Consider the following 55,089-nt stretch of genomic DNA (forward strand, 5'->3'; position numbering starts at 1 on the left):
TTTCCTGACCAACCTGTCTAACCCGAAAGCCGTGATTTACTTCGGCAGCGTGTTCTCGCTGTTTGTGGGTGATGACGTGGGAAGTGGCGAGCGCTGGGGGCTGTTTATCCTGATCATCGCCGAGACCTTTGCTTGGTTCTCGGTGGTGGCGATGGTGTTTGCCATGCCGGTGATGCGCCGTGGGTATCAGCGTTTAGCGAAATGGATTGATGGCGTGGCGGGCGTGTTGTTTACCGGTTTCGGCATCCACCTGATTATTTCTCGATAAGATTTCATCTTGCCTGCGCGCAGCCAACGGACTGCGCGCATTTTGCCTAAGACGTTGTGCTAACTAGGCTTTTCTGGCGCTCGCCAACAACACCGCGACTAAGATAAACAGCGAACCGAAGATACGGTTGAGCAATTTCATCTGTTTGGCAGACTTAATCCAGCCCGAGATATGGGTTGCGAGCATGGCGTAGCCGCTCATGACGATGATATCCACCACAATGGTTGTCACGCCCAGCACCATATACTGACCCGCCTGTGGCGCTTCTGGCAGGATGAACTGCGGGAAGAGCGCGGCAAGAAACACGATGCTTTTCGGGTTGGTGAGATTCACAAACACCGCCCGTTTGAATAGCCGATTTGGCGACAGCGTTTTCGCCATGGCATTAAGGTCTACCGCGCCCGCCGCTCGCCATTGGCCGATGCCCAGCCAGATAAGATAGGCCGCGCCGAACCACTTCAGCACTTCAAAGGCCATGACCGACTGCGAAACCAGCGTGCCCAAGCCGACGCCAACCACCACAATATGGCAGGCCAAGCCGATTTGCTGACCGGCAATCGAGAACACTGAGCCGCGATAGCCGTGACTAATGCCGGTACTCATGGTGTTTATCGCACCCGCGCCGGGGGAAAGACTGAGAATGATTGTGGTAAGAAGATAGGTTAACCACCAGTGCAACGTCATCGAGCGACTCCCTGAAAAGACCATTGTATGGCACAATACGCTATTGTCTAAAAACGGACAATTAACTTAATTCACCTTCCGGTAACGGGGTTCTGGAACCATTTCATGGCATCGAATTTTGCAAAGTGGTTAACGCGAGAGAAGGAATTTTCTGCCTTTGCTACGGGTCCGTTGCTTGATTTCTGGCGCGAGCGCCAAGAGGGTGAATTTGCGGGCGTGGACGACGTGCCTATCCACTATGTTCGCTTCAGCGCCATAGGTAATGACAACATCATTTTGGTGTCACCGGGCCGTATTGAAAGCTATGTAAAGTACCCCGAGCTGGCCTATGACCTGTTCCAATGCGGCTTCGACGTGATTATTGTCGACCACCGCGGGCAGGGGCGATCCGGGCGAATGCTGGATGACCGCCATCGCGGGCACGTGCAGCATTTCGATGATTATATTGAAGATTTGCACCAGCTTTACCAGCGTGAAATCGCGCCGCGCGACTACACCAAGAAGTACATTTTGGCCCACTCGATGGGGGGCGCGATTGCCGCGCTGTTCCTCGCCAAGTATCCGCAAACCTTTGACGCCGCCGCGCTCTGCGCGCCGATGACCGGCATTTATCTGCCGATACCGGGCTGGATATCTCGCCGCATCCTCAACTGGGCGGAGCGCCGACCGCTGCGCCGTGACGGCTATGCGATGGGCACCGGCCACTGGCGGCCGCTGCCGTTTGTGGTTAATCGCTTAACTCACAGCCGCGAACGCTATCGCCGTAATCTGCGTTTTTACGCCGACTACCCCGAGCTTCAGGTGGGCGGGCCAACTTATCACTGGGTGAAGGAAGGTATCAAGGCGGGAATGCATATTCTGCAACAAGCCGAAAATATCACCACACCCCTGCTATTATTACAGGCAAGCGAAGACCGGGTTGTGGATAACCGGTCGCATCTTGCTTTTTGTCAGGCAATGGCCGTTGCGGGGCACCCTTGTGAAGGGGATGAACCCTTGGTCATTGAAGGCGCGCGCCACGAGATCCTGTTTGAACGGGACGACCTGCGGGCAAAGGCGCTCGATGCCATTATGCGCTTTTATGCGCGGCATTAACTCGCGGCGGACTGCCGCGCCCAACTCCATCTGAGGTTAGAATTTACCGTTATGTATCATGTTGTTGCTTCCGATTTAGATGGCACACTGCTGTCACCCGACCACACACTGAGCCCGTACGCCAAAGAGACGCTGAAGATGTTAACCCAGCGCGGCGTGCATTTCGTCTTTGCCACTGGCCGTCACCATATCGACGTGGCGCAAATCCGCGACAACCTTGAGATCAGCGCCTACATGATCACCTCTAACGGTGCGCGGGTGCATAACACCGAAGGCGAGCTGATCTTCTCGCACAATCTGGACGAAGACATCGCCGGTGACCTGTTTGGCATCGTTCATGACAATCCAAATATCCTGACCAACGTGTATCGCAACGATGAGTGGTTTATGAATCACGATCGCGACGATCAGGATCAGTTCTTCCGCGAGTCGGTCTTCAAATACAAGCTGTATCAGCCGGGCCTGCTGGAGACTGACGGCATCTGCAAAGTCTATTTCACCTGCGACAGTCATGAAGAGTTACTGCCGTTGGAAGAGGCGATCAATGCTCGCTGGGGCGACCGCGTGAACGTCAGCTTCTCGCTGCCGACTTGTCTGGAAGTGATGGCGGGAGGCGTCTCTAAGGGCCACGCGCTGGAGCAGGTTTCTAAGCTGATGGGGTATTCGCTGCAAGACTGTATCGCCTTTGGCGATGGCTTGAATGACTTGGAAATGCTGACCATGTCCGGCAAAGGTTGCCTGATGAGTGGTTCGCTGCCGCGCCTGAAAGCCGCCATGCCGGATGCTGAAATCATTGGCTCCAACGCCGATGACGCCGTGCCGCACTATCTGCGCAAAATGTATCTGTCCGAACCAGCGTAAATTCGGTTCTGCGAAAGCAAAAAAAAGCGGGCAGGGTGAAAACCTTGCCCGCTTTTTAATGGCGTTTTACTGCTGTGGCTGAGTCTGCTGGTGTTCTAAATAACTCACCGCTTTGTCCGGGAAGTCAGTGAACAGGCCGTCGACGTGGGCTTGCTGATAAAGGATCTTATACAGCGAGTCGACGTTTTTGGCGTACTTTGGCAGATCATCGGCGCGAACGGTAAACGGATGCACCACCATGTTGCTGGCGTGCGCTTCCGCCGTCATTGGCGTCAGCTTCACGTTGTCCGGCGTGGAGTCGGTTTCCACCAGCATGTGGTAGTCAGGCCCGATACCGTCGGCGTACTCGGCAATCTTCTTCATCGCGCCCGGCTTGAACATCCAATCGTAATTGTAGTTCACCCACTTGCCGTCTTTCTGCTCCTGCGTCTCATCCCACTTGGTGTAGGCGATCAGCTGAACCAGCTTCAGGTCCATGCCCATTTTCGGCTCAAGCTCATTCTTAATGCGTTTCAGCTCGTTCGGGTCGAAGCATTGCAGATAGACATTGCTGCTTTTGCTGGTGTAGCCGTACTGTTTGAGCACTTCAAGCACCTTGGCGGAGATGTCCTTACCTTCCTGACGGTGGAACCACGGCGCTTTGATCTCGGTGTAAATCCCGACGTTTTTGCCGGTTGAATGGTTCAGACCCTGAACGAATTCAATCTCTTCCTGGAAGGTGTGGACGCGGAAATCAGACTTGCCCATCGGGAAACGCCCCGGATAGGTTTGCACCTGCTTGCCGTCTTTAATATCAAAGCCTTCGGTGAATTTCAGCGATTTGATTTCCGCCAGCGTGAAGTCGATGGCGTAGTAGCGGCCATCTTTACGCGCCCGGTTCGGGAAGCGCTGGGCGACATCAGTGACGCGATCCAAATAGTGGTCATGTAAGACGACCAGCTGGTCGTCTTTAGTCATTACCAAGTCCTGCTCAAGGAAGTTAGCGCCCTGTGCGTAAGCCATGGCTTTCGCTGGCAGGGTATGTTCCGGCAGATAGCCGCTGGCACCGCGATGCGCGATAACAATCGGCTCGGCCGCGCTGGCGTAACAAGACGTGGCAATCAAACTCGCCAACAGGGTGCCTTTTACTATCTTAGTTAAACGGTTCATCCGTTATGCTCCTTTTGCTAGGTTTGCTTTGTGTTTGTTCTCGCTCAACATAGTCATAATCAACAGGATAACCGCCAGCACGCAGCCGCCAATCATCACCATAAAGCCGCCATCCCAGCCGAAGTAGTCAACGGTATAGCCAACAATCGCGCTCGCCGCCACTGAACCTCCCAGATAACCGAACAGGCCGGTGAAGCCCGCCGCGGTACCCGCCGCTTTCTTCGGAGCCAGTTCCAGCGCGTGCAGACCAATCAACATCACCGGGCCGTAAATCAGGAAGCCGATGGTGATCATACAGGCCATGTCGATGCCCGGGTTGCCCACTGGGTTCAGCCAGTACACCACGGTGGCGATAGTCACCAGCACCATGAAGAACACGCCGGTCGCGCCACGGTTGCCTTTAAACACTTTGTCCGACATCCAGCCGCAAAGCAGGGTGCCCGGAATACCGGCATATTCGTAGAGGAAGTAGGCCCAAGAGGACTTATCCAGCGCGAAGTGCTTCACCTCTTTCAGATAGGTCGGTGACCAGTCGAGGATGCCGTAGCGCAGCAGGTAAACGAACACGTTGGCGAGGGCGATGTACCACAGCAGCTTGTTCGGCAAGATGTACTGCATGAAGATCTGCTTGGTGGTCAGCTCTTCCTCGGACTTCTCTTTGTCGTAGTCCGGCGGATAGTCGTTTTTGTATTCTTCAATCGGCGGCAGGCCGCAGGATTGCGGGGTGTCTCGCATAGTGATGAAAGCGAAAACCGCCAGCGCGATAGCCGCGAAAGCAGGCATATACAGCGCGGCTTTCCAGTCGTTAAACCACGCCATACCCAGCAGGAACAGCAGCGGAGGGATACCACCACCGACGTTATGCGCGCAGTTCCACACCGACACAATCTGCCCGCGCTCTTTCTGAGACCACCAGTGAACCATGGTGCGCCCGCACGGCGGCCAGCCCATACCTTGGAACCATCCACAAAGGAACAGCAGCACAAACATAATGGCGATACTGGAAGTAGCCCAAGGCACGAAGCCCATGAACAGCATCACCGCCGCCGCCAGTATCAGGCCCGCTGGCAGGAAAACGCGCGGGTTGGAACGGTCAGAAACCGAACCCATGATGAATTTCGAAATACCGTAGGCGATGGAGATACCGGACAGGGCAAAACCGAGGTCACCACGGGTGAAACCTTGATCAATCAGATAAGGCATGGCCAGCGCGAAGTTTTTGCGCACCAGATAGTACGCGGCGTAGCCGAAGAAAATCCCCATGAAGATCTGCCAACGCAGGCGGCGGTAAAGGGGATCAACATGGTCGTCTGCCACGGGAGCCTTATGGGCTGCGGGCTTAAAGATACTGAGCATAAACGCCTCCAATGGCATAGATCAGAGCCACTCTCATGAGCGACTGGCGATAAAACTGAACCTTTCATGTTCTATAACGAACGCCATGCTAGCGATATGCGCGTATGCGAACTGTGATAGATGACAGAATTGTTACAGTTTTATGAAACAGGAGGCGGATTTTGCGGGATTGATTAACAATTGGAAATACGTAATAGCCCATTTTAGCCGACGAAGATCACATTTCTGGGTTTTAAGCTGCGCAGAAATTCACCGTGGCGCGGTTTTATTCGTTTTTGCGCGAATAAGTCCATAGAGAGGGTAATGTTTTAGTGTGAGGAGGGGTGACAGGAACTCGGGAGCTGGAAAGTAAAAAGCGGGGCAATAAGCCCCGCTCTGGCAATTCTCAATCTGACTTACTGGACTTTCAGCGTATTGATAATAGCTTCAGCGTCGGTTTGCGCCTGCTGCTGGTTATCGGCTGGCAGAGAGATTTGAATGGTCAGCAGATGGTCGTCTACTTTGCCCAAAATGATGGAAGAGTAGGCTTGCTGACCTGCTGAAGAGATGATGCTGTCGTACTGCTGCAACGTCTGCCCGTTGACCTGAATCGACTTATTGGTCACCACTTGCAGGTTGGTATCACGCGCGCGCTGCTGGTCTTGCAGGCGAGTTGCCAGCACTTCCAGCGACTCAGTGGTGTTGTCGCCAAGAATAACAATCACCGCTTTCTGGCCAGTTTTGTCAGCGTAAACGTGCATATTGTTGGCCTGACTGCCGAGCTTGCCGCTCTGGTCACTCATTCCCTGTGGCAGGGAGAAGGTCACTTTGCCGTCGAGCAGGCTTACCGGCACCGCCGTGGTGCTGGCAGCCGCCGCAGGCGCGCCCTTGTCGGCAGCGGCTTTATCGCTGGTATTTCCATCGCAAGCCGCAAGACCTGCAATCAGCACCGCCATTCCTGCAAATTTCACTAAGTTACGCATAAGGCATCCTTTGATTTTAACGCGCCATAGATTCTTGATTTAACTATATGTATGGCAACCCATTCCCTTGATAAATGCAAGTCAGATTATGCCTTGATTTGTGTCGCTTGCGATTAGTGTGAACTCAGTGGAAATCGCGCGTCATGGCCGCTCTGCGACAGGCGTTTGAGCAGCATATTGAGCAGCACGCCGTACATTGGCAAGAAGAACACCAGACAGATCAGCACTTTGAAGGCGTAATCCACCATCGCGATCTCCACCCAGTGGTCGGCCATAAAAGCATTGCTGCTTTTGTAGAAGGCGATAAAGAAGAACGACAGGGTGTCGCTGATGTTGCCCAAGAACATGGCGGCGGCGGGCGCAATCCACCAGCGGCGCATCTGGCGCAGACGGTTGAAGACGTGCACGTCGAGGATCTGCCCCAGCACGTAAGCCATAAAGCTGGCGGTGGCGATACGGGCAACCATGATGTTGACGCTGCTCAAGGCTTCAAACCCTTGCCACTGTGCTTCAAAGAACAGGGCGGAAATCACGTAGGAGATCACCAGCGCGGGCATCATGACCGACAAAATAATGCGACGAGCCAGCGGCGCGCCAAAAATACGCACGGTCAGGTCGGTTGCCAGAAAGATGAACGGGAAGGTGAAAGCACCCCAAGTGGTGTGCAGGCCGAAAGCGGAAACCGGCAGCTGTACCAGATAGTTACTGGAAGTGATGATGGCGATATGGAATAAAGATAGCCATATCAACGCATTAAAGCGCTGTTGCTCTGTGAACGAATACATAGATTGTGGCCTTTTTATACCCTGCATCTGCTCGCTGACGCCTTTGGCGGCAACGCATGATGTCGAGTGTTGTTGATTGGGGTGAGGGAACCCAATGTTTTTCGGTTATAGGTGCGCGACTGTTTTGTGAATTCACTCTGTCAATGAACTCATAATAAAGCGCGCGGCGCGCATGTTAACTGTTTAGGCAGCTAATGCAATGGTTAATTTTAGCGCAATCGTTGGCGCAGGTTGCTCCTGAAAATCTGCGGCGTATACTCGTCATCCTTCAAAGCGCGGCGGCGTTGGCCGTGCCCAAGACGTGAGACAGACCATGAATGATCCCTTTTTGAATCCTGACCACCAGTTAGATGCGTTAGGTTTGCGCTGCCCCGAGCCCGTGATGATGGTGCGTAAAACGGTGCGTGGCATGAAAGACGGCGAAACCCTGCTGGTGATCGCGGATGACCCCGCGACCACCCGCGACATTCCGGGTTTCTGCCGTTTTATGGAACATACTTTGCTAGCGGCCGACACCGAACAACTGCCGTACCGCTATTTGCTGGCGAAAGGGCTTCTCCTGCCGGAGTAACTGCTTACTGTTTCTGCTTGCGCAGTAGGCGCAACGCGTTGGCGGTGACCAGCGCGGTTGCCCCAGAGTCAGCCAGCACCGCCAGCCACAGTCCGGTTAACCCCATCAGTGTCGTCACTAGGAAAATCGCCTTCAGCCCAAGTGCAATGGTGATGTTCTGGCGAATATTGGCGCGGGTGGCGCGCGACAGCTTAATCATCTCCGCCAGACCACTCAGGCGATTGTGGGTTAGCGCGGCATCTGCCGTTTCCAGCGCCACGTCGGTCCCGCTGCCCATCGCAATACCAATCCGCGCCGCCTTCATGGCCGGTGCGTCATTGATACCATCCCCCACCATTGCTGTCGGGTACTTGGCGTTCAGCGCGGTCACCGCGTCGACTTTATCGGCTGGCAGCAGCCCGGCGCGATAATCAATGCCCAGTCGAACGGCAATGGTTTTGGCGGCACGCGGGTTATCGCCGGTCAGCATGACGGCAGAGACTCCCAGCGCTTTCAGCTCGGCCAGCGCGCTCACGGCGTCGTCGCGCAGCTTGTCCTGCATGGCGATCAGGCCGATAGCCTTACCCTCTTGCAGCACGGCAACCACGGTTTTGCCCGCTGATTCCCATTCGGCGATTTGGCGCAGGCGCTCTTCGGTGACGTTTTCACTCGCCAGATGCTTCGGCGCTAAAACCTGAACCTTCTTGCCGGAAACGACCCCTTCGACACCAGATCCCGCCAAGGCGCGACGGTCTTGCGCGTTGAGCGTCAGGGAGTTCTCCTCAGCCGCGCGGTTGATAATGGCCAGTGCCAGCGGGTGATGCGAACCCGCTTCCACTGCTGCCGCCAGACTCAGCATCTCGTTATCGCTCACGCCGTCGAACGTCTGAACGTCGGTGACTTCTGGCTTACCTTCGGTCAGGGTGCCGGTTTTATCCAGCGCCACGGCTTGAATCACGGCTAACTGCTCCAGCGCCGCGCCGCCTTTAATCAGCGCGCCCTGTCGAGTGGCCGCCGCCAACCCGGAGGTAATGGCCGCCGGAGTGGAGATCACCAGCGCGCACGGGCAACCAATCAATAGCAGCGTCAGGCCGCGATAAATCCAGGTTTCCCACGGCAGACCCATCGCCAGCGGCGGGATCAAAATCACCAGCAGCGACATCAGCATGATGGCTGGCGTGTAGTAACGGCTGAAGGTGTCGAGGAAGCGTTCAATGGGCGCGCGGCGCTCGTCGGCTTCTTCAATCAGTTGCAGAATACGGTCAATGGCGCTGGCACCCGGCGCTGACGCCACGCTCAGCCTTGCTACGCGGTCGACGCACAGGCTACCGGCGGGGATTTTCTCGCCGGGCTGGCGTTCGACCGGAACGGACTCGCCGGTCAGGGCGCTTTCATCAAAGCTGGCCGCGCTGTCGAGCAGCAGGGCGTCGGTCGGCAAGCGCCCACCTGCGGCAACTTCAATCACATCGCCGGGGCGCAGTTCGCTTACCGGAACGCTGACGGGCGTGCCTGCGACCACTTTCATCGCGCTATCGGGGATCAGCGCCATCAGCGATTTCACACCGCTGCGCGCGCGATTCGCGGCAAATCCTTCCAGCCGCTCGCCAATCATAAACAGCAGCAGCACCATCGCGGCTTCGGCCGTCGCGCCGATAAACAACGCGCCGAGCGCGGCGACGCTCATCAGGGTTTCAATGGTAAAAGGCGAGCCGGAGCGCGTGGAGCGAATCGCCTGACGCAGCACTGGCCACAGTCCGACCAGCGTAGTGGCGACGAAGGCTATCTCTCCCAGACGCGGACTGGCTTTGCTCAAGGCCCAGCTCACTGCCATCAGGACGACCAGCACCAGCAGTGGCGCATACTCTTTTAAGAAAGAGGGGGTTTTCTCCGGGGCGGCTTGGGCCGACGCAGACTGTGAATTCAGGGATTGCAGGGTAAAACCGGCATCCGTCACGGCTTGTTGGACTTGCGGGGAGATGTCCGTGGTGGCGTTCACCAGCAGTTTTTCGGTAGAGAATTGAACCTTAACGCTATTCACGCCGGTTATCTTATTCACTGCGGTTTCAATGGTGCGGGCGCAGGCAGGGCAGTCCATGCCGGACACTTTCCAGCTTAATTGCTGGCCTAGCCCGCTGGGATCGCTCTCTTCGTCGGCCGTTCCGCCGCCGTCGTCTGTAGAAGTTGGTGAGTGCTCACTGGGTTGTGTTGCACAGCTTTCTGATGCGCAGCAAGCCGAGGCCGCGAGCGGCGCTTTATCGCTACAGCAGTTCGCCGGGTGCGGCTCGCTGTGGGCTTTTTCACTGATTTTATTAATGCGCAGCATGGTTGTTGGCTTGCCGCATTTGTCAGACGCGCAGCCGCAACGGCTGGTGGCGTGTTTTTGTGGTTGTAACATACTGCCTCCTGTCGAAACAGAGTGGGATTGCCGACAGTCTAATCCTTGGAGTCAACTCCAAGGTCAAGAAGAAAAAGCGTAGGAAGTTACAGGGCAGGAAGTTACAGGAGAAGTGAAAAGGCGGAGCCAAGCGGCCCCGCGCAGAGGATTAGAGGTAGAGCGAGCGAACAATCAGGAAGTGACCGCCGAAATAGCAGGCTGCGACCAGCGCGTCCGCCGCTTTGAACTTGAAGCGATAGCGGCTCACCAGCCAGAACACGTTGCCGAGTAACAGCAGCATGGTGCCGCACAGCAGTGAGAAAGCCAGATCGGTGCTGCGCGCGAAATACTGCTCGCCCGCCAGCCACACCATTAACAGCGTCATGGCGATGTAGGTCGACACCGCCCAGCGCAGCTCCGCCAGCCGCGACCAGATAACCGCCAGCAGCACCACGCCAATCACAATCAGCGCCAACGGCAGCGGCCAGAAGAAGGTCAGCGTCATCTGGCTAGCAAAGCTCAGGGTATAGAGCAGATGCGACAGGAAGAAGGCGCCGATGGCGTAGAGGAATCGCTCCTCTGGCAGCAGCAACAGGCCGTCTGCCACCAGCGTGGCCGCCAGACCCAGTAAGATCAGATAGCTATAAACATTCAGCTCCGGCGCTTGCCAGGCTAAAAGCAGCAGCAGTAATAAGGTGACGGGTTTGAACAGCCAGCGCTGCCAGCGCGGACCACGATAGCTGGCATCAACGTATAACCAGCCAGAGAAAAATACGGCAAGAAATGGCCAACTCATTGTTTATCCTTTTTTTAAATAAAACTCAGGCTAACATCTGCCTGTCAGGAAACCGTCCTGTGTTGATTTCAGTGTAGGAGACAGCGCGCCTCGCCGACAATCAGAATCCACCGCGCATTAGTGCAATTGCCCTACATTTGCCGCTAAAGTGACGGAACAAAACTGTTCCCATCATCAGAGAAGAAACCTGAACCATGAGCAAACCGCCGATGATTTTCCTGCTGGTTTTGGTGGTGATTGCCTTTTTCGCCACCCGCCAATACCTGCACCAGCGCCGTGAAAATGCGGATAACGATGCGGCTCCGCTGAAAGAAATTGCCGTGGAAGTGACGGCTAAACGGGACTATCTCTCCCCTAATCGTCGTTCGCGCCAGAGGGAGGAGATCCCGGTGGAAGACCGCAACTATGAAGCCTACTTCAAGCCTCTGGCCGGTGGCAGTGAGATAAAGTTAAAAATCGAAATGAAAGATTACGACGGCTTGGCGAAGGGCCAGAAGGGAGTCTTGCAGGTGAAAGGGACAAGGTTTATCGCTTTCGCGGCAGATGATGGCACACAAAAGCGATAACCTGTTGAAATGATTACTTCTTCGGCGGCAGCGGTGGCTGCTTTTTCTGCCATGCCAGCAGCTCGAACACGCCAAACAGGAAGATGCGCAGCTGGAGCCAGCCACCAATCTTGTTCTGATCTTTACCTTGGGTGGCTTTCAGCAGCATGATTTGCAGGCCGTGCATGAAGAACATGAACACCATGGCGACGTCGAGGAAATACTTCATCGGTTTTGGAAACGGATGAATGATATTCATCAGCAAAAATGCCCAGATGCACAGCATCAACAAGCGACCCACGTTAATTAACATATTACTGCTCCTGTTCAGAATCTTCTTCGCCAGCGTTCGGCGTAATATCTCGATGGTACAAACGGTAAGCCACTTGCCCGGCGACTTTTTCACGATGCAGACGCCAGCCCGCAGGCACTGGGATTGCACCGTGCTCGACTTCCGCTTCGACATAAATCCAGGCTTCATCAGCCAGCCAGCCCTGCTGTTCCAGCAAGGTCAACGTTTCTAGCAAAATGCCTTTGCGGAAAGGCGGGTCGATAAACACGATATCAAAGGGCGTGCCGCTCCTAGCCAGCCAATTCAACGCGTTGGTGTTCACCACCGTGGCGTCTTTGGCATTGAGCACTGCCAAGTTCTTCTCCAATTGCTGAGCAACCGGGCGTTCGAACTCCAGCAGGGTGGCGCTTCCTGCATAGCGGGAGAGGGCTTCGATACCCAGCGCGCCGCTGCCTGCGAAGCAGTCCAGACAGCGTGCTCCTTGAATCATCGGCGCCAGCCAGTTAAATAACGTTTCGCGCACGCGATCGGTAGTCGGACGCAGGCCGGGGCTGTTCGGCACCGGTAATTTGCGCCCGCGCCACTGGCCGCCAATCAGTCGAATTTGACCTGCGGCGGCGGTATTAGGTTTTTTCGCCATATTTCGCTTCAGTATTACGCCGTCAGTGCAGCGCGCTAGTAAATCAGTTGCCGCTATTCTACTGGTGTGCCGCCGTTGGGGAAACATTTAACATTCCTGATTGAATACTCTCCGTAAATCAATACGCGGGTGTGTAGGGGGCGGGTGGAAAGTGATAGACTGCAAGGTATTATCCTATTAACAATCCGTTCGCCCTGAATTAACGGCGAGGAGTGAAGTTGTAAAATGGCAAAAGATAAAAAACGCGGTTTTTTCTCCTGGTTCGGGCGTGGCCGTCAGGAAGAAGAGCAGCAAAAAACCGAAACGCAGGAACAAGAAGCTCACATTGAACAGCCGGAACCGGTTGTTGAATCCCCTTCCTCAGACAGCTTGCCGCATGAAGAACCTCTGCATGAAGACGTTCAGCAAGAAGAAGCTCAGCCAGCAGAAGCGCAATCGGTAGAAGCGCCCGGCGTTCCGGTCGAAGAGCATCCCGGCGAGTGGGACACCACCACCAGCGCCGAAGCTGCGGTGGAAATCGAACCTATCTATGAGCCAGTGCATGAACTCCCTGCCGAGCCGGTTCTTGATGAAGTGTCCGCAGAAGAAGCCGTTGCCAAAGATTTAGCCGCCGAAGAACTGGCAGAAGAGATTGTTGCCGTCACCGAGCAGGTTGCCGTCGAGCAGCATGCAGAGTTGGTGGAAGACGAATTCGTTGAATCTGCTGAAGAAATCGCCGCTGACCAGCATCAAGACGATATCGACACCATCGACGATGCCGTCGTTGCCAAAGAGCTGGCGGAAGAAGAGCCGCTGCCTGTCGCGCTGGAACCTATCATCACCCTGCCAGCCAGCGAAACCGAGCAAGATCGCCCGACCAAAGAGGGCTTCTTCGCCCGTCTTAAGCGCAGTCTGGTCAAAACTAAGCAAAATCTTGGCTCAGGCTTTATCAGCCTGTTCCGCGGCAAGAAGATCGATGACGATCTGTTCGAGGAGCTGGAAGAGCAGCTGATCGTCGCCGACGTGGGTGTCGAAACCACACGAAAAATCATCACTTCGCTGACCGAACACGCCAGCCGCAAGCAGTTGAAAGACGCGGACGCGCTGTACGGCAAGCTGAAGGAAGAAATGTCCGAAATTCTCGCCAAAGTTGATCAACCGCTGGATGTCAGTGGCAAAAGCCCGTATGTCATTCTGATGGTTGGCGTAAACGGCGTCGGCAAAACCACCACTATCGGTAAATTGGCGCGCCAGTTTGAAGCCGAAGGCAAATCGGTGATGCTGGCGGCGGGCGACACCTTCCGCGCGGCGGCAGTTGAACAGCTGCAAGTGTGGGGCCAGCGCAACAAGATCCCGGTGATTGCTCAGCACACTGGCGCAGATTCCGCCTCGGTGATTTTCGACGCCATTCAGGCCGCCAAGGCCCGTGGGATCGACGTTTTGATCGCCGACACCGCCGGGCGTTTGCAGAATAAATCGCACCTGATGGAAGAGCTGAAGAAGATTGTCCGCGTCATGAAAAAACTGGACGAAGACGCCCCTCATGAGGTTATGCTGACGCTCGATGCCAGCACCGGCCAGAATGCGGTAAGTCAGGCAAAATTATTCAATGAAGCCGTGGGTCTGACCGGTATTACTTTGACTAAACTGGACGGTACTGCCAAAGGCGGGGTTATCTTCGCTATCGCCGATCAGTTTGAAATTCCTATCCGATACATCGGGGTAGGTGAAGGCATCGAAGATTTACGGCCATTTAAGGCTGACGATTTTATTGAGGCACTTTTTGCCCGAGAGGATTAATACGGATGATTCGCTTTGAACAGGTCAGTAAAGCTTATCTAGGCGGGCGACAGGCGCTGCAAGGCGTCGATTTTCACATCCAGCAAGCTGAGATGGCTTTCCTGACAGGTCATTCCGGCGCGGGTAAAAGTACCCTGCTGAAATTGATATGTGGGATTGAACGCCCGAGCGCCGGACACATTTTGTTTGGCGGCCACGACATTAGCCGCCTTAGAGCCAGCGAAGTGCCGTTTTTGCGTCGCCAGATTGGCATGATTTTTCAGGACCACCACCTGCTGATGGACCGCACGGTGTATGACAATGTGGCGATGCCGCTGATCATCGCCGGAGCCAGCAGTGAAGATATTCGCCGTCGCGTCTCTGCCGCTTTGGACAAAGTGGGGCTGCTCGACAAAGCGAAGAACTTCCCGATCCAACTCTCCGGTGGTGAACAGCAGCGCGTCGGCATTGCCCGCGCCGTGGTAAATAAACCTGCGGTATTACTGGCCGATGAACCGACCGGTAACCTCGACGATGCGCTGTCTGAAGGCATTTTGCGTTTGTTTGAAGAATTCAACCGTGTAGGCGTGACCGTTTTAATGGCAACTCATGATATGGCACTGATTGCCCGTCGTAACTACCGTACTCTGACCCTGAGTCAGGGGCGTATGGCGGGAGGCACGCATTATGGCCAATAGCCCTAATCCGACCAAAACAGCCAAAAGCGCACGCGCCGCGAAAAGCAAAGCCCTACAGGGCGGCTGGCGCGAGCAGTGGCGCTATGCGTGGATGAACGCCTTGGCCGATATGATGCGCCAGCCGCTGGCAACACTGCTGACTATCATGGTGATCGCGATTTCCCTGACGCTGCCGAGCGTCTGCTACTTAGTATGGAAGAACGTCAGTACCGCCGCCGAGCAGTGGTACCCGACGCCGCAACTGACGGTTTACCTCGACAAAGCGCTGGATGACAACGCGGCCGAGAATGTCATTAAGGCATTGAAAGCTGAGGCGGGCGTCGACAAGGTCAACTACTTGTCACGCGATGAAGCCATGGGCGAGTTCCGCAACTGGTCTGGCTTTGGCGGCGCGATGGACATGCTGGAGCAGAATCCACTGCCTGCCGTGGCGATCATCACGCCGAAGATGAACTTCCAAGACTCCAACACGCTCAACACCTTACGCGACCGCGTGGCGGCCGTGCAGGGCGTTGATGAAGTGCGAATGGATGACAGCTGGTTTGCAAGGCTGGCAGCCCTCACCGGCCTTGTCGGGCAGGTGGCGGCGATGATTGGCGTGCTGATGATTGTTGCGGTGTTCTTGGTTATCGGCAATAGCGTGCGGTTAAGCATCTTCAGCCGCCGCGACACCATCAACGTGATGAAGCTTATCGGCGCGACCGACGGCTTTATCCTGCGGCCTTTCCTTAACGGCGGCGCGATGCTTGGCTTCTGCGGTGCCTTGCTGTCACTGATCCTTTCCGAAGCCTTGGTCTTGCGCTTAGAAAGCGTGGTGACGCAGGTGGCGAAAGTGTTCGGCACCACCTTTGACCTGCACGGCCTCGCGTGGGATGAAAGCCTGCTGTTACTGCTGATTTCCGCGATGATTGGCTGGATCGCCGCGTGGCTGGCGACCGTACAACATTTACGGCGATTTACACCACAATAGTGATTTTTTGATATACTCTTCTCCTGCTGCAAAGGATCCTGTGCAGGGGAAGAGCTGATTTAGCGTTCCAACATCTTGTCTTACATCTCTTCCTCCCCTGAAAGCACGAATTCCCTATCCGGTAGCCGGTTCGTCACATAAAGTCGCTAAGCTGCAATTGCGCAGATTAGGAACTTTACGTGCAATTCGCGGTCTTAGAGTGTGGTAAAAATTTACCCGCTGGTGGTGAATTGACGCACTGACTCTCGCCAGGCTTGCAGCAAAGATGAGTGAGAAAAGAAGTATTCAGAAAAGCAGTAAATATGAAGGGCTCTGCGTTGTTTTTGTTAGTACGCCGTTAGGGCAATGCGGTATTCACTCCGCAGCAACGCATTATAAAACCTGCATAACGTCATACATGAGAGGCTTTGAATGACAAAAGAAATGCAAACTTTAGCATTAGTTCCCCAAGGTAGTCTGGAAGCCTATATTCGGGCCGCCAACACTTATCCTATGCTCACCGCAGAGGAAGAACGGGCGCTGGCTGAACGGCTGCATTACGATGGTGATCTGGAAGCAGCGAAACATCTGATCCTGTCTCACCTGCGCTTTGTTGCTCACATCGCCCGTAACTATTCAGGCTACGGTCTGCCACAGGCTGACCTTATCCAAGAAGGTAACATCGGCCTGATGAAAGCGGTTCGCCGCTTCAACCCAGAAGTGGGCGTGCGTCTGGTCTCCTTCGCGGTGCACTGGATCAAAGCAGAGATTCACGAATACGTGCTGCGTAACTGGCGTATCGTGAAAGTCGCTACCACTAAGGCGCAGCGCAAGTTGTTCTTCAACCTGCGTAAAAACAAACAGCGTCTGGGCTGGTTCAGCCATGACGAAGTGGAGCACGTTGCTCGCGAGCTGGGTGTGACCAGCAAAGACGTTCTGGAAATGGAATCACGCATGGCCGCACAGGACATGACGTTTGACCCGACTCCTGACGATGAACCACGCGACGGTGCCGCGATGGCTCCGATGCTTTACCTGCAAGATAAGAGTTCAGACTTCGCAGAAAGCATTGAGGAAGATAACTGGGATCGCGACGCAACCGACAAACTGACCTATGCAATGGAAGGTTTGGACGAGCGCAGCCAGGACATCATCCGCGCTCGCTGGTTAGATGACGACAACAAAACCACCTTGCAGGAGCTGGCCGACAAGTACGGCGTTTCCGCAGAGCGTGTTCGTCAGCTTGAGAAGAACGCGATGAAGAAACTGCGTCTGGCAATTGAAGCCTAAGCAGCACTTCAGCAGCTGGACTCCAGCAAATAAAGAAAAAGCGACCTGCGGGTCGCTTTTTTTATGCCTAAATTTCAGCTTTCAAGCCGCTTAGCGATTGCGTTCCCAGCCATCGGCGGTTTTATGGAATTTGCAGGCCAGCATAAAGGCATCAAGCACCGGCTCGGCGGCAGCTTTCATCGTCCAGTGGCTGATTTCTGGCATCTGCGCCAGCGTATCCTCTACCAGATATAAGCCCACGCCCCGGCGACGCGTCACTTCGCGCACCAGTAAGTCCTGCATTTCGGCACTTTCACCCTCCAGACTGACTTTAACCGCCGCCAGCAGACGCTCATTAAATTTTGCAGCGAACAGGGCGCGGTTGCCGCTGAGCCAGCTCTGCCACTCGGCTGGGGATTGCTCCGGCCAGATTTTTTCCAGATCTAACACGTCTTGTGGACTAAGCGAATCGAGTTTTTGAATGGTTAATTTCATGAGGCAAACAGGCAAATAAACAGGCGCACATTATAGCGGATTGCCCGCCAGCGGGGCGCGTAACTTTTTTTGTACAGTAACAGAGCAAAAACTTTTTCGGCGATCCAACTATAAGCGATAAATGTTGGCTTTAATCAATAAAGGCAGCGTTAACCGCTGTCGCTGAGTTGCATTGCCGCATTTACACCCAAATAAAATTCTGTTTACACCTCTTGTTTCTGACTGTGACATTTGATTTGCAGCAGAATATTCCTGTTTAATGGCATGAAAAATAAAGTCTTATTTAAAAATAAGACCCTATAAGCCGCTAACATATTATAACTTATAATAAATTTCTAAAGTGACGATATTTTAAGCAGGCGAGAAGTGCCAAAACAACACAACAAACACACATCACAAATCATTAGATGGGGTAGCAGGATGAATATGAAATCAGGAAAAGTATTGCTGGCTGGCTGTATCGCACTGGCAATGAGCCAAGCCGCCGTGGCGAAAGACATCAAAGTCGCCATCGTTGGCGCCATGTCAGGCCCGGTAGCGCAATACGGCGACATGGAGTTCACCGGCGCAAAACAAGCTATCGCTGATATCAATGCTAAAGGTGGCATCAAGGGTGACAAACTGGTTGGCGTGGAATATGACGACGCCTGTGACCCGAAACAAGCCGTGGCCGTGGCCAACAAAGTGATTAACGACGGTATCCGCTACGTTATCGGTCACCTCTGCTCTTCTTCTACTCAGCCTGCTTCTGACATCTATGAAGATGAAGGCGTGCTGATGATCACCCCGGCGGCAACCAACGCTGACCTGACTACCCGTGGCTACAAGCTGATTATGCGCACCACCGGTCTGGACTCCGACCAGGGTCCAACGGCGGCGAAATACATCCTCAATACTATCAAGCCGCAGCGCATTGCCGTGGTTCATGACAAGCAGCAGTACGGCGAAGGTCTGGCGCGCTCTGTGCAAGATAGCCTGAAGAAAAATGGCGGCAACGTCGTGCTGTTCGAAGGTATCACCGCAGGCGACAAAGACTTCTCCACGCTGGTGGCGCGTCTGAAGAAAGAGAACGTCGATTTCGTTTATTTCGGCGGCTACTACCCGGAAATGGGCCAGATCCTGCGCCAGTCAAAACAAGCGGGCCTGAATGCTAAATTCATGGGCCCGGAAGGCGTGGGTAACTCCTCTCTGTCGAACATCGCCGGTGACGCTTCTGAAGGCATGCTGGTGACGCTGCCAAAACGCTATGACCAAGTTCCCGCTAACCAGCCAATCGTTGATGCGCTGAAAGCCAAGAAACTGGACCCAACTGGCCCATTCGTCTGGACTACTTACGCCGCTCTGCAAGCTCTGACTACCGGTATGGAACGCAGCGGAAGTATGGAACCAGCTGACATCGCCAAAAACCTGAAATCTCAATCTGTGGATACCGTGATGGGCCCGCTGAGCTGGGATGAGAAGGGCGACCTGAAAGGCTTCGAGTTCGGCGTATTCGAATGGCACAAAGACGGCACTTCTACCCCAATTAAATAATAACCGCAGCAAAGTGGTTCTTCGCTCCCTCCCCCTCGCCGGGGAGGGAGTTGCACCAGTCATCAAACCCTTGAAGTAAAAGGATAGGGTATGTCAGAGCAGTTCCTATATTTCATTCAGCAGATGTTCAACGGCGTGACGTTGGGCAGCACCTATGCGCTGATCGCCATTGGCTACACCATGGTTTACGGCATTATCGGCATGATCAACTTCGCCCACGGCGAGGTGTATATGATCGGCAGCTATGTCTCCTTTATTGTCATCGCCGCGTTAATGATGATGGGGATCGATGCCAGCTGGTTGCTGATCGGCGCCGGATTCATCGCTGCGATTGTGATCTCCAGTGCCTACGGCTGGAGTATTGAGCGCGTGGCCTATAAGCCAGTGCGAAATTCTAAACGCCTGATTGCGCTGATCTCCGCCATCGGGATGTCGATATTCCTGCAAAACTACGTCAGCCTGACCCAAGGTTCGCGCGACCTCGCGCTGCCAAGCTTGGTCACCGGCCAGTGGACGCTCGGCGTCGCCAACGGCTTTGCCGCGACTATCAGCACCATGCAGCTCATCATCTGGATTGTGACTTTTGTCGCCATGCTAGCCCTGACGCTGTTTATCCGCTATTCCCGCATGGGCCGCGCCTGTCGCGCCTGCGCCGAAGATTTGAAAATGGCCAGCCTGCTGGGTATTAGCACTGACCGCGTGATCTCCCTGACCTTTGTTATCGGCGCATTGATGGCGGCGGTGGCGGGGGTTCTGCTGGGGCAATTCTACGGCGTGATTAACCCGTACATTGGCTTTATGGCGGGGATGAAAGCCTTTACTGCTGCGGTCCTCGGCGGCATTGGTAGCATTCCGGGCGCGATGATTGGCGGCCTGATTTTAGGCGTGGCCGAAGCCCTGACCTCGGCCTATCTCAGCACCGAATACAAGGACGTGGTGTCGTTTGCCCTGCTGATCGTGGTGTTGCTGGTGCTGCCAACGGGCATCTTGGGTCGCCCGGAGGTTGAGAAAGTATGAAGCATCTCAACCTGTTTAACGCGCTGCTCTCCGCCTTCGTTTTACTGGTTTTAGCCTCCTTTATCATGGGGCTGCAACTGAGCCTTGATGGCACCAAGCTGGTGGTGAACGGCGCAGGAGAAGTGCGCTGGACGTGGATTGCCATCGGCTGCGCCGTGGTGTTCGTCTTCCAACTGTTCCGCCCGCTGATGAGCAGCGGCCTGAAGAAAATCTCTGGTCCAAGCTTCGTCTTGCCGAGCTTTGATGGTTCAACGCCGAAGCAGAAACTGCTGGCGCTGGTACTGATTATTGCCGCCATCGCGTGGCCTTTTATTGTCTCGCGCGGCACGGTGGACATCGCCACTCTGACCCTCATCTACATCATGCTTGGCCTCGGCCTGAACGTGGTGGTTGGGCTGTCCGGCCTGCTGGTACTGGGCTACGGCGGTTTTTACGCCATTGGTGCCTACACCTACGCGCTGCTCAACCACTATTACGGCATCGGTTTTTGGGAAGCGCTGCCGCTGGCCGGTCTGGTTTCCGCCGCCTTTGGTTTCTTGCTCGGTTTCCCGGTGCTTAGGCTGCGCGGCGACTATCTGGCGATCGTCACCCTCGGCTTTGGGGAGATTGTCCGCATCCTGCTGCTGAACAACACCTCCATTACCGGCGGGCCGAACGGCATTAGCCAAATTCCAAAACCGACGCTGTTTGGGCTGGAGTTTAGCCGCACCGCGCGCGACGGAGGCTGGGACACCTTCAGCAACTTCTTCGGCGTGGCCTATGACCCGAGCGACCGCATCATCTTCTTATATATGGTGGCGCTGCTGTTGGTGGTCCTGACTTTGTTTGTCATTAATCGCCTGCTGCGCATGCCGCTGGGCCGCGCGTGGGAAGCTCTGCGCGAAGATGAAATCGCCTGCCGCTCTCTGGGCCTTAACCCGACGCGCATCAAGCTCACCGCCTTTACTATCAGCGCCGCGTTTGCCGGTTTCGCCGGAACGCTGTTCGCCGCGCGTCAGGGCTTCGTCAGCCCGGAATCCTTCACCTTCGTCGAGTCGGCCTTCGTGCTGGCTATCGTGGTGTTGGGCGGCATGGGCTCGCAGTTTGCGGTGATTCTGGCGGCTATCCTGCTGGTGGTGTCGCGCGAACTGATGCGTGATTTGAACGAATACAGCATGTTGCTGCTCGGTGCATTGATGGTTCTGATGATGATCTGGCGTCCACAGGGCCTGTTGCCGATGAAACGCCCGCAATTGAAATTGAAGTTGTCGAAAAGACAAATCGCCGACAAAGGAGAGCAAGCATGAGTAAGCAACCTCTCTTGTCAGTTGAAGGGTTGATGATGCGTTTTGGCGGCCTGCTGGCGGTGAACAACGTGGCGTTAAACCTCAATCAGGGCGAAATCGTCTCGCTGATTGGCCCGAACGGTGCCGGTAAAACCACGGTGTTTAACTGCCTGACCGGTTTTTATAAGCCAAGCGGCGGCACCATCAAGCTGCGCGACCAGCATCTTGAAGGTTTGCCGGGCCAGAAGATTGCCCGCATGGGCGTGGTGCGGACTTTCCAGCACGTGCGCCTGTTCCGCGAAATGACCGTGATTGAAAACTTGCTGGTGGCACAGCATCAGCATCTTAAGAGCGGCATGTTGGCTGGCCTGTTTAAAACGCCGGGCTTTCGTAAAGCCGAGGCCGAAGCATTGGACCGCGCCGCCGACTGGCTGGAGCGCGTCGGTTTGCTCGAACTGGCTAACCGCCAGGCGGGGAATCTGGCCTATGGTCAGCAGCGCCGACTGGAAATCGTCCGTTGCATGGTGACGCGCCCGGAGATCCTAATGCTCGACGAACCCGCCGCTGGGCTTAACCCGCGCGAAACGGAAGAGCTAAACCAGCTGATCGCCGAGCTGCGTAACCAGCACAAGGTGTCAGTTTTGTTAATTGAACATGACATGAAGTTGGTGATGGGGATTTCAGACCGCATTTACGTGGTGAATCAGGGAACGCCGCTGGCACAGGGTACTCCGGCAGAAATTCGTAATAACCCAGACGTCATTCGTGCGTACTTGGGCGAAGGGTAAGGGGCAGAACGCGATGTTGTCATTTAATCAGGTATCCGCCCATTACGGCAAAATTCAGGCGCTGCATGAAGTCAGCCTGCACATTAATAAAGGTGAGATTGTTACCCTTATCGGTGCCAACGGCGCGGGGAAAACCACGCTGCTGGGTAGCCTGTGCGGCGAGCCGCGAGCCAGCCACGGCTCCATTGTTTTTGAAGGTCAGGACATCACCCAGTGGCCGACCGCCAAAATCATGCGTGGCGATATCGCCATCGTGCCGGAAGGGCGTCGGGTGTTTTCGCGCATGACGGTGGAAGAAAATCTGGCGATGGGCGGCTTCTTCGCTACCCGCGAGCAGTATCAGCAGCGCCTCCAGCGCGTGTTCGAGCTGTTCCCGCGTTTGAAAGAGCGTCGCGCTCAGCGTTCCGGCACCATGTCCGGCGGTGAGCAGCAGATGCTGGCGATTGGTCGTGCGCTGATGAGCCAGCCGCGCCTGCTGCTGCTCGACGAACCTTCGCTCGGTTTAGCGCCGATCATCATTCAGCAGATTTTCGACACCATCCAACAGCTGCGCGAGGAGGGAATGACTATCTTCCTGGTCGAGCAAAACGCCAATCAGGCCTTGAAGCTGGCGGACCGTGGCTATGTGCTGGAAAACGGCCACGTGGTGCTGGAGGACAGTGGCGCAGCTCTGTTAGCCAACGAAGCGGTACGCTCTGCCTATCTCGGCGCCTAGCTTACCCTGCATCCTTCACGCTGCCTCTGCGTTGGCTGCCTTCATTCACCCCAGTCACTTACCTGTGTAAGCTCCTGGGGATTCATTCAGTTGCCGCCTGGATGCAACGCAAATGATTTTGAGTAAGTAGTAGAAGGCTTAAATCTTAAGGACATCTTCGGATGTCCTTTTTACTTTTATTTTTTTCCCTTCCGTAATGCTGCTGTCACCTGCCTGTAACCAAAGCATTATTTTTCTGTCATTTATGCATGTCATGTTAGCTCCCGAATAAGAAGATCCTTACGACACCGTCACTACACAGCCCTCTTCAGGAGACAAGCATGCTTAAGCACGCTGTTACAAAAACGACACTTTGCATTGCACTGGCATTCGCGTTCAGCACCCAGGCGATGGCGGTAACGGAAATACCTTTCTGGCATTCAATGGACGGCGAGTTGGGCAAAGAGGTTAACTCTCTGGCCGACCGTTTTAACCAGGCTCATCCAGACGTCAAAATCGTGCCAGTTTACAAAGGCAAGTATGACGAAAGTCTGGCAGCAGGCATCGCGGCTTACCGTAGCGGCAAAGCCCCTGCGATTCTGCAAGTTTATGAAGTAGGTACGGCGACCATGATGGCGAGTAAAGCTATCAAGCCGGTCTACGAAGTCTTTTCCGACGCGGGCATCAAAGAAGACGTTTCCCAGTTCGTTCCGACTGTCTCGGGTTATTACTCGGATTCTAAAGGGCGCCTGCTGTCACAGCCTTTCAACAGCTCCACGCCGGTGCTGTACTACAACAAAGACGCCTTTAAGAAGGCTGGCCTGAACCCTGACCAACCGCCAAAAACGTGGCAGGACATGGCGGCTTACACCGAGAAGCTGCGTCAGTCAGGCGTGAAGTGTGGTTACGCCAGCGGCTGGCAGGGTTGGATTCAGATTGAGAACTTCAGCGCATGGCATGCTCTGCCAATCGCCACCAAAAACAACGGTTTCGATGGCACTGACGCGGTTCTGGAATTCAACAAACCGTTGCAGGTCAAGCACATCCAGATGCTGGAAGACATGAACAAGAAAGGTGATTTCACCTACTTGGGTCGTAAAGACGAGTCCACCGCCAAGTTCTACAACGGTGACTGCGCGATGACCACCGCGTCTTCAGGTTCACTGGCTGACATCCGTCAGTACGCTAAATTCAACTACGGCGTGGGCATGATGCCTTACGACGCAGACGTGAAAGAAGCGCCACAGAACGCCATCATCGGCGGTGCAAGCCTGTGGGTGATGAACGGTAAAGATAAAGAAACCTACAAAGGTGTTGCGGAGTTCCTGCAATTCCTGACGACTCCGGCTATCGCCGCTGAATGGCACCAGAAAACCGGTTACCTGCCAGTGACGACCGCGGCTTATGAGCTGACGAAGCAACAAGGCTTCTACGAGAAGAACCCAGGTTCTGACGTAGCGACTCGCCAGATGCTGAACAAGCCACCATTACCGTTCACTAAAGGTCTGCGTCTGGGCAACATGCCACAGATTCGTACCATCGTAGACGAAGAGTTGGAAAGCGTGTGGAGCGGCAAGAAGACGGCTCAGCAGGCTCTGGATTCAGCTGTAGAGCGCGGTAATCTGTTATTGCGTCGCTTTGAGGCTTCCACTAAGTAACTATCGGCTACTGCGCTTCGCCAGTCTGGGATTGGGCAGTGCTCGAAATCCTCATGGACTCAATGTCCACTGCGGTTTCTGCGCGCTGTCCGCACCCAGTCTGGCTTTGCTCGCTACGCCTCGTACCGAGTTGCCTTTCTTCGATTCTATCTCTTGTCTTTTCGCTTTAACGAGTAACCCACTATGAGTTCACATCGCCCCGGTTTTGGTTGTAGCTGGCTGCCTTACGCGCTGGTGTTGCCGCAACTGCTGATCACTGTGATTTTCTTTTTATGGCCTGCCGGTCAAGCCTTGTGGTATTCGGTGCAAACGCTGGATCCTTTCGGTTTATCGAGTGAGTTTGTCGGGCTGAGCAACTTCAAACAGTTGTTTCAGGACTCCTACTACCTCGACTCTTTCTACACCACGCTGAAATTCAGTTTCCTCGTGGCGTTTATCGGACTCGCTGTTTCGCTGTTTTTTGCCGCGCTGGTGGACCACGTGGTGCGCGCCAGCCGTATTTACCAGACGCTAATGATCCTGCCGTACGCCGTCGCGCCCGCCGTGGCAGCCGTGCTCTGGATGTTCCTGTTTAGCCCCGGCCTCGGCCTTATCACCCACTTCCTTGGGTCAATCGGCTATGACTGGAACCACGCACAGAACAGCGGACAGGCGATGTTCTTGGTGGTGTTGGCCTCGGTCTGGAAACAGGTCAGCTACAACTTCCTGTTCTTCCTCGCCGCGCTGCAATCTATTCCTAAATCTCTGGTTGAAGCCGCCGCCATTGACGGCGCGGGCCCGGTGCGCCGCTTCTTCAATCTGGTGCTGCCGCTGATTTCGCCGGTGAGCTTCTTCCTGCTGGTGGTTAACTTGGTTTACGCCTTCTTCGACACCTTCCCGGTGATTGATGCGGCGACCGCGGGTGGCCCGGTTCAGGCGACCACCACCTTGATTTATAAGGTTTACCGCGAAGGTTTCTCCGGTCTAGATCTCTCCAGTTCCGCCGCGCAGTCAGTGGTGTTGATGGTGCTGGTATGCGGCCTGACGTTTATTCAGTTCCGCTTTGTCGAGCGTAAGGTGCGTTACCAATGATTGAGAACCGTAGAGGGCTGGATATCTTCAGCCACACCATGCTTATCCTCGGCGTGCTGGTGATCCTGTTCCCGCTGTACGTGGCTTTTGTCGCGGCAACGCTGGATAACAAACAGATTTTTGAAGTGCCGATGTCGCTTATTCCGGGTTCACACCTGTGGGACAACATCCGCACTATCTGGACGCAGGGCGTGGGCGACGGCAGCCCGGCCTTTGGTCGCATGCTGGTGAACAGCTTTATCATGGCGATGGTCATCACCATCGGCAAAATTTCGGTGTCGATGCTGTCGGCTTACGCCATCGTCTACTTCCGTTTCCCGCTGCGTAACCTGTTCTTCTGGCTGATTTTCTTGACGCTAATGCTGCCAGTTGAAGTGCGTATCTTCCCAACCATTCAGGTGATTTCTAACCTGAACATGATGGACAGCTACACCGGCCTGACGCTGCCGCTGATGGCCTCGGCCACCGCCACCTTCCTGTTCCGCCAGTTCTTTATGACCTTGCCGGACGAACTGCTGGAAGCCGCGCGTATCGACGGCGCAAGCGCCATGCGCTTCTTCTGGGACATCGTCCTGCCGTTATCGAAAACCAATCTGGCGGCGCTGTTTGTTATCACCTTTATCTACGGCTGGAACCAGTATCTGTGGCCGATCCTCATCACCAGCGACGCCTCGATGGGCACGGCGGTGGCGGGGATTAAAAGCATGATCTCTTCCGGCGACGGTTCCACCCAGTGGAATCAGGTAATGGCAGCGATGATTTTGACTTTATTGCCCCCGCTTGCGGTGGTGCTCCTGATGCAGCGCTGGTTTGTGCGCGGTCTGGTAGACAGTGAGAAGTAATACGACATGGCAAATTTAAAACTACAGGCAGTCACCAAGTCCTACGACGGTAAAAATCAGATTATTAAAAGCATCGACCTGAACGTCGCCGATGGCGAATTCATCGTGATGGTCGGTCCGTCGGGCTGCGGGAAATCCACTCTGCTGCGCATGGTCGCGGGTTTAGAGCGCACCACCAGCGGCGATATTTACATTAATGATCAGCGTGTTACTGAGCTGGAGCCAAAAGATCGCGGCATCGCGATGGTGTTCCAGAACTACGCGCTCTACCCACACATGAGCGTGTACGACAACATGGCCTATGGCCTGAAAATTCGTGGCTTCGGCAAGGCGCAGATTCAAGCGCGAGTTGAAGAAGCGGCGCGTATTCTGGAACTCGGCCCGCTGCTCAAACGCAAGCCGCGCGAGCTCTCCGGCGGTCAGCGTCAGCGCGTCGCCATGGGCCGCGCCATCGTGCGTGAACCGGCGGTATTCCTGTTCGACGAACCGCTGTCGAACCTTGATGCCAAGCTGCGCGTGCAGATGCGTCTCGAGCTGCAACAGCTGCACCGCCGCCTGCGCACCACTAGCCTGTACGTGACTCACGATCAGGTTGAGGCGATGACGCTGGCCGAGCGGGTTATCGTGATGAACAAAGGCATTGCCGAGCAGATTGGCACGCCTTCAGAGGTCTATCGCCGCCCGGCGACGCTGTTTGTTGCCAGCTTCATTGGCTCTCCGGCCATGAACCTGCTGCCGGGCACGCTAGCCAGCAATGGCAGTTCTCTGGTGATGGAAGGCGGTTTCGAGCTGCCACTCAGCCAGCCGCGCCCGGAGTGGGGCGGACGAGAGTTGACGGTAGGCATTCGACCGGAGCATATTCAGCTGACTGACGACCCGCAGGCCGGTATTCCAATGAACCTCAATACCTTGGAACTGCTGGGCGCGGACAATCTGGCGCACGGCAAATGGGCCGGCGCGGGCGTGGTTGTGCGCCTGAATCACGAAGTTTGCCCCGAGCCGGGCACGCAGTTACGTTTGGTTTTGCCGACGAACGCGCTACACTTTTTCGATACCCACAGCGGTTCAAGAATGGAGTAAACATGACAGTTTGGCCTTATCCACGGATTGTGGCGCATCGGGGCGGCGGTTCTCTGGCCCCGGAAAACACCCTTGCCGCGATTGATGTCGGCGCGAAGTACGGCCACACCATGATTGAGTTCGACGCCAAGCTGGCGCAGGACGGTGAGATCTTCCTGTTGCACGACGACACTCTGAACCGCACCAGCAATGGCTGGGGCGTGGCGGGCGAGCTGAGCTGGGAAAAGCTGCACCAGTTGGATGCGGGCGGCTGGTATAGCGCGGCGTTCAAAGGCGAAAAACTGCCCTTGTTGGCAGAAGTGGCCGAGCGCTGCGCGCGCCACAACATGATGGCGAACATTGAGATTAAGCCAACCACCGGCACGGATACCGAGACGGGCAGCAAAGTGGCGCTGGCGGCCAAAGAGTTATGGCGCGACCATCCCGCGCCGCCGCTGCTCTCCTCTTTCGAGTTTGACGCCTTGCTGGCGGCCAAGCAGGCTGTTCCCGAGCTGCCGCGCGGTTTGCTGCTCGACGAATGGCGTGATGACTGGAAAACGCTGACGGACCAACTGGAGTGCGTTTCCCTGCATATCAACCATAAAGAGCTGACCGAAGCGCGTGTGAAAGCCTTGAAAGACGCCGGTTTGCACATTCTGGTCTACACCGTTAACTCGCCAGACCGCGCCCGCACCCTGCTGGCATGGGGCGTTGACTGCATCTGTACCGACAAGATTGACATTATTGGTCCAGACTTCGCGTAAGAATTAAGTCCGAAAACAGGGGGATATCTGCACTGCGGATATCCCCTTATTCATTTTATTGGCGGGCTTGAGACTGGGCTAGCGCGGCACGATAAGCGGTGATCGCATTCATGCAGGCGGGCACTCCGGCGTAGATTGCCATCTGAATCACGATCTCCAGCAGCTCCTCCTTAGTCACGCCAACATTCATCGCGCAGCGCATGTGCAGCTCCAGTTGAGGCTGGGCATGGCCGAGCGTGATAAGCGACGCCACGGTCAGCATTTCACGCGTTTTCAAATCAATGCCCGGCCGCCCGACCACCGCGCCAAAGGCGTAGTCAGTGATCAGGCGCGGCAGGTCGGCGTCCAGCTCGCCCAAACGCGCACTCACCGCGTCTGCCAAACCCGGCTCCAGTTTTTCCATAATCGTACGGCCATACTCGGTGAGCTCGTTACCTGATTTCATGCTGCTTCTCCTGATAAGTGGGAAATGTTGGATTGGTTTTCACCTCCCACCATACGCAGCATGATTTTTTAGAGAATTGTTAGTTTTGTAATATCAATTAGGTATCACCAAAGTCGAGACAAGTGCTAATTTGGGGGCATTGATTTGCAGTGAATAACAGCGGGAGCCACACGTGAATGATTTCAGCGTAAACCTGCCAACGATTAAGCAGTTACAGTGCTTTATCGCCGTGGCGCATGAATTGAATTTTCGCCGTGCCGCCGAGCAGATGAAGATGAGCCAGCCGCCGCTGACCCGGCAGATTCAGACCTTCGAAGCCCTTCTTGGTCAGCCGCTATTTATTCGCAATACCCATCAGGTGCAGCTAACCGAGGCCGGTAAGCAGCTGCAAAGACAGGCCAAGCCTTTGATTGAACAGCTTTCACGTTTGGTAAAAGAGCTTAAAGTCGAAAGTGAAAAGCTGAGAGTCGGCGTGACGCGCGCGCTGGATTTCACCCTCATCCCCTCGATTCATGCCCATCTGGCTACCCTGATGGATATCGACGAGGTGCTCTCATACCATCTCAATTCCCGCCAGCTGTTGAAAATGCTCGACAGCCAGAATCTGGACATTGTCTTTACGGGGGAAAAGTCCTCGGGGCATGACGATGAGTTCAACTTCTTCTGGCTGCACCGGGAGCCGCTGATGCTGGCTTTACCTGCTTCGCACCCTGCAGCACTTCAGGATCGCGTGTCGCTCAAAGATGTCGCCGACTTAGCCCTGTTTTGGTTTTCGCGCAGTGCAAATCCGAGTTTTTACGACAAATGCGAGCAGGTTTTTAACGCGCTGCCTTTTGCTTTGCAGTTCAAGCCGGAGTCCGAGGATTCGCTGCTCACGTTAGCCAACGTGGCGCGGGGAAATGGCATGGCGCTGATGCCGCAATCAATGTGTTTATCGACCAGAGAAGGCCTTTGTTATCGCAAGTTGGATGAGCAGACTTCAAGTCACTTGAATATTGATGTCTATTTAGCGACGCGCAAAAATGAGCGGCGGGAACATGTGCTGGAGGCGGTAAACGTATTCTTGCCAGAGAAAAAGGGATAATAAAAATAACAAAAGGCGCGGAAGCCGCGCCTTAATACTTTAGGATCAATGCTTGAGTAGGCGTGGTAACTGGTTATCCAATTCCAACAGGCAAGAGTCCATATATTTTTCGGTGGTTTTCTTCACCAGCGCATAACCATTTGCCTGCCAGTCAGCAAGGGTGGCTGTTTCTGGTTTTGGTGTACAATCGGCAATAACAAACGCGGTAAATAAACCGGCATCTTCAGGCATTTTATAGAATTTCACCGAGTAGCGTAATTCATAGTTTGAGTTATCAGCCCCTAAGTCCTGATACACCAACAGCCATTGAGAAGCACCAATTTCCAGATCCTTTTTATATTGGAAACCATTGCCATTCTTCTCCAACCAGGCTGCGATAATAGGCTTGGCTTTTGGCGTCAGATAAGCTTTGGTGGGTTCTGGCAAGGCATCAATAGTGTTGCCTTTCAGGCCCTCTTTACTGAAAGTACTGGCTGAGATCCCGCCAGACAGCACAGAGGCCAGCACGTTGATACCTACACCAACGCCGGTATGGGCTGGCGTAACTTCACGTAATTTAACATCCGCATATTGGTTATTGTTCATTTCTGCTGGGAAAAAGCCTGTATAAAGAGAAATACTGCTGCCGTTAGCGGCGGTAATTTTCTCTGATTTCGGTGCAGAAGCACAAGCTGTTAACAATAACGCACCGAAAGCAATTCCTATTCCTTTAAACTTATCCATCTCAACGTTTTTCCTATACCCAATTATATTTTTTATTTCATCCCCTCATTAATCCCCTGCAGGCCGGGAATAATGAACCGCAAGAAGTTAGTCAAGATAGACTGAGAGATCAATACATTAATTAATTAGAAAAGTATTTATATACAGGGCAAGGGAAACGCGTTCAGGATGGGGGAAATAGGGCGTCATATTAAATTGTCCCGCTGCGTTAAACAGCGGGATAAAAAACTGACTTAATTCTGCTGCAACGGCTGGCCCGGACGATTTAGCTGCTGGGTCTGCAAGCGCTGCTGGTTGCTTTGAATTTGCGAGCGCAGTCTCAGCTGTTGCTGCTGCTGGTTATTGCGCAAGTCTTGCTGCAATTTCTGCTGCTGGATTTGCGAATTGGTTTGTTGCTGCTGTTGCATCCGTTCTTGCGAAGGGTTGCTCAGCAATTGTTGGTTGCGGTCAGGCACCGTGACAGTATTTGCCGTGGCGGCCTGAACAGCGAAAAGCAGGGGAATAGCGGCTACAAGCCCATAACAACGTTTCATCAGGTGATCCTCCAGTCAGTCATAATTTAAGTCTACGCCATATCACCGGGTTGTGTGCTCCCCCATGGCACGGAACGCTCAAAGCGTGTGTTAGGTCTCGTTAGGTCGATAAATGAACAGTAGTCAACCTACTTTCAGGTTTTCTACTTTGCAACATCCGTTACAATCAGCTTATCTTTTACTTTTTCAGGCTGAACTTCGTGCCGTTACTCGTTATTACCACCATTTTGTGGGCTTTTTCATTCAGCCTGATCGGCGTTTATCTGGCAGGCCAGGTTGATAGCGTCTTCTCCGTGTTGGTCCGGCTGAGCCTCGCCGCGCTGGTCTTTTTGCCGTTTTTGCGCTGGAAAGGCTATCCAATCAAAACCTTGCTGATGTACATGGCGGTCGGCGCGATGCAGCTCGGCATCATGTATTTGATCAGCTTCGAAGCCTATTTATACCTGTCGGTGCCGGAATTCCTGCTGTTCACGGTGATGACGCCGCTGTACGTGACGCTGATTTATGACCTGATCAGCGGCCGCAAAATCCGCAAAGGCTATGCCCTGTGCGCGCTGCTGGCGGTGGTCGGCGCGGCTATCATTCGCTACGACCATATCAGCGAACATTTCATTATTGGCCTGCTGCTGGTGCAGGCGGCCAACATCTGCTTCGCCATTGGTCAAGTCGGCTATAAACGCCTGATGGAAACCCACCCGATGCCGCAGCACACGGCGTTTTCATGGTTCTACATTGGTGCGCTGATTTGCGCCGTGGTGGCGTGGTTCCTGTGGGGAAATCCGCAAAAGCTGCCAACCACCGGCCTGCAATGGGGCATTCTGATCTGGCTAGGCGTGGGGGCTTCGGCGTTAGGTTATTTCATGTGGAACTACGGGGCGACGCAGGTTGACGCGGGAACCTTGGGGATTATGAACAACTTCCACGTCCCGGCCGGGCTGCTGGTTAACCTTGCGATTTGGCAACAGCAGCCGCACTGGCCGAGCTTTATTATTGGTGCGGCAGTGATAACGGCTTCACTGTGGGTGCACCGGCGTTGGGTTTTAGGGCATCACGGACAAACGGCAGATGGTCGCACGCGTGCTGCCGGGTCGAACGAATAAAAGCTTCCACAATAGGTTGGCGCTGCTCGCCATCGCGCACGGCGGCGTACAACCTGCTCCACAAGCCATCTCCCAGCGTTTTAGTCACTACCAGTCCCTGACGTTCAAAGCTCTCCACCACCCAGTGCGGCAGCGCAGCAATACCCATGCGGGCCGACACCATCTGAATCAATAACAGCGTGTTATCGACGCTTTTCAGCGCCGGGCTAACCCCTGCCGGTTGCAGGAAGTGACGCCAGATATCCAAGCGTTGGCGCTGAACCGGGTAGATCATCAAGGTCTCGGCGCTTAAATCTTCCGGCGTGATAATCGCCTGATTGGCCAGCGGGTGATCCGGCGCCAGCACCAGACGCACTTCGAAATCAAACATTGGCGAGTAGTGCAGACCACTGCGCGGCAGGATGTCCGAGGTCAGCACCAAGTCTAGCTCGCCCTGCTGTAGCGCGGGCTGCGGGTCGAAAGTGACACCAGATTTGAAATCCATCAACACATTCGGGAAGCGCAGGCGGAAGTTATCCAACGCCGGGGTCAGCCACTGAATGCAGCTATGACACTCAATCGCGATACGCAATGACGCCTGATGCGGCTCGCTGCAAGCCTGTAGCGCCTGCTGGATTTGCGGCAGCACTTGTTCAGCCAAGTTAAGCATGATCTCACCCTGCGGCGTAAAGCGGAGCGGCTGGCTTTTACGCACGAATAGGCGGAAACCCAGACGCTGCTCCAAATCGCTGAACTGATGCGATAAGGCAGACTGTGTCTGGTGAAGCTGCGCGGCGGCAGCGGCCAGCGACCCGGTATTACGTAGAGCTTGTAGGGTCCGCAGGTGTTTCAGTTCAATCATGAGAGTCCTTCACCGTGTCATGAATTATTTGCGCTTGTGCAATATACAGTACCTGCGGATTATGGATGTGTAAACATCTGGACGGCTAAACAGGAAGATAAAGATGACCATATTGAACCATACCCTCGGTTTCCCTCGTGTCGGTCTGCGTCGTGAACTGAAAAAAGCACAAGAGAGTTACTGGGCTGGCAACAGCACTCAGCAAGAATTACTGGCCACCGGCCGCGAACTGCGCGCCCGTCACTGGAAACAACAGGCCGACGCTGGCGTGGATTTAGTCCCTGTCGGCGACTTCGCATGGTACGACCACGTTCTTACCACCAGCCTGCTGCTCGGCAACGTCCCAGCTCGCCATCAAAACGCCGATGGCTCAGTCGACCTCGATACTCTGTTCCGTCTGGGACGTGGCCGCGCACCCACGGGGAAACCCGCCGCCGCCGCTGAAATGACCAAATGGTTCAATACCAACTACCACTATATGGTTCCTGAATTCGTGAAGGGTCAGCAATTCAAACTGACCTGGACCCAACTACTGGATGAAGTGGACGAAGCGCTGGCGCTCGGCCACAAAGTGAAACCAGTGCTCCTCGGTCCCCTGACTTACCTGTGGCTGGGCAAGGTAAAAGGCGAGCACTTCGACCGTCTTTCCCTGATTAACGACATTCTGCCGGTCTATCAGCAAGTGCTGGCTGAACTGGCAAAACGCGGCATCGAGTGGGTACAAATCGACGAACCCGCGCTGGTTCTGGAACTGCCGAAAGCTTGGCTGGATGCTTACAAGCCAGCCTACGAGCAGCTTCAGGGCAAAACCAAACTGCTGCTGACCACCTATTTCGACAGCGTGGGCCACAACATTGATACCATTCGCCAACTGCCGGTGCAGGGGCTGCACATCGACGCCGTTGCCGGTCGCGATGATCTGGCTGCCGTGGCTGACCAGTTGCCAAAAGAGTGGCTGCTGTCTCTGGGGGTGATCAATGGCCGTAACGTCTGGCGCGCCGACCTCAGCGCGTGGTTCGAGCGCCTCAAACCGCTGGTTGCTGGCCGCAACGTCTGGCTAGGCAGCTCCTGTTCGCTGCTGCACAGCCCAATCGACCTGAGCGTGGAATCGCGTCTGGATGAAGAGGTGAAAAGCTGGTTCGCCTTCGGCCTGCAAAAATGTGCCGAGCTGGCGCTGCTGACTTCTGCTCTCAATGACCCGAAACCAGAGACGCTGGATAAATTGGCCCAATACAGCGCGCCAATCCGCGCCCGCCGTGACTCTAAACGGGTAAATAACGCCGCCGTTGGCAAACGCGTTGCCGCCATCACTGCCGCAGACATTGAGCGCCCAAGCGTTTACACAAAACGCGCCGAAGCCCAGCGGGCGCGCTTCAAACTGCCTTTATGGCCAACCACCACCATCGGCTCATTCCCGCAAACCACTGAAATTCGTGGCCTGCGTCTGGACTTCAAACAGGGCCGTTTGGACAATGCTAATTACCGCACCGGCATCAGCGAGCACATCAAGCAGGCGATTAAAGAACAAGAGCGTCTGGGCATCGACGTTCTGGTTCACGGTGAAGCCGAACGCAACGACATGGTGGAATACTTCGGTGAGCATCTGGACGGTTTCGTCTTCACCCAAAACGGCTGGGTGCAGAGCTACGGCTCACGCTGCGTTAAGCCGCCGGTGATTATTGGCGACGTTAGCCGCCCGGAGGCCATCACCGTCGAGTGGGCCAAGTACGCCCAGTCGCTGACCGAACGCCCAGTGAAAGGCATGCTGACCGGCCCTATCACCATTCTCTGCTGGTCCTTCCCGCGTGAAGATGTCAGCCGCGAAACCATTGCCAAGCAGATTGGTTTGGCGCTGCGCGATGAAGTGGAAGATTTGGAAAAAGCCGGTATTGGCATCATCCAGATTGACGAACCCGCGCTGCGCGAAGGACTGCCACTGCGCCAGTCAGAGTGGAATGCCTACCTGCGTTGGGCCGTCGACGCCTTCAAACTCAACGCCGCGATTGCCAAAGATGACACGCAGATCCACACCCACATGTGTTACTGCGAGTTCAACGACATCATGGATTCCATCGCCGCGCTGGATGCCGACGTTATCACCATCGAGACGTCGCGTTCAGATATGGAGCTGATCGAAACCTTCAAAGAGTTCGATTATCCCAACGAAATCGGGCCGGGAGTTTATGACATTCACTCGCCAAACGTGCCAAGCGTCGAGTGGATTGAGAACCTGCTACGCAAAGCCGCCGACAGCATTCCGGCCGACCGCCTGTGGGTTAACCCGGACTGCGGCCTAAAAACCCGCGGCTGGGACGAAACCCGCGAGTCACTGGAAAACATGGTGAAAGCCGCCAAACGCCTGCGCGCCGAGCAGATCTAATCTGCCACTCAAACTGTCCAGATGAATGTTAAGGAGCACTTCGGTGCTCCTTTTTTCCTGTGTGTTTAACCTCTCGGTTAATCGTCATATGCCGAATGACTTCTCCCTTTTCTTATTAATACAGCGATACTCTTAAAGCGAAGGTTTTTCTTTCGCCAATACACACGCAATTAATTTTTGAATTGGAGAGTTTTACAATGAATATACTTATCGTTGATCAACTATCCATTTTCATTCAAGGTATGTCAGTGGGCCTAAAAAATATAATGCCTGATTTAAATGTTAAGGGCGTAAATGATTTAGATACCATGAAGCAAGCTCTGGATGAAAATCTAATATCGATTGTATTACTCGATGGGGAAATGGCTCGAGATAGATGTGTTTCTCTATTGGATGATATTACTCTTGACCATCCTAAGGTTCGGGTTGTGGTCATGCTCAATAAAATAAAAAAGAGTACATTGCGTTTTTACCTTAGGCATCATGCCATTGGTGTTATATCCAAAAATGCGTCGCTGGAAACTATCGGACAGGTGTTAAGGACCGCATCCTGCGGAATGGTTTGTGTCCCTGATGAGAATTTTGAAGACATTGCCGAAGATCAATCTCTAACTAAACTCAGCCAGCGCCAAAGAGAAATATTACGACTGATTGCTGCTGGAGAATCCAATAAGCAAATCAGTCGTGTATTAAATATTAGCGCGGGCACAGTGAAATCTCATCTCGAATCTATATATCGGCGACTTAACGTTAAAAATAGAACTCAGGCCGCTATGATGCTTTCTCTTGATGAGTAATAAACTATGATATTTGGCAGTTGATATCTACCTTTCCACCAGGGAATGTAATTTATATATTAGTCTTTTAGGTTTTTCTCTTTGCGGAGTTTATTTCTTTCAGCTGATGGAAAGCGCAGACGCAGCTTTTGCTTATCACGAATTATTTGCCAGAAGTAGTGGCAGGCAACCATCGCTATCCCCACATCTTTTAAGATCCAGATTGGGAATGCGTGGGCATAGAGCTGAATACCGTGGATTAAGTAAGGTAGATTCAAGGCGCCTTGAGAGGCAAAACCAAAGGCGGCAGCAATTAACGAGATTTTATACCAAGCTGGTTGCTGTAACATTCGCTCGTTTAGCGAGCAGAGGAAGATAATCAGCGCGGTTGCGAAATCCATAATAGTAAGTGCAAAAAATCCCCACCATTCAATCATGTGCATTTTCGTCATCTCCATTGGTTTTATTTACAGCGCGAGTGCGTGGTGCTTTTAGCTGACCTGAAGGCGTCCGCGTTTTTATACCCCGAGCAACACGTTTAAGTTCACCGGCAACTTCGAGAATGTCGGAGTCTTCTCGGCGGTTGAAGAAATTGGCTAGCCAGGCAATAACACCTACGCTGACAGCGCCGACGACATATCCCAGCCCCATTGCTGTATCTGCTTCGTTGAAGTTCATTCCCAGCCAGCGGGAGACAATGCCACCGAGGGCTGATGTTGCGCCGACGCTAATACTGCCAATGATCAAACCCGCTGAGAATCGGCCATGACGGTGTAGCTTTTTTGGCTGCCAGAAGAATGAAATGCTCAATCCTCCAAACAAACCTGCAAATGCCGCCAGCACCTGACTAATGAAAAAGTTGCCTACGGGATCAACAATCACATTTGTCATGAGTCCCCCTTATTGGTGAGAAGTAGCGCCACGGCGACATGGCGCTGTAAAACAACTTATGGGTTTTGTTCTCACAGACAGATCAATATTCCGGCGAAAATGTAGTCTTGTGTGCGGAACGTCAGCCTGTTATCAACTAAAGCCGTTGGAACGCCATGCTCTCCAGTTGCGGGATCATAGGCATAAAATCCATGGGCATTTCTTCCCAAAGCTATCCAGTGAGTCCCACCTGCAACCAGCACAAGATAAAAGCCTGCTGCTTGCACCATGCCTTGCAGATAAGCCTCGCTGGCGATGACGGTGGCACTCTGTCCAATAAGCGCCCGCTGAGGCGCAACCAATGGATCAAGCTCAACAGGTAACGCTGGCGTGGTCATGACTTGAATGCCGTCATTGAACCCATGCTGAATAGCCAGTGTGACCAGCGTCGAAGGTAATGAAAGGGGTGTGTCATTAGTGAAGGCATCAGGATAGTCAGTTAAGTCATGCTGTAATTGAATAACTGACGCGTAAATAGTATTTCCCAAAGGGGCATTCGCAGGTGTGCCTAAATTTCGGGCGTTAATTAATGCTCCCAATGAATAAGCACCGCAGGAATTGCTATTATCAGGTTGTTGCAGGTTGTAATTTTGGAACATAATATATCCTCTCAATTGACTTATGGATTTACTAAGCATCTTTTAAGATTAATGCTTAATAGGTTGGGCTTGAAATTGTTGATGTTACTTACTGATTATTGGCATTCTTGGATCTTAACAAGTGACCGGTAGGTATTGTTGGTCAAATAGCGATAGGGATCATCAGTGCTATATATCAGCCTTTTCGAGCTTCGCAGGCCACGAACGGATTCTATATCTGCGCTATACCAGCGGACTGACTTGGGGAGTGCAGCATTTTGTATAGGATCACCACCGATGGACTTTTTGTTCAAAGTCCAAGAGGCTTCCCACAGAGAATCAGTATCTGCACCGCTCCAGCCGGCCTGTTTGGCTTTGGCACTGGTTACATAAGTATTAGGTAAGGCATCGTCACGATTGATTTTTTGCAACAGACTTACCAGCGCCTTTTCATCTTTTAAGCTTTTATTACCTCCTTTTATTAATTCCTCATTTGCCTGACTAACCGCCTCTCTACAGGAAATAATGCTCTGTGCATAAACAGAACAAATAGGCGAAATAAAAGAGACTAAAATTGTTCCAATGGATATCGGCTTAATAAAATTTGAGAATGAAATTAGAGGTTGATTTTGGTGCATTGAAATACCCTCATGGATATAAATGAGTATTTAGGCCTGTAAGAATAAATTCCTTTCGGCTATACGACGGCGAGTGAGGCCGGACACTTCTTTACCGCCTGCTTTATTCCAGCGGAGAAATTGATCCGCAGCTTCCTGCATTAATCCTTGGTTCAATAATTTAAGTAGGGTAGAGGTTTGTAGATTGCCAACACCCAAGTTGAAGGTAAATGACACCAATGCGTCAAACTGGTTTTGCGTCAGCATCACGTTGACCCATCGATTGACCCCGGCTTCGCTGGTCGCGAGATCTTTACGCAGTAACGCTTCCGCCTCTTTATCTGAAATGGCCGCGGGAAAGCTTTCCGATGGCAAAATCAAATGACCATAGCCAATTGTCCATTTCCCTACGACGTCCTGATACTTCTTCAGCTCCTTGCCTTCGAAATCTTTAATCAAGGCGATACCTTTTGCGCCGGTACTTAATATGACATTACTCATTTTCCGACTCCTCAACGTTAGGTTTAGGCACCACACGATTGGTGTATTCTTCAATCAATCGCATGACACTTTCTGGTGGTTCCAACACGGTAAATTGCATTTCGATATCTACATGGCGGCTATCTCGGCCATCATTGTCTTTGCTGGTGGGCGATAGGCTGACGTGAAAACGGCTGACGTTATCCTGAAGACTTGGCGTCCCGGCAGACAGTTGCTCTACGCCGTCGGTGCGCACGGTCAGATGCACTTTCATTTTTTCCAACATCAGGCCACGAGGCGTCGCGAGTGCTACCAGCGGCAGCTCAAAATGGTTCTTCTCATCAAGATGCATAATTAAAGTGCGTGGCGTTAGGCTGCCATCATCCATATGGTCAAAGAACGGATCTAATGCCTGCATATACTGATGAGCAATCAATTGGTTAGCCGATGATGCGGCCAGTTGCATTCCGCGAGTTATATCCTCCAGTGTGACAGGAGTGGGCGGGACCCCCGTGCCTTCTGGTATAGGCTGTGGCTCAGCAGAAGAAGGCTCTGAGGCTGCTTCATTAGGTTGCTGCGGAGGGCGTTTCCCACCGCCAAACCAATTTTTTAATGACATAACTGACTCCTGAAAAAGGCCGTCACCTTCACGGCCTTTGGTTTACAAAGCCTGGATTGAAGGAGTGAATCAGCCCACGGTTTCAGGTTCTTTCGCCGCAGATGTTGGCGTTACTGGGAAAGTATCGAGTTTTTCTTTGTTAGCTTCGGCAGGGAGCACTGCCGGCTTGGTGGCTGCATCGGTCAGGAAATCAATCACGCGCATTAATGCTTCAGGTGGCTGCTGGCGCTTGATTTGGGTGTGAATACTGTATTTTGCGCGAGTATCTGATTTACGAGTTTGCTCAGCTTTGTGTGAAACGCGGCCTGAGACTTTCACTTTTACTGGGCCCCAGCCGAGAGTGGCTTCAAATGAACCCTCTGCATCGTCGCTGCTGGAGCTGGCTTCGCTTTGAGTGACTTCCAACTCGAAATCAATCGTACCTTCTTCAATACAGATGATCGGATGGGTGATGGCCGCCAGCAGAGGAATTCGCATGGTTTTTTTAACCACGCCCTGAATCACTCCGGCCTGATCGACTACGGTTTCGTCGTAATCGAACTGCACCGATTCGGCCTTACCATCTTTAATACACACGGACAGTAAGAAGTCGGCATAGGCTTTACTGGCCTGAACCTGTGCTTTGATCATGGCTTGCAGCGGGCCGCCAATCATATTTTCTAACGGTAGAGCATTGATAACGGAACCAATAAATTGCGTATCCATAATGCGTACTCCTGTGAGATGAAAGTGATGACGAAGTGCGAGCTCGCAGGGATAACGTAAGTCGAAAGTTACCTGTGAAAAATCGGGTACGCGGCGGATGCGAAGTAGGTGATTGGCTGATGAATGAATCTGATAGATGGCAGAGGTGAGGGGTTGGAATCTTATTTCGACGGGCAAGAATGCTCCCAAAATCCGCCGATCTCCCTCGCGTTGTGTGATTCCCCACTAGGCTTAGTACAGACATTACTGAGACTAACCAAGGAGAGAACAATGAGCAGATTCACAGACAAAGTTGTCGTTGTGACCGGGGCGGGTTCAGGGATGGGGGCCGCCACGGCAAGGCGTTTTGCCAGTGAGGGCGCGATTGTGGTGCTGGTCGGGCGCACCAAAGAGAAGCTGGAAAAAGTGGCCCAGTCGCTGAGCAGCACGCAGTACTACATTCATATTGCAGACGTGTCGAAAGCGCAAGACGTCGAGCGCATGGCGGCGGTCATCACCGACAAATTTGGCCGGGTTGACGTGTTGGTCAACGGCGCGGGCGTGGTGGCGCAGGGCAAGGTCACCGAGGCGAGCCTTGAAGATTGGCATAAAGTGATTGAAATCGACCTGAGCGGCGTCTTTTATTGCACTCGATTCTTCATGCCAGCGCTGATCAAAAGCAAAGGCAACATTGTGAACATTTCGTCGGTATCCGGCATGGGCGGCGATTGGGGCATGAGCTTCTATAATGCAGCAAAGGGCGGGGTGAGCAACTTCACGCGCTCAATTGCGATGGACCACGGCAAAGACGGCGTGCGAGTCAACGCGGTTTGCCCGTCACTGACCTTTACTAAAATGGCTGAGGATATTAAAGACAACCAGCCGCTGTTGGATAAGTTTGCAGAACGCATTCCGATGGGGCGCGGTGCCGAACCTGAAGAGATTGCTGACGTGATTGCCTTTCTGGCCAGCCACGATGCGCGCTTTGTTACCGGGGTTAACCTGCCGGTCGATGGTGGCCTGATGGCCTCCAACGGCCAGCCGCAGCAGGCTTAATCGGGTTACTTAATCAGGTTAATAGGGCTGCCCGGCGGGCAGCCTTCACTCGTTTTTACTTAATTCCGTATTGCTCAAACCACTGCAACATACGCTGCCAGCCATCGGCGGCGGCTTCTGGGTTGTAGCTTGGGCGATAGTCGGCGTGGAAAGCGTGACCTGCTTCCGGGTAAACCACGATTTCAGCCGTGGCGTTTGCCGCGCGCAGTGCCTGACGCATGGTTTCTACGCTTTCGAGTGGAATACCTGCATCCGCGCCGCCGTACAAGCCCAGCACCGGCGCACTCAAATCTACTGCTTTATCAACTGGATGGCTCGGACTGGTCAGGGTTTTATCGCCCACCAGCTTGCCATACCACGCCACGCCAGCTTTTAGCTGCGGGTTGTGCGCGGCATACAGCCAAGTGATGCGGCCGCCCCAGCAGAAGCCCGTAATAGCCAGTTTTGACTTGTCGCCGCCGTGCTGAGTGGCCCAGTGCGCGGTGTGGTCGAGGTCAGCTAGCACCTGTTTGTCCGGCACTTTGCCAACCACTTTGCTGATAATATCGCTGACTTCGGTGTAGTCACGCGGGTCGCCCTGACGGAAATAGAGCTCGGGCGCGATCGCCATATAGCCCTGTTTCGCCAGTCGGCGGCAAATATCTTGAATATGCTCGTGGACGCCAAAGATCTCTTGTACCACCAACACGATAGGTAATTTTCCGGTGTAGTTTTCCGGGCGCGCCAGATAGGCAGGCATGTCCTCGCCTTGCGATGGAATAGTGGTTTGCCCGGCGTGCAGACCTTCAGTATCTGTGTGTAGCGTGGTGCTTGCCACGGGAGTTACGGCAGGTGCGAAGCTTGTTGGAGCCTGTTTTACTTGTGGAGTGGGTACAGGTAAATCGTCGTTCTTCATCTCGGTCTCCATGCATTTCTTATCTAATGAGTGGCGCTATTGTTTTTAAACTATAGCTGCAAACCTACGACGGCAAGGTACTAGACATATCCTATAGTTAGAGATTGAGCAAAAAAAAGTCTCAAGACAGGTGCTCAATACCTTCAGAACGAATGAAGCCGAATAATTAAAGGAGTCATGTTCAATGTCGAAATCTACACCTAATAAAAAGAGTGAGAAGAAACAGGTCAGCCGCGCCCCCGCCACGGGCATCGAATCTTCACAACCCGGTCTAGGAAACCTTGCCCCCGCTGACGGCTCACAAAAGCCCAGCGCTAAACCTACGCCGCCAGGAAAAGAACCCACTGCTCCAGGCAGTGCCAAAAGCCCTGAGAATTCCAACGCCAAAGTTGACGCGCTCGAAGTCCACCGTAAGAACGGTGAAAAACGCGCCCTGACCACCAATCAGGGGACCAAAATCTCTGACGATCAGAACTCATTGACGGCGGGTTCGCGCGGGCCGACGCTGCTCGAAGACTTTATTCTGCGCGAGAAAATTACCCATTTTGACCATGAACGCATCCCTGAGCGTATCGTTCACGCGCGCGGCGCGGCGGCTCACGGCTATTTCCAGCCCTATCGCAGCCTTGCCGATATCACCAAGGCGGATTTCCTCTCCGACCCAAATAAGAAAACCCCGGTATTTGTCCGTTTCTCCACGGTACAAGGCTCGCGCGGCTCGGCGGACTCCGTGCGTGATATTCGTGGCTGGGCCACCAAGTTTTATACCGACGAAGGCGTCTATGATTTGGTCGGCAACAACACGCCTGTGTTCTTCATTCAGGACGCGCATAAATTTCCTGATTTCGTCCACGCGGTAAAACCCGAGCCGCACAATGAGATCCCACAAGGCGCCAGCGCCCACGACAGCTTCTGGGACTACGTCTCTCTGCAACCTGAAACCCTGCATAACGTGTTCTGGGCGATGTCAGATCGCGGCATTCCGCGCAGCTATCGCACCATGGAAGGCTTCGGCATTCACACCTTCCGCTTCGTCAATGGCGAAGGGAAGTCGACCTTCGTGCGTTTCCACTGGAAGCCGCTGGCCGGAAAAGCCTCGCTGCTGTGGGATGAAGCGCAGAAGCTGGCGGGCAAAGACGCTGATTTCCACCGTCGGGATTTATGGGAAGCGATTGAAGCCGGAGATTATCCAGAGTACGAGCTGGGCGTGCAGCTGATCCCGGAAGAGGATGAATTCAAATTTGATTTTGACTTGCTCGACGCCACCAAGCTGATCCCTGAGAAGCTGGTGCCGGTCGAAATCGTCGGCAAAATGGTGCTGAACCGTAACCCGGACAACTACTTTGCAGAAACCGAGCAGGTGGCGTTCCATCCGGGCCACGTGGTGCCGGGCATCGATTTCAGCAATGACCCACTGCTGCAAGGGCGTCTGTTCTCTTATACCGACACCCAAATCAGCCGACTGGGCGGGCCGAATTTCCACGAAATCCCGATTAACCGCCCAACCTGCCCGTATCACAACTTCCAGCGCGACGGCATGCATCGGCAGGACATCGATACCAATCCGGCCAACTACGAGCCGAATTCACTCAATGACAACTGGCCGCGCGAAACGCCACCGGCGGCAAAAGGCGGCGGATTTGAGAGCTACCATGAGCGAGTCGATGGTGACAAAGTGCGCCAGCGCAGCGACTCTTTTGGCGAGTTTTACTCACAGCCGCGCCTGTTCTGGCTTAGCCAGACGCCAACCGAGCAGGACCACATTGTCGCGGCGTTCTCCTTTGAGCTGTCCAAAGTGGCTCGGCCTTACATCCGTGAACGCGTGGTCGATTTACTGACTCACATTGATGTCACGCTGGCGCAGAAAGTGGCGAAAAATCTGGGTATCGCGCTGTCTGACGATGCGCTGAACACCAAGCCGCCGAAGCCAGTTAATGGCTTAGATAAAGATGAATCTCTCAGCCTGTATGCCAGCGGCAAAGGGGTGATTAAGGGGCGTCAGGTGGCAATTCTGCTCAGCGATGGCGTGAATGCCGCCGACGTGCTCAATGCGTTGCAGGCGCTTCAGGCGGAAGGTGTTCACCCGAAACTGTTAGCCAGCCACTTAGGTAATGTGGTGGCGGACGACGGCTCAACCCTGCCGATTGACGCCACCTTCGCCGGTTCGCCGTCGATCACCGTTGACGCCGTGCTGGTGCCACATGGGCATATTGATGCGCTGCTGATGAGTGGCGATGCGCGACATTATGTCCTCGAGGCTTACAAGCACCTGAAAGTCATAGGCTTAAGTGGTGATGCTCGTCGCTTCAAACCTTTACTGGGTCTGGAAGATAAGGCGGCGGAGGAGGGGCTGATCGAAGCCGATAAAGCAGAAGGGGCGTTACTGAAAAGCTTCCTGCAAGAGATGGCGAAGCACCGGATTTGGTCGCGCAGCGCCAAGGCGGAAAGTGTGCCAGCCTGATTTTTGGCATTAACCTCTCTATACTCTCTGTTTTACAAGGACAAGGCATTGGCGGTTAACGCCAATGCCTTAATTGTTTGTCTCGACGCAGTTTTGGCTGCCGGTTGAAAAATCGTCAAATCGGCCTTCTATTGTGATTTTCATCACACTTTGAATGTACGCGGTGACTTGGTTATTACATCAAGGTGACCTTTGTCACGAAAAAGCGTCACAATGAACGGTAGAGTAGCTGGGTGTCCTCCTGCGAAAAGATGACCTTAAATAAGAGGAGTTTGTTATGTCTCAGTCTGATGTTTTCCACCTTGGCCTGACCAAAAAAGATTTAAATGGCGCGACCTTGGCAATTGTCCCGGGTGACCCTGAGCGCGTTGAAAGAATCGCCAACCTGATGGAGAACCCTGTGCGTCTGGCTTCTCATCGCGAATTTACTTCATGGCGTGCCGAGCTGGATGGCAAGTCAGTGATCGTGTGTTCTACTGGTATCGGTGGCCCGTCCACTTCTATCGCGGTTGAAGAGTTGGCCCAGCTGGGTATCCGTACTTTCCTGCGTGTCGGTACTACCGGTGCCATTCAGCCACACATCAATGTTGGCGACGTTCTGGTGACTACCGCCGCCGTGCGCCTTGATGGCGCGAGCCTGCACTTCGCACCAATGGAATTCCCAGCGGTTGCTGATTTCGCCTGTACCACCGCGCTGGTGGCAGCAGCCAAAGAAGTGGGCGCTGAACCTCACATTGGCGTGACGGCTTCTTCTGACACCTTCTATCCGGGTCAAGAACGTTACGACACCTTCTCCGGCCGCGTGGTTCGTCGCTTTAAAGAGTCGATGAAAGAGTGGCAGGAAATGGGCGTGATGAACTACGAAATGGAATCAGCCACCTTGCTGACCATGTGTGCAAGTCAGGGCTTACGTGCTGGTATGGTGGCGGGCGTTATCGTCAACCGTACCCAGCAAGAGATCCCAAATGCTGAGACCATGAAAAAGACCGAGAGCCACGCGGTTAAAATCGTTGTTGAAGCTGCACGTCGCCTGATCTAAGCGAAATGTAACACTTCTATGGGCTGCTTCGGCGGCCCATTTTTTTATCTTATAAACTGAATCTGTTAAGGTCTTGGAAGAAAAACTCCAACAAAAGGGCCTGTTATGACAGCAACTATCCTGCTTCATCCTTCGCTGACTCCTCTTGAAAGAGGCATTAATTTTCGCGAACTCGGCGGCAACACGGCTGCTGATGGTCGGCGCATCAAGCGCGGCTGGCTCTATCGCTCAGGCTCCCTCGACTCGCTCACGCCGAAAGATTGCGACTTCTTAAGCAAGGTGCCGGTGGCCCATATTCTCGACTACCGCGACGCCGACGAAGTGGCGGCCAAGCCCGACGTGCTGTGGCAAGGTGTCCAGTACCACCATGCGCCAGCCAACCCTCTCAGCCATGAAGTGAGCGCCAACCTCGAACACCTGACCCAGCAGACTATCGACGCCTTCGACCCTGAAACCTTTATGCTCGAGTTGTATCGCCGCCTGCCGTTTAATAATCCGGCTTACCAACAGTTGGCAAAGTTGCTGACTCAGCCAAACGGCGGCGCCATTGTTCAGCACTGCGCCGTGGGCAAAGATCGCACCGGGATAGGCTCGGCGCTGGTGTTGTTCGCGCTGGGTGCCGATCGCAACACGGTGCTAGAAGATTACCTGCTGACAGAAACCACCCTCGCGCCTTTTCGCGCCTACATGCTCAACAAAATGTCGATAAAACTGAACGACAAGGCGCTGGAGAAGTTCGGTTATGTCCTCTCCGTGCGGGAAGCGTTTATGAACACGGCGTTAAAATCCATTGATGACCTCTATGGTTCAACCGATCTTTGGTTAGAGAAAGAGTACGGATTAACGGCAGAGTTGCGCCAAAACCTGCGCGACCGTTATCTCGAGTAACTGCCTCTATTTTGCTGATATTATTGATATTGCCTGACGATTTTCACAAGGAAGCCCTTTGACCATAAATGACGTAATTCACCTCACTACTGAGTTTGTTCGGGCGCACGAAGCCTGGGCCATACCCATTGTCTTCATTCTGGCATTTGGTGAGTCATTGGCCTTCCTCTCACTGCTTCTGCCAGCCACGGTGATTTTGCTCGGGCTTGGCGCGCTGATTGGCGAAAGTGGCATTCCTTTCTGGCCGATTTGGGCCGCAGCGGCCGCCGGTGCTTTCTTCGGCGATTGGCTCTCCTATTGGGTTGGCGCGCATTTTCAGGATCGCGTCGGCAACTTCTGGCCTTTCTCCAAGCACCCGCAAATGCTAGTGCGTGGTCACGCCTTCTTTGAAAAATGGGGCATGCCGGGAGCCTTTATTGGCCGTTTCTTCGGACCACTGCGCGCCGTCGTGCCGCTAGTGGCGGGGATTTGCGGCATGCCGCAACGCTATTTTCAAATCGCCAATCTGTCATCAGCACTGATTTGGGCCTTTGGTGTACTGGCACCGGGCGCTTTCGGCATCCAGTGGCTGAGTCGTTGGTTCTAATCCTGCCGTCGGGAAGGCTTGGGTACAAGAGGAAAGGGCGGGAGAAATCCACTCTTGCGAGACGCCTCGCAAAGCTTCCCACTGATGCATAATATGCTGGACATGCATACAGTGTGACATTACCTTGACCGCAAGAATCGATTGAGATGGAGAACGCGTGGATATCAGCATCTTATACCTCGTGGGCGGGGCTTTGGCGGGCTTGCTATTAGGCTGGTTGATTGCCAGCTTGCGCCAACAAAAAAATCAAAGTGAACATGAGACTCAGCGTCGGCTGATTCAGCAAACCGTTGAACAGCAAAAGGCGGAGATTGACCAGTTGAAGGCCGATCGCCAGCAGTCGCAGCAGCAACAGCGCGAAGCCGAGCTTGAGCTTCGCCAACTGCACAGCGAAGTGGCGGCTAACCGTGAAAAGCTGCAAGGGCTGGCTCATTGGCAAAGTGAGTGTGAACAGCTTAATCAGGAGCTGCGCGCCCAGCGCGAGATTAACAGCGCCCAAGAGGCGGAGCTGCGCGAGGTGTCGACCCGTCTGGATGAAACCCGCATGGCCGCCGAGGATAAACAGCGTCTGCTGATCAACAGCGAGCAGCGCCTGACCAGCCAGTTTGAAAACTTGGCTAACCGCATCTTTGAACACAGCGGGCGTCGGGCCGATGAGCAAAATAAGCAAAGCCTCGACAAGCTTCTGCTGCCGCTGCGCGAACAGCTCGACGGTTTCCGCCGTCAGGTGCAGGACAGCTTTGGGCAGGAAGCGCGCGAGCGCCACACCCTTTCCCATGAAATCCGCAACCTCCAGCAGCTAAATGAACAGATGGCGCGCGAAGCCATCAACCTCACCAAAGCTTTGAAAGGCGACAATAAAACCCAAGGCAACTGGGGCGAAGTGGTGCTCAGTCGGGTGCTCGAAGCCTCTGGCCTGCGCGAAGGCTATGAGTACCAAACGCAGGTCAGCGTGCAGGTGGATACCAACAGCCGCATGCAGCCCGACGTGATTGTCCGTTTGCCACAAAACAAAGACGTGGTGATCGACGCCAAAATGACGCTGGTGGCCTATGAGCGCTACTTCAACAGTCAGGATGATACCGAGCGCGAAATCGCGCTGAATGAGCACATTGCCTCGGTTCGCGGGCATATTCGCCTGCTGGGCCGCAAAGATTACCAGCAGCTGCCGGGCTTACGCAGTCTGGATTACGTCCTGATGTTTATCCCGGTGGAGCCCGCCTTCTTGCTGGCGATTGACCGCGAGCCGGAGCTTATCAGCGAGGCGCTCAAGCACAATATCATGCTGGTCAGCCCGACAACCTTGCTGGTGGCGCTGCGCACCATTAGCAATTTATGGCGCTATGAGCATCAAAGTCAGAATGCCAAACGCATTGCCGACCGCGCCGCCAAGCTTTACGACAAATTACGGCTATTTGTCGATGACATGGAGTCTATTGGCCAAAGCCTTGAGAAAGCGCAGGGCAGTTATCGGCTGGCTATGAATAAATTGGCGCAGGGCCGGGGGAATCTGGTCGGGCAGGTGGAAAGCTTCCGCGCCTTGGGTGTTGAAGTTAAGCGCCCTATCAGCCCTACGCTGGCTGAACAGGCTATTTCTGAGCATGAGCCCGAAGCGGCGGACACGCTCGACGAGCCGCTGGCCGACGACGAAAACACTCTTCAACTGAGTGGTTCAGACCCACAGCCGGAGGAGAACTTCCCGGCGCGCAAATAACGGCTTCACCCACTGCGATTAGCCAAGGATGCGATTAGTGAATATCTTTGGCTTTTCTATCAGCATCGGTGATGGGGCTTTCCTTGGGGTTCTGGTACACTTTCCCCAATAGTTTGACTGACTAAGCAGGCATAAAATATGGAAAAGCAGACGCAGGAAACCACCCATTTCGGTTTTCGTACCGTAGCCAAAGATGAAAAAGCAGAAATGGTCGCAGAGGTTTTTCACTCCGTTGCCGCTAAATATGACTTGATGAATGACCTGATGTCCTTCGGCATTCACCGTATCTGGAAGCGTTTCACCATTGATAGCAGCGGCGTTCGTCGCGGCCAGCGCGTGTTGGACTTAGCGGGCGGTACGGGCGATCTGACGGCTAAATTCTCGCGTTTAGTGGGCGAGCAGGGCGAAGTCGTGCTGGCTGATATCAATGACTCCATGCTGAAAATGGGCCGTGAAAAGCTGCGCAATTTGGGCATCGTCGGCAACGTCAACTACGTGCAGGCCAACGCCGAAGCTTTACCTTTCCCAGACAACTACTTTGACTGCATCACCATCTCTTTCGGCTTGCGTAACGTGACCGAAAAAGAAAAAGCCCTGCGCTCGATGTTCCGCGTGCTCAAGCCGGGTGGCCGTCTGCTGGTGCTGGAATTCTCCAAGCCTCTGCTGGCGCCTCTGAGCAAAGCCTACGACAGCTACTCATTCCACATCTTACCGCGCATTGGCGGCTGGGTTGCTCAGGACGAAGAGAGCTATCGCTATCTGGCCGAATCCATCCGTATGCACCCTGATCAAGAAACCCTGAAAGGGATGATGGCGGACGCCGGCTTTGAGAATGTCACCTACAGCAACATGACTGGCGGTATCGTAGCCCTGCACCGTGGTTTCAAGTTCTAAGATGGAAAAGCCGATGTTGTTAACGCCGTTACTGACCGCCGCGATTGAAACCTCGCTGAATTACCTGCTGTTTAGAGAGCGTGGCCTGAAGGCTGCGCGCACTCGTCTGGTAGGCAAAGTGCTGCGAATTGAGTTACAGGAGCTCAATGCTCCGCTGACCTTCGTGTTTAGCGAGCAGAAAATCGACGTGCTCGGGCAGTGGGACGGCGAGGCGGATTGCACCGTGACAACAAAGCTCTCCGTCCTGCGCAAACTGCGCGACAGACAGCAGCTTTCTCCTCTTATGCGCAGCGGCGAACTTATCGTTGAAGGCGATATCTCCGTCGTGCAGCAATTTTCTGCGCTGTTTGAACTGGTCGAGTGGGAGCCTGCTGAGCTGCTGGCCCCTTATCTGGGGGATGTCGCTGCTCAGGGGATCTCACAAGCTATCACTGGTGGATTCCGCTTCCTGACTCAGGGCGTGAAGCAGCAGCAAAGCTATGTCGCCCAGACCCTGACAGAAGAGTGGAAGCTGGCTCCTGGCCCGCTAGAAGTGGTCTGGTTTAGTGAAGAAGTCTCTGCGTTAACTCGCGAACTTGATGCACTGGATAAACGTTTCGAAAAACTGGAGGACAAGCTATGACTCCAGGTGAAATGCGACGCCTGTACCTGATCATTCGCATGTTTCTGACTTATGGCCTTGATGAGCTGATCCCCAAGATTCGCCTCACGCTGCCACTCCGTTTAGGCAGATACCTGTTTTTCTGGCTGCCGCATCGCCACAAAGATAAGCCGTTGGGCACGCGTCTGCGCATGGCGCTGGAGCAGCTTGGCCCGGTGTGGATCAAGTTCGGTCAGATGCTCTCGACCCGTCGCGACCTTTTCCCTCCTAACATCGCTGACCAGTTGGCGCTATTGCAAGACCACGTCGCGCCGTTCGACGGGGCCTTGGCCCGTAAGCAGATTGAGGAAGCCTTGGGCGGCCCGCTGGAAAAGTGGTTTGACGATTTCGACCAAACCCCTTTGGCATCAGCGTCTATTGCTCAGGTTCACACCGCTACGCTTAAAGAGAACGGCAAGCCGGTGGTGTTGAAAGTGATTCGCCCGGATATCTTACCTATCATCAAGGCCGATATTCGCCTGATGTCGCGCTTAGCGGGCTGGGTGCCGGTGCTGCTACCTGATGGCCGCCGCCTCAAGCCGCGTGAAGTGGTGCGTGAATATGAAAAGACGCTGCTGGATGAGTTAAACCTGCTGCGCGAGTCTGCTAACGCCATTCAATTACGCCGTAATTTCAGCGGCAGCCCGATGCTCTATGTGCCGGAAGTCTACCCGGATTATTGCAGCGAGCGCCTGATGGTGATGGAGCGTATTTACGGTATTCCAGTTTCTGACGTTGCCGCGTTGGAAAAGCAGGGTACCAACATGAAATTGCTGGCAGAACGCGGCGTTCAGGTCTTCTTTACCCAAGTTTTCCGCGACAGTTTCTTCCATGCGGATATGCATCCCGGTAACATTTTCGTTAGCTATGACACGCCGGAAGATCCTTGCTACATAGGCATTGATTGCGGCATAGTTGGTTCTTTGAACAAAGATGACAAACGTTATCTGGCCGAGAACTTTATCGCGTTCTTTAACCGCGACTATCGCAAAGTGGCTGAGTTACATGTCGATTCCGGCTGGGTTCCTCGTGATACCAATGTCGAAGAGTTCGAGTTCGCTATTCGTACCGTTTGTGAACCTATCTTCGAAAAGCCGCTGGCGGAAATCTCTTTCGGTAATGTCTTGTTAAACCTGTTTAACACGGCGCGCCGCTTTAATATGGAAGTGCAGCCGCAGCTGGTTCTGCTGCAAAAAACACTGCTTTATGTTGAAGGCTTAGGGCGTCAGCTTTATCCTCAGCTCGATCTTTGGACCACGGCAAAACCCTTCCTTGAAAGTTGGGTGAAAGACCAGGTTGGTTTGCCAGCCATGCTGCGAGCGTTCAAAGAGAAAGCGCCATTCTGGATAGAGAAAATGCCGGAACTTCCAGACTTGGTGTATCAAAGCCTCCAGCAGCACAAGCTTTTGCAGTTCAACCTCGAAAAGCTCTCTACGCAGATGCAACAGCAGGGAGTGAGGCAGGGGCAATCAAGATACCTGTTTGGTATTGGTGCCACGCTGCTGCTTAGCGGCACTGCGTTGTTGCTGGGAAAAGTTGAGGTTTATCCTGCTTGGCTTATCGCCGCAGGAGTCGTTTCATGGATTATCGGCTGGAGACGCAGCCGCTAACTGAGTTTAGCGCGCCGTAACTCTTCGATTTTGAAATTCATTGATTTCGAAATTAAGCGCCGCCACTGGCGGTAATGGATGTAGTTCCCTTCATATTGAGGTGAAGAAAATGGGCGGTATTAGCATTACACAACTTCTGATCATCGCGGTGATCGTGGTACTTCTGTTCGGTACCAAAAAACTGCGTGGCTTGGGCTCGGATCTGGGTTCTTCAATCAAAGGCTTTAAGAAGGCCATGAGTGAAGATGACACCACCACCAAAGCGCCAAAAGAGAGCGACATTAAGAGTACTGATGCTGACTTCACGGCAAAACCTATCGAGGTAAAACCGGAAGTTAAAGCAGAAGAGACCAAGAGCCAAAACAAAGAGCAGGTATAAGCCGTGTTCGACATTGGATTTAGTGAACTGTTACTGGTATTGGTGATTGGCCTGGTAGTACTGGGGCCGGAACGTTTACCTGTGGCCGTCAGAACAGTGGCTGGCTGGATCCGCGCTCTGCGCGCCATGGCCGCCTCTGTGCAGAATGAGTTATCGCAAGAACTGAAACTTCAGGAATTGCAGGATAGCCTTAAGAAAGCCGAAGAATCCGGTCTTAAGAATCTGACGCCAGAAATCAAAGCCTCAATGGATGAGCTGAAAGAAGCCGCTGAGTCAATGAAACGCTCTTTCGCTACAGAAAAGAGCGAGCTGGAGCAATCTATCGAGGCCGCTAAGTCCGCAGGCAATACCATTCACAATCCGGCAGTTCAGGAAGCAGAAGCGCTGCATGACGAAGGTATCTCACCTGCGACGGCGGAACACATGGCTTCTGCTCCGGCACAGGCTCCAAGCAATGCCGTTGAAGCTGCCGTAGCCTCGCACAAACCTGTACAACAGGCTGAGGCGGCGCATGCCGCGCAGGCTGCGGAACCTCAGGTGGCTCACGCACCGGAAACTTCACCAGAAGCCTCTGCGGATAAGCCAAAAACGGTTGAAACCCCTGTAGCTACTGAAGAAGTGGCCGCCACGGTTAAACCGGCTCCTTCAACTCAATCTACAGGCGAACGTTAAAACATGGCTGTTGAAGATACCCAACCGCTTATCAGCCATCTGATAGAACTGCGTAAGCGTCTGCTGAACTCCATCATCTGTGTTCTGGTGGTGTTCTTGGCGTTGGCCTACTTTGCTAACGACATCTACTATCTGGTTTCTGCTCCACTGATCAAACAAATGCCGCTGGGCGCCAGCATGATTGCTACCGACGTGGCATCGCCATTCTTCACGCCAATTAAATTGACGATGATTGTGTCGGTATTCGTGTCTGCACCGTTTATCTTGTATCAGGTGTGGGGCTTTGTTGCGCCCGCGCTGTATAAGCATGAACGCCGCCTGATGATGCCGCTGCTGTTTTCCAGCTCCGCGCTGTTCTATCTCGGTATGGCTTTCGCTTACTTTATCGTCTTCCCGCTGGCTTTCGCCTTCTTTGCGAAAACGGCTCCGGCCGGCGTACAGATAGCGACCGACATCAACAACTACCTTGATTTCGTTATGGCGATATTCATGGCCTTTGGCGTGTCGTTTGAAGTGCCGATTGCCATCGTGTTGCTGTGCTGGAGCGGCGTGACCACGCCTGAAGATCTGAAGAAAAAGCGCCCGTACGTGCTGGTAGGCGCGTTCGTGGTCGGCATGTTGCTGACTCCGCCTGACGTTTTCTCGCAAACGCTGCTGGCGATCCCAATGTACCTGCTGTTTGAAATCGGCGTGTTCTTCGCCCGTTTCTACGTGGGTAAACGCCGTCGTCCAGAAGTCGAAGATGATGAGCAAGACTCAGCGTCGTAACAGAATCATTGCAGTAAAAAACCGCCCAGCAGGGCGGTTTCTTTTTTAGGACCATATATGTTTGAGATAGGCGTTAACCTGACCAGCAATCAGTTTGATAAAGACCGTCACGATGTGGTGACGCGGGCAAGGCTGGCTGGGCTTTCAGGGATGTTAATCACCGGGACATCGGCTGAAGAGAGCCTTGAGGCTCAAGGGCTCGCCGAGCAGTATCCTGACTTTTGCTGGTCGACGGCAGGAGTGCATCCCCATCAGGCCAGTGAATGGAATAGCCAAACCGAAGAAGCAATCAGAGAGCTGGCGGCGAAGCCTGAGGTCGTCGCCATCGGTGAGTGTGGTCTGGACTTCAACCGTAACTTCTCCCCTGTTGATCAGCAGGAGTCGGCCTTCAGCGCCCAGCTGGCGTTAGCCGCAGAACTGAGCATGCCGCTGTTTCTGCATTGCCGCGACGCCCATCCGCGCTTTGCTGATCTCTTGACCCCGTGGCTGAGTAAAATTCCGGGCGCGGTGGTTCACTGCTTTACCGGCAGCCAGCAAGAGCTGGAGCTCTACCTATCACTGGGGATGTATATTGGCATTACCGGTTGGGTGTGCGATGAGCGACGCGGCTTGGAATTGCGCGACATGCTCGGCTGCATTCCTGCTGACCGGCTATTACTCGAGACCGACGCGCCTTATCTGTTACCTCGCGACATGCCGGAAAAGCCGAAGAACCGCCGCAACGAGCCGGCCTTCTTGCCGCATATCGTTAAGCAGGTCGCGACATGGCGTGGCGAAGACCCCGCATGGTTAGCTGAGAAAACTGAGAGTAACGCGCGTGGTCTGTTTGGCCTGTAATTCGCAGCAAAGGCGCAATCATGCGCCTTTGGGCTAGTTAGAGTTTTTGGAAGTGTTTGTTATCTAGACTTTGTTTGACTTGCTGATTAATCAAATTCAGCAACAGGTGCGAGCGGGCTTCGCCGTCCGGTTCCGTATAAATGGCTTCAAGACCTTCGAACATCCCTTCGGTGATAACCACCACGTCGCCGGGGTGAGGGGTATCAGGGTCCTGCACATCCGGCATAGGCTGGGTCATCAACTGTTTGATAACCTCGGGGTGTACCGTCGCCAGCCGGTTGCCAAAACGAACAAAGTGGCTAACGCCGCGCGTGGCGCTAATGGTCGTGGTATGGATGCTTTCTGGATCAAACTCGATGAACATGTAGTTTGGGAACAGGGGTTCACTGACCGGAGTACGGCGCCCACGCACCATTTTTTCCAGTGTGATCATTGGAGTTAAACAGTTAACCTGTTGGCGCTCTAAATGTTCTTTAGCGCGAAGAAGCTGACCGCGTTTGCAATATAATAAGTACCAGGATTCCATAGTTTCATACGCCTTCAAACTTAGCCATGAAGCATAGCAAAAGTGGCTAGCGATAGACAGACGGCTCGCCAACTCGCGAGGTCTGGTCTCTACATTCTGAATCTAATGACAATACGG

59 protein-coding genes (1 of these 59 cut by a window edge) are annotated in these 55,089 nt (G+C 53.8%); 36 read left to right on the top strand and 23 right to left on the bottom strand.

The window, feature by feature from the left end:
* Positions 1-268, top strand: partial view of a threonine export protein RhtC gene (gene rhtC, locus GEAM_RS19185; RefSeq protein ID WP_034794816.1) — the 3' end only. It extends 362 nt beyond the left edge of the window; 268 of the gene's 630 nt are visible here — the last part of the coding sequence; its start codon lies beyond the left edge, outside the window; the stop codon is at positions 266-268.
* Positions 269-331: 63 nt separating this feature from the next.
* Here rhtC and rhtB read toward each other — a convergent pair whose 3' ends face one another.
* The gene (gene rhtB, locus GEAM_RS19190) at positions 332-952 is read right to left on the bottom strand and encodes a homoserine/homoserine lactone efflux protein (RefSeq protein ID WP_034794819.1); all 621 of its coding nucleotides are present in this window, start codon (positions 950-952) and stop codon (positions 332-334) included.
* A 105-nt stretch (positions 953-1,057) separates the two neighbouring features.
* Between rhtB and pldB the strand changes: the two genes are divergently transcribed.
* Together pldB and yigL are read left to right on the top strand one after the other, a co-directional pair.
* Entirely contained in the window at positions 1,058-2,047 is a 990-nt protein-coding gene (pldB, locus tag GEAM_RS19195) for a lysophospholipase L2 (RefSeq protein ID WP_034794822.1), read from the top strand.
* A 51-nt stretch (positions 2,048-2,098) separates the two neighbouring features.
* Positions 2,099-2,908, top strand: coding sequence for a sugar/pyridoxal phosphate phosphatase YigL (yigL, locus tag GEAM_RS19200; RefSeq protein ID WP_034794824.1), 810 nt, complete (start codon positions 2,099-2,101; stop codon positions 2,906-2,908).
* 66 nt (positions 2,909-2,974) lie between these two features.
* Here the strand turns inward: yigL and glpQ are convergent, their stop codons facing one another.
* The 4 genes from glpQ to GEAM_RS19220 form a co-directional block, all read right to left on the bottom strand.
* A complete protein-coding gene (gene glpQ, locus GEAM_RS19205) occupies positions 2,975-4,057 on the bottom strand; it encodes a glycerophosphodiester phosphodiesterase (RefSeq protein ID WP_034794827.1) in 1,083 nt (360 codons plus the stop codon).
* A 3-nt stretch (positions 4,058-4,060) separates the two neighbouring features.
* The gene (glpT, locus tag GEAM_RS19210; protein ID WP_034794829.1) at positions 4,061-5,413 is read right to left on the bottom strand and encodes a glycerol-3-phosphate transporter; all 1,353 of its coding nucleotides are present in this window, start codon (positions 5,411-5,413) and stop codon (positions 4,061-4,063) included.
* A gap of 395 nt (positions 5,414-5,808) precedes the next feature.
* Positions 5,809-6,375, bottom strand: a complete 567-nt coding sequence (locus GEAM_RS19215; RefSeq protein ID WP_034794830.1) for a DcrB family lipoprotein — start codon at positions 6,373-6,375, stop codon at positions 5,809-5,811.
* A 113-nt stretch (positions 6,376-6,488) separates the two neighbouring features.
* A complete protein-coding gene (locus GEAM_RS19220; protein WP_034794831.1) occupies positions 6,489-7,160 on the bottom strand; it encodes a 7-cyano-7-deazaguanine/7-aminomethyl-7-deazaguanine transporter in 672 nt (223 codons plus the stop codon).
* Positions 7,161-7,473: 313 nt separating this feature from the next.
* Between GEAM_RS19220 and tusA the strand changes: the two genes are divergently transcribed.
* Positions 7,474-7,731 carry a sulfurtransferase TusA gene (tusA, locus tag GEAM_RS19225; protein WP_034794832.1) on the top strand — a complete coding sequence of 86 codons (258 nt, stop codon included), beginning with the start codon at positions 7,474-7,476 and terminating at the stop codon, positions 7,729-7,731.
* Positions 7,732-7,735: 4 nt separating this feature from the next.
* On the opposite strand, the gene GEAM_RS19230 is transcribed toward tusA, so the two are convergent.
* Together GEAM_RS19230 and GEAM_RS19235 are read right to left on the bottom strand one after the other, a co-directional pair.
* Positions 7,736-10,105 carry a zinc/cadmium/mercury/lead-transporting ATPase gene (locus tag GEAM_RS19230; RefSeq protein ID WP_034794833.1) on the bottom strand — a complete coding sequence of 790 codons (2,370 nt, stop codon included), beginning with the start codon at positions 10,103-10,105 and terminating at the stop codon, positions 7,736-7,738.
* Between the two features lie 148 nt (positions 10,106-10,253).
* Entirely contained in the window at positions 10,254-10,880 is a 627-nt protein-coding gene (locus tag GEAM_RS19235) for a lysoplasmalogenase (protein ID WP_034794834.1), read from the bottom strand.
* Positions 10,881-11,074: 194 nt separating this feature from the next.
* Here GEAM_RS19235 and GEAM_RS19240 point away from each other — a divergent pair, with 194 nt between their 5' ends.
* Positions 11,075-11,446 (top strand): DUF2500 domain-containing protein, encoded by a 372-nt coding sequence (locus tag GEAM_RS19240; RefSeq protein ID WP_034794835.1) that lies wholly within the window; start codon positions 11,075-11,077, stop codon positions 11,444-11,446.
* A 13-nt stretch (positions 11,447-11,459) separates the two neighbouring features.
* Here the strand turns inward: GEAM_RS19240 and GEAM_RS19245 are convergent, their stop codons facing one another.
* Positions 11,460-11,738: a DUF1145 family protein gene (locus GEAM_RS19245; RefSeq protein WP_034794836.1), complete on the bottom strand. Its 279-nt coding sequence runs from the start codon at positions 11,736-11,738 to the stop codon at positions 11,460-11,462.
* 1 nt (position 11,739) lies between these two features.
* Complete coding sequence (gene rsmD / locus GEAM_RS19250; protein WP_034794840.1) at positions 11,740-12,357, bottom strand: 16S rRNA (guanine(966)-N(2))-methyltransferase; 618 nt, start codon at positions 12,355-12,357, stop codon at positions 11,740-11,742.
* Between the two features lie 225 nt (positions 12,358-12,582).
* Here rsmD and ftsY point away from each other — a divergent pair, with 225 nt between their 5' ends.
* From ftsY to rpoH, 4 genes are all read left to right on the top strand, one after another.
* On the top strand, positions 12,583-14,136 hold the full coding sequence (ftsY, locus tag GEAM_RS19255) for a signal recognition particle-docking protein FtsY (protein WP_034794844.1): 1,554 nt from the start codon (positions 12,583-12,585) through the stop codon (positions 14,134-14,136).
* A 5-nt stretch (positions 14,137-14,141) separates the two neighbouring features.
* Positions 14,142-14,813, top strand: coding sequence for a cell division ATP-binding protein FtsE (gene ftsE / locus GEAM_RS19260; RefSeq protein ID WP_034794847.1), 672 nt, complete (start codon positions 14,142-14,144; stop codon positions 14,811-14,813).
* Positions 14,803-15,783, top strand: a complete 981-nt coding sequence (gene ftsX, locus GEAM_RS19265; RefSeq protein WP_034794849.1) for a permease-like cell division protein FtsX — start codon at positions 14,803-14,805, stop codon at positions 15,781-15,783. The genes ftsE and ftsX overlap by 11 nt, the downstream gene beginning before the upstream one ends.
* 411 nt (positions 15,784-16,194) lie before the next feature.
* Positions 16,195-17,052: an RNA polymerase sigma factor RpoH gene (gene rpoH / locus GEAM_RS19270; RefSeq protein ID WP_034794850.1), complete on the top strand. Its 858-nt coding sequence runs from the start codon at positions 16,195-16,197 to the stop codon at positions 17,050-17,052.
* A 90-nt stretch (positions 17,053-17,142) separates the two neighbouring features.
* On the opposite strand, the gene panM is transcribed toward rpoH, so the two are convergent.
* Positions 17,143-17,526, bottom strand: coding sequence for an aspartate 1-decarboxylase autocleavage activator PanM (gene panM, locus GEAM_RS19275; RefSeq protein WP_034794852.1), 384 nt, complete (start codon positions 17,524-17,526; stop codon positions 17,143-17,145).
* Positions 17,527-17,946: 420 nt separating this feature from the next.
* Between panM and GEAM_RS19280 the strand changes: the two genes are divergently transcribed.
* From GEAM_RS19280 to ugpQ, 10 genes are all read left to right on the top strand, one after another.
* Complete coding sequence (locus GEAM_RS19280) at positions 17,947-19,059, top strand: branched-chain amino acid ABC transporter substrate-binding protein (protein WP_034794854.1); 1,113 nt, start codon at positions 17,947-17,949, stop codon at positions 19,057-19,059.
* Between the two features lie 90 nt (positions 19,060-19,149).
* The gene (gene livH, locus GEAM_RS19285) at positions 19,150-20,076 is read left to right on the top strand and encodes a high-affinity branched-chain amino acid ABC transporter permease LivH (protein WP_034794855.1); all 927 of its coding nucleotides are present in this window, start codon (positions 19,150-19,152) and stop codon (positions 20,074-20,076) included.
* The gene (locus GEAM_RS19290) at positions 20,073-21,362 is read left to right on the top strand and encodes a high-affinity branched-chain amino acid ABC transporter permease LivM (RefSeq protein ID WP_034794857.1); all 1,290 of its coding nucleotides are present in this window, start codon (positions 20,073-20,075) and stop codon (positions 21,360-21,362) included. Before livH ends, GEAM_RS19290 begins: the two co-directional genes overlap by 4 nt.
* Positions 21,359-22,129, top strand: coding sequence for a high-affinity branched-chain amino acid ABC transporter ATP-binding protein LivG (livG, locus tag GEAM_RS19295; RefSeq protein WP_034794859.1), 771 nt, complete (start codon positions 21,359-21,361; stop codon positions 22,127-22,129). Before GEAM_RS19290 ends, livG begins: the two co-directional genes overlap by 4 nt.
* Before the next feature lie 13 nt (positions 22,130-22,142).
* Entirely contained in the window at positions 22,143-22,844 is a 702-nt protein-coding gene (gene livF, locus GEAM_RS19300) for a high-affinity branched-chain amino acid ABC transporter ATP-binding protein LivF (RefSeq protein ID WP_034794861.1), read from the top strand.
* Positions 22,845-23,164: 320 nt separating this feature from the next.
* Positions 23,165-24,481: a sn-glycerol-3-phosphate ABC transporter substrate-binding protein UgpB gene (gene ugpB / locus GEAM_RS19305; protein WP_034794864.1), complete on the top strand. Its 1,317-nt coding sequence runs from the start codon at positions 23,165-23,167 to the stop codon at positions 24,479-24,481.
* A 183-nt stretch (positions 24,482-24,664) separates the two neighbouring features.
* Positions 24,665-25,552: a sn-glycerol-3-phosphate ABC transporter permease UgpA gene (gene ugpA, locus GEAM_RS19310; RefSeq protein ID WP_034794867.1), complete on the top strand. Its 888-nt coding sequence runs from the start codon at positions 24,665-24,667 to the stop codon at positions 25,550-25,552.
* Positions 25,549-26,394: a sn-glycerol-3-phosphate ABC transporter permease UgpE gene (gene ugpE, locus GEAM_RS19315; RefSeq protein WP_034794869.1), complete on the top strand. Its 846-nt coding sequence runs from the start codon at positions 25,549-25,551 to the stop codon at positions 26,392-26,394. The genes ugpA and ugpE overlap by 4 nt, the downstream gene beginning before the upstream one ends.
* A gap of 6 nt (positions 26,395-26,400) precedes the next feature.
* Entirely contained in the window at positions 26,401-27,474 is a 1,074-nt protein-coding gene (locus tag GEAM_RS19320; protein ID WP_034794872.1) for a sn-glycerol-3-phosphate import ATP-binding protein UgpC, read from the top strand.
* Between the two features lie 2 nt (positions 27,475-27,476).
* Positions 27,477-28,217, top strand: a complete 741-nt coding sequence (ugpQ, locus tag GEAM_RS19325) for a glycerophosphodiester phosphodiesterase (RefSeq protein ID WP_034794873.1) — start codon at positions 27,477-27,479, stop codon at positions 28,215-28,217.
* 55 nt (positions 28,218-28,272) lie between these two features.
* Here the strand turns inward: ugpQ and GEAM_RS19330 are convergent, their stop codons facing one another.
* The gene (locus tag GEAM_RS19330; protein WP_034794876.1) at positions 28,273-28,662 is read right to left on the bottom strand and encodes a carboxymuconolactone decarboxylase family protein; all 390 of its coding nucleotides are present in this window, start codon (positions 28,660-28,662) and stop codon (positions 28,273-28,275) included.
* A 172-nt stretch (positions 28,663-28,834) separates the two neighbouring features.
* Between GEAM_RS19330 and GEAM_RS19335 the strand changes: the two genes are divergently transcribed.
* Positions 28,835-29,746 (top strand): LysR family transcriptional regulator, encoded by a 912-nt coding sequence (locus tag GEAM_RS19335; protein ID WP_034794878.1) that lies wholly within the window; start codon positions 28,835-28,837, stop codon positions 29,744-29,746.
* A 45-nt stretch (positions 29,747-29,791) separates the two neighbouring features.
* Here the strand turns inward: GEAM_RS19335 and GEAM_RS19340 are convergent, their stop codons facing one another.
* Both GEAM_RS19340 and GEAM_RS19345 read right to left on the bottom strand, forming a co-directional pair.
* Positions 29,792-30,469 carry a hypothetical protein gene (locus tag GEAM_RS19340; RefSeq protein ID WP_034794881.1) on the bottom strand — a complete coding sequence of 226 codons (678 nt, stop codon included), beginning with the start codon at positions 30,467-30,469 and terminating at the stop codon, positions 29,792-29,794.
* 233 nt (positions 30,470-30,702) lie between these two features.
* A complete protein-coding gene (locus tag GEAM_RS19345) occupies positions 30,703-31,002 on the bottom strand; it encodes a DUF2756 domain-containing protein (RefSeq protein WP_034794884.1) in 300 nt (99 codons plus the stop codon).
* Positions 31,003-31,202: 200 nt separating this feature from the next.
* On the opposite strand from GEAM_RS19345, the gene GEAM_RS19350 reads away from it, so the two are divergent.
* On the top strand, positions 31,203-32,102 hold the full coding sequence (locus tag GEAM_RS19350; RefSeq protein ID WP_034794886.1) for a carboxylate/amino acid/amine transporter: 900 nt from the start codon (positions 31,203-31,205) through the stop codon (positions 32,100-32,102).
* On the opposite strand, the gene metR is transcribed toward GEAM_RS19350, so the two are convergent.
* Positions 31,990-32,943 carry an HTH-type transcriptional regulator MetR gene (gene metR / locus GEAM_RS19355; protein ID WP_034794889.1) on the bottom strand — a complete coding sequence of 318 codons (954 nt, stop codon included), beginning with the start codon at positions 32,941-32,943 and terminating at the stop codon, positions 31,990-31,992. The genes GEAM_RS19350 and metR overlap by 113 nt on opposite strands.
* Positions 32,944-33,046: 103 nt before the next feature.
* Here metR and metE point away from each other — a divergent pair, with 103 nt between their 5' ends.
* A complete protein-coding gene (metE, locus tag GEAM_RS19360; protein ID WP_034794892.1) occupies positions 33,047-35,323 on the top strand; it encodes a 5-methyltetrahydropteroyltriglutamate--homocysteine S-methyltransferase in 2,277 nt (758 codons plus the stop codon).
* Positions 35,324-35,520: 197 nt separating this feature from the next.
* Positions 35,521-36,120, top strand: coding sequence for a response regulator transcription factor (locus tag GEAM_RS19365; protein WP_034794895.1), 600 nt, complete (start codon positions 35,521-35,523; stop codon positions 36,118-36,120).
* A 59-nt stretch (positions 36,121-36,179) separates the two neighbouring features.
* Here GEAM_RS19365 and GEAM_RS19370 read toward each other — a convergent pair whose 3' ends face one another.
* From GEAM_RS19370 to GEAM_RS19400, 7 genes are all read right to left on the bottom strand, one after another.
* A complete protein-coding gene (locus GEAM_RS19370) occupies positions 36,180-36,536 on the bottom strand; it encodes a hypothetical protein (RefSeq protein ID WP_128124601.1) in 357 nt (118 codons plus the stop codon).
* Positions 36,529-36,990, bottom strand: a complete 462-nt coding sequence (locus GEAM_RS19375) for a hypothetical protein (RefSeq protein WP_051899579.1) — start codon at positions 36,988-36,990, stop codon at positions 36,529-36,531. The genes GEAM_RS19370 and GEAM_RS19375 overlap by 8 nt, the downstream gene beginning before the upstream one ends.
* A gap of 71 nt (positions 36,991-37,061) precedes the next feature.
* Positions 37,062-37,628, bottom strand: coding sequence for a hypothetical protein (locus GEAM_RS19380; RefSeq protein ID WP_034794898.1), 567 nt, complete (start codon positions 37,626-37,628; stop codon positions 37,062-37,064).
* Positions 37,629-37,723: 95 nt separating this feature from the next.
* Positions 37,724-38,245: a ribonuclease domain-containing protein gene (locus GEAM_RS19385; RefSeq protein WP_034794900.1), complete on the bottom strand. Its 522-nt coding sequence runs from the start codon at positions 38,243-38,245 to the stop codon at positions 37,724-37,726.
* Between the two features lie 30 nt (positions 38,246-38,275).
* Positions 38,276-38,725, bottom strand: a complete 450-nt coding sequence (locus GEAM_RS19390; RefSeq protein ID WP_034794903.1) for a lysozyme — start codon at positions 38,723-38,725, stop codon at positions 38,276-38,278.
* Positions 38,718-39,323, bottom strand: a complete 606-nt coding sequence (locus GEAM_RS19395; RefSeq protein ID WP_072009932.1) for a DUF2589 domain-containing protein — start codon at positions 39,321-39,323, stop codon at positions 38,718-38,720. Before GEAM_RS19395 ends, GEAM_RS19390 begins: the two co-directional genes overlap by 8 nt.
* A gap of 69 nt (positions 39,324-39,392) precedes the next feature.
* The gene (locus tag GEAM_RS19400) at positions 39,393-40,028 is read right to left on the bottom strand and encodes a DUF2589 domain-containing protein (protein WP_034794910.1); all 636 of its coding nucleotides are present in this window, start codon (positions 40,026-40,028) and stop codon (positions 39,393-39,395) included.
* Positions 40,029-40,298: 270 nt separating this feature from the next.
* On the opposite strand from GEAM_RS19400, the gene budC reads away from it, so the two are divergent.
* Positions 40,299-41,063 carry a meso-2,3-butanediol dehydrogenase gene (budC, locus tag GEAM_RS19405; protein WP_034794913.1) on the top strand — a complete coding sequence of 255 codons (765 nt, stop codon included), beginning with the start codon at positions 40,299-40,301 and terminating at the stop codon, positions 41,061-41,063.
* A gap of 55 nt (positions 41,064-41,118) precedes the next feature.
* Here budC and GEAM_RS19410 read toward each other — a convergent pair whose 3' ends face one another.
* Complete coding sequence (locus tag GEAM_RS19410; protein ID WP_034794972.1) at positions 41,119-41,958, bottom strand: dienelactone hydrolase family protein; 840 nt, start codon at positions 41,956-41,958, stop codon at positions 41,119-41,121.
* Positions 41,959-42,142: 184 nt separating this feature from the next.
* On the opposite strand from GEAM_RS19410, the gene katE reads away from it, so the two are divergent.
* The 12 genes from katE to tatD all read left to right on the top strand — a co-directional run bounded on the left by katE (position 42,143) and on the right by tatD (position 54,446).
* Complete coding sequence (gene katE / locus GEAM_RS19415) at positions 42,143-44,419, top strand: catalase HPII (protein WP_034794916.1); 2,277 nt, start codon at positions 42,143-42,145, stop codon at positions 44,417-44,419.
* A 277-nt stretch (positions 44,420-44,696) separates the two neighbouring features.
* Entirely contained in the window at positions 44,697-45,458 is a 762-nt protein-coding gene (udp, locus tag GEAM_RS19420; RefSeq protein ID WP_034794918.1) for a uridine phosphorylase, read from the top strand.
* A gap of 105 nt (positions 45,459-45,563) precedes the next feature.
* A complete protein-coding gene (locus tag GEAM_RS19425; RefSeq protein ID WP_034794920.1) occupies positions 45,564-46,346 on the top strand; it encodes a tyrosine-protein phosphatase in 783 nt (260 codons plus the stop codon).
* A 58-nt stretch (positions 46,347-46,404) separates the two neighbouring features.
* Positions 46,405-46,932 carry a DedA family protein gene (locus GEAM_RS19430; protein WP_034794922.1) on the top strand — a complete coding sequence of 176 codons (528 nt, stop codon included), beginning with the start codon at positions 46,405-46,407 and terminating at the stop codon, positions 46,930-46,932.
* A gap of 157 nt (positions 46,933-47,089) precedes the next feature.
* Positions 47,090-48,646 carry a DNA recombination protein RmuC gene (gene rmuC / locus GEAM_RS19435; protein WP_034794924.1) on the top strand — a complete coding sequence of 519 codons (1,557 nt, stop codon included), beginning with the start codon at positions 47,090-47,092 and terminating at the stop codon, positions 48,644-48,646.
* A gap of 138 nt (positions 48,647-48,784) precedes the next feature.
* A complete protein-coding gene (gene ubiE, locus GEAM_RS19440; protein WP_034794926.1) occupies positions 48,785-49,540 on the top strand; it encodes a bifunctional demethylmenaquinone methyltransferase/2-methoxy-6-polyprenyl-1,4-benzoquinol methylase UbiE in 756 nt (251 codons plus the stop codon).
* Positions 49,541-49,553: 13 nt separating this feature from the next.
* Entirely contained in the window at positions 49,554-50,162 is a 609-nt protein-coding gene (ubiJ, locus tag GEAM_RS19445) for a ubiquinone biosynthesis protein UbiJ (RefSeq protein ID WP_034794928.1), read from the top strand.
* Positions 50,159-51,790 carry a ubiquinone biosynthesis regulatory protein kinase UbiB gene (ubiB, locus tag GEAM_RS19450; RefSeq protein ID WP_034794930.1) on the top strand — a complete coding sequence of 544 codons (1,632 nt, stop codon included), beginning with the start codon at positions 50,159-50,161 and terminating at the stop codon, positions 51,788-51,790. The genes ubiJ and ubiB overlap by 4 nt, the downstream gene beginning before the upstream one ends.
* A 109-nt stretch (positions 51,791-51,899) precedes the next feature.
* Positions 51,900-52,169 (top strand): twin-arginine translocase subunit TatE, encoded by a 270-nt coding sequence (gene tatE, locus GEAM_RS19455; RefSeq protein ID WP_034794932.1) that lies wholly within the window; start codon positions 51,900-51,902, stop codon positions 52,167-52,169.
* A 3-nt stretch (positions 52,170-52,172) separates the two neighbouring features.
* Positions 52,173-52,841: a Sec-independent protein translocase protein TatB gene (gene tatB / locus GEAM_RS19460; protein ID WP_034794934.1), complete on the top strand. Its 669-nt coding sequence runs from the start codon at positions 52,173-52,175 to the stop codon at positions 52,839-52,841.
* Positions 52,842-52,844: 3 nt separating this feature from the next.
* The gene (tatC, locus tag GEAM_RS19465) at positions 52,845-53,609 is read left to right on the top strand and encodes a Sec-independent protein translocase subunit TatC (protein ID WP_034794937.1); all 765 of its coding nucleotides are present in this window, start codon (positions 52,845-52,847) and stop codon (positions 53,607-53,609) included.
* Between the two features lie 57 nt (positions 53,610-53,666).
* Positions 53,667-54,446, top strand: a complete 780-nt coding sequence (gene tatD, locus GEAM_RS19470; RefSeq protein WP_034794940.1) for a 3'-5' ssDNA/RNA exonuclease TatD — start codon at positions 53,667-53,669, stop codon at positions 54,444-54,446.
* A 37-nt stretch (positions 54,447-54,483) separates the two neighbouring features.
* Here the strand turns inward: tatD and rfaH are convergent, their stop codons facing one another.
* Positions 54,484-54,972: a transcription/translation regulatory transformer protein RfaH gene (rfaH, locus tag GEAM_RS19475; RefSeq protein ID WP_034794942.1), complete on the bottom strand. Its 489-nt coding sequence runs from the start codon at positions 54,970-54,972 to the stop codon at positions 54,484-54,486.
* Positions 54,973-55,089: the final 117 nt, after the last annotated feature.

The organism is Ewingella americana ATCC 33852, from assembly GCF_000735345.1.
Classification (GTDB): Bacteria; Pseudomonadota; Gammaproteobacteria; order Enterobacterales; family Enterobacteriaceae; genus Ewingella; species Ewingella americana.

What these genes read in the sequence shown, in the direction of transcription:
- GEAM_RS19340 (WP_034794881.1), bottom strand. Translation starts at nt 30,469, where the DNA reads ATGGATAAGTTTAAAGGAATAGGAATTGCTTTCGGTGCGTTATTGTTA.
- GEAM_RS19220 (WP_034794831.1), bottom strand. Translation starts at nt 7,160, where the DNA reads ATGTATTCGTTCACAGAGCAACAGCGCTTTAATGCGTTGATATGGCTA.
- budC (WP_034794913.1), top strand. Translation starts at nt 40,299, where the DNA reads ATGAGCAGATTCACAGACAAAGTTGTCGTTGTGACCGGGGCGGGTTCA.
- GEAM_RS19245 (WP_034794836.1), bottom strand. Translation starts at nt 11,738, where the DNA reads ATGTTAATTAACGTGGGTCGCTTGTTGATGCTGTGCATCTGGGCATTT.
- panM (WP_034794852.1), bottom strand. Translation starts at nt 17,526, where the DNA reads ATGAAATTAACCATTCAAAAACTCGATTCGCTTAGTCCACAAGACGTG.
- ftsY (WP_034794844.1), top strand. Translation starts at nt 12,583, where the DNA reads ATGGCAAAAGATAAAAAACGCGGTTTTTTCTCCTGGTTCGGGCGTGGC.
- GEAM_RS19330 (WP_034794876.1), bottom strand. Translation starts at nt 28,662, where the DNA reads ATGAAATCAGGTAACGAGCTCACCGAGTATGGCCGTACGATTATGGAA.
- GEAM_RS19400 (WP_034794910.1), bottom strand. Translation starts at nt 40,028, where the DNA reads ATGGATACGCAATTTATTGGTTCCGTTATCAATGCTCTACCGTTAGAA.
- GEAM_RS19395 (WP_072009932.1), bottom strand. Translation starts at nt 39,323, where the DNA reads ATGTCATTAAAAAATTGGTTTGGCGGTGGGAAACGCCCTCCGCAGCAA.
- ftsE (WP_034794847.1), top strand. Translation starts at nt 14,142, where the DNA reads ATGATTCGCTTTGAACAGGTCAGTAAAGCTTATCTAGGCGGGCGACAG.
- GEAM_RS19390 (WP_034794903.1), bottom strand. Translation starts at nt 38,725, where the DNA reads ATGAGTAATGTCATATTAAGTACCGGCGCAAAAGGTATCGCCTTGATT.
- GEAM_RS19410 (WP_034794972.1), bottom strand. Translation starts at nt 41,958, where the DNA reads ATGAAGAACGACGATTTACCTGTACCCACTCCACAAGTAAAACAGGCT.
- rhtB (WP_034794819.1), bottom strand. Translation starts at nt 952, where the DNA reads ATGACGTTGCACTGGTGGTTAACCTATCTTCTTACCACAATCATTCTC.
- ugpE (WP_034794869.1), top strand. Translation starts at nt 25,549, where the DNA reads ATGATTGAGAACCGTAGAGGGCTGGATATCTTCAGCCACACCATGCTT.
- GEAM_RS19385 (WP_034794900.1), bottom strand. Translation starts at nt 38,245, where the DNA reads ATGCACCAAAATCAACCTCTAATTTCATTCTCAAATTTTATTAAGCCG.
- GEAM_RS19375 (WP_051899579.1), bottom strand. Translation starts at nt 36,990, where the DNA reads ATGACAAATGTGATTGTTGATCCCGTAGGCAACTTTTTCATTAGTCAG.
- GEAM_RS19215 (WP_034794830.1), bottom strand. Translation starts at nt 6,375, where the DNA reads ATGCGTAACTTAGTGAAATTTGCAGGAATGGCGGTGCTGATTGCAGGT.
- GEAM_RS19280 (WP_034794854.1), top strand. Translation starts at nt 17,947, where the DNA reads ATGAATATGAAATCAGGAAAAGTATTGCTGGCTGGCTGTATCGCACTG.
- GEAM_RS19235 (WP_034794834.1), bottom strand. Translation starts at nt 10,880, where the DNA reads ATGAGTTGGCCATTTCTTGCCGTATTTTTCTCTGGCTGGTTATACGTT.
- tatC (WP_034794937.1), top strand. Translation starts at nt 52,845, where the DNA reads ATGGCTGTTGAAGATACCCAACCGCTTATCAGCCATCTGATAGAACTG.
- GEAM_RS19345 (WP_034794884.1), bottom strand. Translation starts at nt 31,002, where the DNA reads ATGAAACGTTGTTATGGGCTTGTAGCCGCTATTCCCCTGCTTTTCGCT.
- livF (WP_034794861.1), top strand. Translation starts at nt 22,143, where the DNA reads ATGTTGTCATTTAATCAGGTATCCGCCCATTACGGCAAAATTCAGGCG.
- ubiJ (WP_034794928.1), top strand. Translation starts at nt 49,554, where the DNA reads ATGTTGTTAACGCCGTTACTGACCGCCGCGATTGAAACCTCGCTGAAT.
- ubiE (WP_034794926.1), top strand. Translation starts at nt 48,785, where the DNA reads ATGGAAAAGCAGACGCAGGAAACCACCCATTTCGGTTTTCGTACCGTA.
- ugpQ (WP_034794873.1), top strand. Translation starts at nt 27,477, where the DNA reads ATGACAGTTTGGCCTTATCCACGGATTGTGGCGCATCGGGGCGGCGGT.
- tusA (WP_034794832.1), top strand. Translation starts at nt 7,474, where the DNA reads ATGAATGATCCCTTTTTGAATCCTGACCACCAGTTAGATGCGTTAGGT.
- rsmD (WP_034794840.1), bottom strand. Translation starts at nt 12,357, where the DNA reads ATGGCGAAAAAACCTAATACCGCCGCCGCAGGTCAAATTCGACTGATT.
- GEAM_RS19365 (WP_034794895.1), top strand. Translation starts at nt 35,521, where the DNA reads ATGAATATACTTATCGTTGATCAACTATCCATTTTCATTCAAGGTATG.
- rpoH (WP_034794850.1), top strand. Translation starts at nt 16,195, where the DNA reads ATGACAAAAGAAATGCAAACTTTAGCATTAGTTCCCCAAGGTAGTCTG.
- GEAM_RS19230 (WP_034794833.1), bottom strand. Translation starts at nt 10,105, where the DNA reads ATGTTACAACCACAAAAACACGCCACCAGCCGTTGCGGCTGCGCGTCT.
- GEAM_RS19370 (WP_128124601.1), bottom strand. Translation starts at nt 36,536, where the DNA reads ATGATTGAATGGTGGGGATTTTTTGCACTTACTATTATGGATTTCGCA.
- metE (WP_034794892.1), top strand. Translation starts at nt 33,047, where the DNA reads ATGACCATATTGAACCATACCCTCGGTTTCCCTCGTGTCGGTCTGCGT.
- GEAM_RS19290 (WP_034794857.1), top strand. Translation starts at nt 20,073, where the DNA reads ATGAAGCATCTCAACCTGTTTAACGCGCTGCTCTCCGCCTTCGTTTTA.
- yigL (WP_034794824.1), top strand. Translation starts at nt 2,099, where the DNA reads ATGTATCATGTTGTTGCTTCCGATTTAGATGGCACACTGCTGTCACCC.
- glpQ (WP_034794827.1), bottom strand. Translation starts at nt 4,057, where the DNA reads ATGAACCGTTTAACTAAGATAGTAAAAGGCACCCTGTTGGCGAGTTTG.
- ubiB (WP_034794930.1), top strand. Translation starts at nt 50,159, where the DNA reads ATGACTCCAGGTGAAATGCGACGCCTGTACCTGATCATTCGCATGTTT.
- metR (WP_034794889.1), bottom strand. Translation starts at nt 32,943, where the DNA reads ATGATTGAACTGAAACACCTGCGGACCCTACAAGCTCTACGTAATACC.
- glpT (WP_034794829.1), bottom strand. Translation starts at nt 5,413, where the DNA reads ATGCTCAGTATCTTTAAGCCCGCAGCCCATAAGGCTCCCGTGGCAGAC.
- ugpA (WP_034794867.1), top strand. Translation starts at nt 24,665, where the DNA reads ATGAGTTCACATCGCCCCGGTTTTGGTTGTAGCTGGCTGCCTTACGCG.
- GEAM_RS19380 (WP_034794898.1), bottom strand. Translation starts at nt 37,628, where the DNA reads ATGTTCCAAAATTACAACCTGCAACAACCTGATAATAGCAATTCCTGC.
- livH (WP_034794855.1), top strand. Translation starts at nt 19,150, where the DNA reads ATGTCAGAGCAGTTCCTATATTTCATTCAGCAGATGTTCAACGGCGTG.
- ugpB (WP_034794864.1), top strand. Translation starts at nt 23,165, where the DNA reads ATGCTTAAGCACGCTGTTACAAAAACGACACTTTGCATTGCACTGGCA.
- katE (WP_034794916.1), top strand. Translation starts at nt 42,143, where the DNA reads ATGTCGAAATCTACACCTAATAAAAAGAGTGAGAAGAAACAGGTCAGC.
- ftsX (WP_034794849.1), top strand. Translation starts at nt 14,803, where the DNA reads ATGGCCAATAGCCCTAATCCGACCAAAACAGCCAAAAGCGCACGCGCC.
- tatD (WP_034794940.1), top strand. Translation starts at nt 53,667, where the DNA reads ATGTTTGAGATAGGCGTTAACCTGACCAGCAATCAGTTTGATAAAGAC.
- livG (WP_034794859.1), top strand. Translation starts at nt 21,359, where the DNA reads ATGAGTAAGCAACCTCTCTTGTCAGTTGAAGGGTTGATGATGCGTTTT.
- GEAM_RS19240 (WP_034794835.1), top strand. Translation starts at nt 11,075, where the DNA reads ATGAGCAAACCGCCGATGATTTTCCTGCTGGTTTTGGTGGTGATTGCC.
- pldB (WP_034794822.1), top strand. Translation starts at nt 1,058, where the DNA reads ATGGCATCGAATTTTGCAAAGTGGTTAACGCGAGAGAAGGAATTTTCT.
- GEAM_RS19320 (WP_034794872.1), top strand. Translation starts at nt 26,401, where the DNA reads ATGGCAAATTTAAAACTACAGGCAGTCACCAAGTCCTACGACGGTAAA.
- GEAM_RS19425 (WP_034794920.1), top strand. Translation starts at nt 45,564, where the DNA reads ATGACAGCAACTATCCTGCTTCATCCTTCGCTGACTCCTCTTGAAAGA.
- tatE (WP_034794932.1), top strand. Translation starts at nt 51,900, where the DNA reads ATGGGCGGTATTAGCATTACACAACTTCTGATCATCGCGGTGATCGTG.
- udp (WP_034794918.1), top strand. Translation starts at nt 44,697, where the DNA reads ATGTCTCAGTCTGATGTTTTCCACCTTGGCCTGACCAAAAAAGATTTA.
- rfaH (WP_034794942.1), bottom strand. Translation starts at nt 54,972, where the DNA reads ATGGAATCCTGGTACTTATTATATTGCAAACGCGGTCAGCTTCTTCGC.